Source organism: Streptococcus parasanguinis, assembly GCF_901875555.1.
GTDB classification, from domain to species: Bacteria; Bacillota; Bacilli; order Lactobacillales; family Streptococcaceae; genus Streptococcus; species Streptococcus parasanguinis_H.
The window spans coordinates 57672-115342 of record NZ_CABFMD010000034.1 but is presented as its reverse complement, the minus strand read 5'-3'; the positions used below and the strand labels follow the sequence as shown (position 1 = coordinate 115342).

The 57671-nt window shown below is 43.3% G+C and carries 42 protein-coding genes and 4 pseudogenes (2 of these 46 cut by a window edge); 17 read left to right on the top strand and 29 right to left on the bottom strand.

The features are described from left to right. Together JX304_RS08980 and hutI are read right to left on the bottom strand one after the other, a co-directional pair. Positions 1-149, bottom strand: partial view of a phosphoketolase family protein gene (locus tag JX304_RS08980; protein ID WP_205012211.1) — the beginning only. The gene continues 2236 nt to the left of window position 1, outside the view; the window shows 149 of its 2385 coding nt (coding positions 1-149); it begins with the start codon at positions 147-149; its stop codon lies beyond the left edge, outside the window. A 293-nt stretch (positions 150-442) separates the two neighbouring features. Further along, positions 443-1690, bottom strand: coding sequence for an imidazolonepropionase (gene hutI / locus JX304_RS08975; RefSeq protein WP_205012210.1), 1248 nt, complete (start codon positions 1688-1690; stop codon positions 443-445). A 199-nt stretch (positions 1691-1889) separates the two neighbouring features. On the opposite strand from hutI, the gene JX304_RS08970 reads away from it, so the two are divergent. The 8 genes from JX304_RS08970 to hutG all read left to right on the top strand — a co-directional run bounded on the left by JX304_RS08970 (position 1890) and on the right by hutG (position 12042). Continuing rightward, the gene (locus JX304_RS08970) at positions 1890-3920 is read left to right on the top strand and encodes a urocanate hydratase (RefSeq protein ID WP_205012209.1); all 2031 of its coding nucleotides are present in this window, start codon (positions 1890-1892) and stop codon (positions 3918-3920) included. An 83-nt stretch (positions 3921-4003) separates the two neighbouring features. Continuing rightward, positions 4004-4903 (top strand): glutamate formimidoyltransferase, encoded by a 900-nt coding sequence (gene ftcD, locus JX304_RS08965; RefSeq protein WP_205012208.1) that lies wholly within the window; start codon positions 4004-4006, stop codon positions 4901-4903. Between the two features lie 11 nt (positions 4904-4914). Beyond that, positions 4915-5544 carry a cyclodeaminase/cyclohydrolase family protein gene (locus JX304_RS08960; RefSeq protein ID WP_205012207.1) on the top strand — a complete coding sequence of 210 codons (630 nt, stop codon included), beginning with the start codon at positions 4915-4917 and terminating at the stop codon, positions 5542-5544. Positions 5545-5575: 31 nt separating this feature from the next. Continuing rightward, a complete protein-coding gene (locus JX304_RS08955) occupies positions 5576-7249 on the top strand; it encodes a formate--tetrahydrofolate ligase (protein ID WP_205012206.1) in 1674 nt (557 codons plus the stop codon). Between the two features lie 15 nt (positions 7250-7264). Further along, complete coding sequence (locus JX304_RS08950) at positions 7265-7843, top strand: HutD/Ves family protein (RefSeq protein ID WP_205012205.1); 579 nt, start codon at positions 7265-7267, stop codon at positions 7841-7843. 21 nt (positions 7844-7864) lie between these two features. After that, the gene (locus tag JX304_RS08945) at positions 7865-9208 is read left to right on the top strand and encodes an APC family permease (RefSeq protein WP_205012204.1); all 1344 of its coding nucleotides are present in this window, start codon (positions 7865-7867) and stop codon (positions 9206-9208) included. Positions 9209-9424: 216 nt separating this feature from the next. After that, positions 9425-10966: a histidine ammonia-lyase gene (gene hutH / locus JX304_RS08940; protein ID WP_205012202.1), complete on the top strand. Its 1542-nt coding sequence runs from the start codon at positions 9425-9427 to the stop codon at positions 10964-10966. Positions 10967-11049: 83 nt separating this feature from the next. Continuing rightward, positions 11050-12042 carry a formimidoylglutamase gene (gene hutG / locus JX304_RS08935; RefSeq protein ID WP_205012200.1) on the top strand — a complete coding sequence of 331 codons (993 nt, stop codon included), beginning with the start codon at positions 11050-11052 and terminating at the stop codon, positions 12040-12042. A 147-nt stretch (positions 12043-12189) separates the two neighbouring features. Here the strand turns inward: hutG and JX304_RS08930 are convergent, their stop codons facing one another. The 11 genes and pseudogenes from JX304_RS08930 to JX304_RS08885 form a co-directional block, all read right to left on the bottom strand. Then, positions 12190-15126, bottom strand: coding sequence for an AAA family ATPase (locus JX304_RS08930; RefSeq protein WP_205012198.1), 2937 nt, complete (start codon positions 15124-15126; stop codon positions 12190-12192). A gap of 130 nt (positions 15127-15256) precedes the next feature. Next, a complete protein-coding gene (metF, locus tag JX304_RS08925; protein ID WP_205012196.1) occupies positions 15257-16132 on the bottom strand; it encodes a methylenetetrahydrofolate reductase [NAD(P)H] in 876 nt (291 codons plus the stop codon). Positions 16133-16244: 112 nt separating this feature from the next. Continuing rightward, positions 16245-18494, bottom strand: a complete 2250-nt coding sequence (metE, locus tag JX304_RS08920) for a 5-methyltetrahydropteroyltriglutamate--homocysteine S-methyltransferase (protein WP_205012194.1) — start codon at positions 18492-18494, stop codon at positions 16245-16247. A gap of 261 nt (positions 18495-18755) precedes the next feature. Beyond that, positions 18756-19739 carry a Fic family protein gene (locus JX304_RS08915; protein WP_205012192.1) on the bottom strand — a complete coding sequence of 328 codons (984 nt, stop codon included), beginning with the start codon at positions 19737-19739 and terminating at the stop codon, positions 18756-18758. Between the two features lie 416 nt (positions 19740-20155). Next, positions 20156-21763, bottom strand: a complete 1608-nt coding sequence (locus JX304_RS08910; protein WP_205012190.1) for an alpha-glucosidase — start codon at positions 21761-21763, stop codon at positions 20156-20158. 68 nt (positions 21764-21831) lie between these two features. Further along, complete coding sequence (locus tag JX304_RS08905) at positions 21832-24063, bottom strand: glycoside hydrolase family 31 protein (RefSeq protein WP_205012188.1); 2232 nt, start codon at positions 24061-24063, stop codon at positions 21832-21834. A gap of 145 nt (positions 24064-24208) precedes the next feature. Further along, a pseudogene (locus JX304_RS10830) lies at positions 24209-24304 on the bottom strand (CPBP family intramembrane glutamate endopeptidase); the annotation flags it as partial. Positions 24305-24655: 351 nt separating this feature from the next. Further along, positions 24656-25321 carry a potassium channel family protein gene (locus JX304_RS08900; protein WP_205012186.1) on the bottom strand — a complete coding sequence of 222 codons (666 nt, stop codon included), beginning with the start codon at positions 25319-25321 and terminating at the stop codon, positions 24656-24658. A gap of 9 nt (positions 25322-25330) precedes the next feature. Beyond that, positions 25331-26713, bottom strand: coding sequence for a TrkH family potassium uptake protein (locus JX304_RS08895; RefSeq protein WP_205012184.1), 1383 nt, complete (start codon positions 26711-26713; stop codon positions 25331-25333). 31 nt (positions 26714-26744) lie between these two features. Then, entirely contained in the window at positions 26745-27509 is a 765-nt protein-coding gene (locus JX304_RS08890; protein ID WP_205012181.1) for a nucleoside phosphorylase, read from the bottom strand. Continuing rightward, a complete protein-coding gene (locus JX304_RS08885) occupies positions 27506-28075 on the bottom strand; it encodes a sugar O-acetyltransferase (protein WP_205012179.1) in 570 nt (189 codons plus the stop codon). Before JX304_RS08885 ends, JX304_RS08890 begins: the two co-directional genes overlap by 4 nt. Before the next feature lie 378 nt (positions 28076-28453). On the opposite strand from JX304_RS08885, the gene JX304_RS08880 reads away from it, so the two are divergent. Continuing rightward, positions 28454-29884: a VWA domain-containing protein gene (locus tag JX304_RS08880; protein ID WP_239649428.1), complete on the top strand. Its 1431-nt coding sequence runs from the start codon at positions 28454-28456 to the stop codon at positions 29882-29884. Positions 29885-30038: 154 nt separating this feature from the next. Next, positions 30039-32753, top strand: a complete 2715-nt coding sequence (locus tag JX304_RS08875) for a DEAD/DEAH box helicase family protein (RefSeq protein ID WP_205012175.1) — start codon at positions 30039-30041, stop codon at positions 32751-32753. 58 nt (positions 32754-32811) lie between these two features. Here the strand turns inward: JX304_RS08875 and JX304_RS08870 are convergent, their stop codons facing one another. The 5 genes and pseudogenes from JX304_RS08870 to JX304_RS08850 all read right to left on the bottom strand — a co-directional run bounded on the left by JX304_RS08870 (position 32812) and on the right by JX304_RS08850 (position 38459). Continuing rightward, complete coding sequence (locus JX304_RS08870) at positions 32812-33849, bottom strand: zinc-binding dehydrogenase (protein ID WP_205012173.1); 1038 nt, start codon at positions 33847-33849, stop codon at positions 32812-32814. A gap of 98 nt (positions 33850-33947) precedes the next feature. After that, positions 33948-35132: a ryptide export MFS transporter gene (locus JX304_RS08865; RefSeq protein ID WP_205012171.1), complete on the bottom strand. Its 1185-nt coding sequence runs from the start codon at positions 35130-35132 to the stop codon at positions 33948-33950. Positions 35133-35149: 17 nt separating this feature from the next. Further along, positions 35150-36450 (bottom strand): annotated as a pseudogene (locus JX304_RS08860) (ATP-binding cassette domain-containing protein). A 132-nt stretch (positions 36451-36582) separates the two neighbouring features. After that, a complete protein-coding gene (locus tag JX304_RS08855) occupies positions 36583-37446 on the bottom strand; it encodes a helix-turn-helix domain-containing protein (protein WP_205012169.1) in 864 nt (287 codons plus the stop codon). Between the two features lie 116 nt (positions 37447-37562). Beyond that, on the bottom strand, positions 37563-38459 hold the full coding sequence (locus JX304_RS08850; RefSeq protein WP_205012167.1) for a cation diffusion facilitator family transporter: 897 nt from the start codon (positions 38457-38459) through the stop codon (positions 37563-37565). Positions 38460-38741: 282 nt separating this feature from the next. Here JX304_RS08850 and JX304_RS08845 point away from each other — a divergent pair, with 282 nt between their 5' ends. The 3 genes from JX304_RS08845 to JX304_RS08835 all read left to right on the top strand — a co-directional run bounded on the left by JX304_RS08845 (position 38742) and on the right by JX304_RS08835 (position 40171). Then, on the top strand, positions 38742-39281 hold the full coding sequence (locus tag JX304_RS08845) for a TetR/AcrR family transcriptional regulator (RefSeq protein ID WP_239649429.1): 540 nt from the start codon (positions 38742-38744) through the stop codon (positions 39279-39281). 15 nt (positions 39282-39296) lie between these two features. After that, the gene (locus tag JX304_RS08840; RefSeq protein WP_205012163.1) at positions 39297-39770 is read left to right on the top strand and encodes an HXXEE domain-containing protein; all 474 of its coding nucleotides are present in this window, start codon (positions 39297-39299) and stop codon (positions 39768-39770) included. Positions 39771-39838: 68 nt separating this feature from the next. Then, on the top strand, positions 39839-40171 hold the full coding sequence (locus JX304_RS08835) for a glucuronide permease (protein WP_205012161.1): 333 nt from the start codon (positions 39839-39841) through the stop codon (positions 40169-40171). A gap of 178 nt (positions 40172-40349) precedes the next feature. Here the strand turns inward: JX304_RS08835 and JX304_RS08830 are convergent, their stop codons facing one another. From JX304_RS08830 to JX304_RS08780, 11 genes and pseudogenes are all read right to left on the bottom strand, one after another. Next, entirely contained in the window at positions 40350-40973 is a 624-nt protein-coding gene (locus JX304_RS08830) for a TetR/AcrR family transcriptional regulator (protein ID WP_205012159.1), read from the bottom strand. Positions 40974-41011: 38 nt separating this feature from the next. Then, entirely contained in the window at positions 41012-42094 is a 1083-nt protein-coding gene (locus JX304_RS08825) for an ABC transporter permease (RefSeq protein WP_205012158.1), read from the bottom strand. Position 42095: 1 nt separating this feature from the next. Continuing rightward, complete coding sequence (locus tag JX304_RS08820) at positions 42096-42812, bottom strand: ABC transporter ATP-binding protein (RefSeq protein ID WP_205012156.1); 717 nt, start codon at positions 42810-42812, stop codon at positions 42096-42098. A 154-nt stretch (positions 42813-42966) separates the two neighbouring features. After that, positions 42967-43176, bottom strand: a pseudogene (locus JX304_RS08815) (glycine betaine ABC transporter substrate-binding protein); the annotation flags it as partial. A gap of 10 nt (positions 43177-43186) precedes the next feature. Continuing rightward, on the bottom strand, positions 43187-44125 hold the full coding sequence (locus JX304_RS08810; RefSeq protein ID WP_205012153.1) for an AEC family transporter: 939 nt from the start codon (positions 44123-44125) through the stop codon (positions 43187-43189). Positions 44126-44243: 118 nt separating this feature from the next. Then, positions 44244-44740: pseudogene (pnuC, locus tag JX304_RS08805) on the bottom strand (nicotinamide riboside transporter PnuC); the annotation flags it as partial. 135 nt (positions 44741-44875) lie between these two features. Beyond that, the gene (locus tag JX304_RS08800; protein WP_205012151.1) at positions 44876-45676 is read right to left on the bottom strand and encodes an energy-coupling factor ABC transporter ATP-binding protein; all 801 of its coding nucleotides are present in this window, start codon (positions 45674-45676) and stop codon (positions 44876-44878) included. Then, positions 45663-46499, bottom strand: coding sequence for an ABC transporter ATP-binding protein (locus JX304_RS08795; protein ID WP_205012150.1), 837 nt, complete (start codon positions 46497-46499; stop codon positions 45663-45665). The genes JX304_RS08800 and JX304_RS08795 overlap by 14 nt, the downstream gene beginning before the upstream one ends. Further along, positions 46475-47266 (bottom strand): energy-coupling factor transporter transmembrane component T, encoded by a 792-nt coding sequence (locus JX304_RS08790; RefSeq protein WP_205012222.1) that lies wholly within the window; start codon positions 47264-47266, stop codon positions 46475-46477. The genes JX304_RS08795 and JX304_RS08790 overlap by 25 nt, the downstream gene beginning before the upstream one ends. Continuing rightward, positions 47266-47868 (bottom strand): ECF transporter S component, encoded by a 603-nt coding sequence (locus JX304_RS08785; protein ID WP_200772706.1) that lies wholly within the window; start codon positions 47866-47868, stop codon positions 47266-47268. Before JX304_RS08785 ends, JX304_RS08790 begins: the two co-directional genes overlap by 1 nt. Positions 47869-48494: 626 nt before the next feature. Further along, entirely contained in the window at positions 48495-53327 is a 4833-nt protein-coding gene (locus JX304_RS08780) for a Cna B-type domain-containing protein (RefSeq protein WP_205012148.1), read from the bottom strand. Between the two features lie 295 nt (positions 53328-53622). On the opposite strand from JX304_RS08780, the gene pabB reads away from it, so the two are divergent. From pabB to JX304_RS08760, 4 genes are all read left to right on the top strand, one after another. Beyond that, a complete protein-coding gene (pabB, locus tag JX304_RS08775; RefSeq protein ID WP_205012146.1) occupies positions 53623-55350 on the top strand; it encodes an aminodeoxychorismate synthase component I in 1728 nt (575 codons plus the stop codon). Next, entirely contained in the window at positions 55350-55994 is a 645-nt protein-coding gene (locus JX304_RS08770) for an alpha/beta fold hydrolase (RefSeq protein ID WP_205012220.1), read from the top strand. Before pabB ends, JX304_RS08770 begins: the two co-directional genes overlap by 1 nt. A 380-nt stretch (positions 55995-56374) precedes the next feature. After that, positions 56375-57283: an ABC transporter ATP-binding protein gene (locus JX304_RS08765; RefSeq protein WP_205012144.1), complete on the top strand. Its 909-nt coding sequence runs from the start codon at positions 56375-56377 to the stop codon at positions 57281-57283. Positions 57284-57337: 54 nt separating this feature from the next. Then, a protein-coding gene (locus tag JX304_RS08760; protein WP_205012142.1) for an ABC transporter permease crosses the window boundary here: on the top strand, positions 57338-57671 show its 5' portion. It continues 419 nt past the right edge of the window; the window shows 334 of its 753 coding nt (coding positions 1-334); the start codon lies at positions 57338-57340; its stop codon lies beyond the right edge, outside the window.

Below are 57671 nucleotides of genomic sequence, written 5' to 3'. Positions count from 1 at the left end.
GGGTGAGCCTTCAAGTCATTTTCAACGACTTCACGCTTCAACAATGGGTTATCTTTTAAGTACATTTGAGCAGCTGAAATGTAGTTGGCTGCACGCCACCAAGCGTCTACTTTATCCAAGTAAGCTTTGCTGTTATAATCGACAGTCATCTTGTCTCCTCACAATTTCTAGACAGGTTTGTTGAACAACCTGTTCGTTTGATGAATAGTTTAAACAATCTGTTTTTTTAAGGTTAAACAGATGATATTGAAGAAAATACTCAATATTACCTCTATTCTATCAAGATTTTCCCTTTTTGTACATTAGAAAGTAAGAAAAATATTCTTTGAACGTCAAATTTTAATTTCCTACTAAAGCGGTCCCATTCCCTACAGGGATACAGTTAAAAAAAGACTTTGCTGATTTTTACAAACCAGCAAGGTCTCGACTGAAATAGAGTAGTTTAAATGACTTTTTGACCTTTCTTGTAGACATCTGTCACTAGATTTGTCGCAAAGAAATAGAAGAGATAGTCTAGATTTGGTGCATCAAAGATGGTAATGTCAGCCTGTTTGCCAGCATCGAAAGAACCGATCGTTTTAGCACGATCTACTGAATAGGCTGCATTAATGGTCACTGCATTGAGAATTTCCACTGGAGTTAGGTGCATCATGAAGCACCCCAGATGCATGGCAAACTGAAGATTGGCTGTTGGACAAGATCCTGGATTGCTGTCTGTTGTTAGGGTAATAGCCATGCCAGCGTCCAACATCTTACGAGCCGGTGCATAAGTATCTTCCATGAGGCTAAAGGTTGTTGCCGGCAAAAGATTTCCAATAACTTTTGCTTTTGCCAGTTTTTCGATTCCCTCATCGGTAATGACCATCAGGTGTTCGGCACTGGTGGATTCCAATTCAGCTGCCACATCAACACCTCCAATGGATTCGATCTCATCGGCATGAATCCGCAGTTTGAAGCCCATCTCCTTGGCTTTAGAAAGAAGATAGCGAGATTCATCTGCTGTAAAGACCCCTTTTTCACAGAAGATATCACAGAACTCAGCTAACTGTCCTTCTTTCACTTTCGGAAGCATTTGTTCCACAATGAGATCTAAATATTCTTGAGAACGGCCCTTGTACTCTGTAGGAATCGCATGGGCTGCCATAAAGGTAGATACCAAGTCTATTTGATGATCCCGATCCAGTGCAGCGACAACATCCAACTGGCGTTTTTCAGTTTCCCAATCCAAACCGTAACCGCTTTTCGCTTCAACAGTTGTCACCCCATGGCGCAACATATAGTCCAACAGTCGTTCGGATTTGTCATAGAGATCATCAAAGGAAGCTTCCCGTGTCGCCCGAACGGTGCTTAGAATCCCTCCGCCTTGGGCGAGGATGTCTAAGTAAGAAACACCTGCTAACTTTTTAGCAAATTCATGCTCCCGACTGCCTCCATAGACTAAGTGGGTGTGGCAATCAATCAGGCCAGGGGTTGCAACTTTTCCTTCATAGGATTTTACTTCCGTATGGTCATCGATCAGTTCTGGGGCTGGTTGCCCTGTCCCAACTGCAAGAATCTTTCCATCTTTAATGGCGATATAAGCATCTGAAAGAATTTTTGCCTCTGCCATCTCCTTACCATAGAGAGGATGACCCAGATCATTTGGACAAAACAATTGGTTAAAGTGGGTTAATAGGATATCAGCTGACATATGAAACATTCCTTTCTATTTCCATCGTTATTCATTTTACAATTCTACAGAAAAAGCGTCAAAAAAAAGTCAAAAAGTTTTCCCCTCATCTTTTTTTGCTTTATTAACAATTATATTTTTTTTTGACTCTTTATTGACGTTTCTTGGATACAATAAAGAAAATACAAATTCACAATCCAAAAATAAGGAGGGTTCTGCTATGTCATTTATAGACGAGAAAGAAATTGCAGCAGCTATGTCTGTCAAACTTGACTTTGATGTCCTACCTGAAAAGGCGACTTTTCAAGAAGGCATCCGTCGTGCACCTGATAGAGGCTTCCGCTTAACGCAAGCTCAGACCGAAATTGCCCTTAAAAATGCTTTGCGTTACATTCCTAAAAAATTCCACCAAGAGTTGATCCCAGAATTTCTGGAAGAACTGAAAACTCGCGGTCGGATCTATGGCTATCGCTTCCGTCCAAAAGATCGCATCTATGGAAAACCAATTGATGAGTACAAAGGAAAATGCACTGCTGCTAAGGCTATGCAGGTCATGATCGACAACAACTTGAGCTTTGAAATTGCCCTTTATCCTTATGAATTGGTCACTTATGGGGAAACAGGATCTGTCTGTGCCAACTGGATGCAATACAACTTGATCAAGAAATACTTGGAAGTGATGACAGAAGACCAAACCTTGGTCGTTGAATCTGGTCACCCACTTGGCCTCTTTAAATCGAAACCAGAAGCTCCTCGTGTCGTCATCACCAACGGTCTCTTGATTGGTGAGTATGACAATATGCGCGACTGGGAAATCGCTGAAGAAATGGGAGTAACCAACTACGGTCAAATGACTGCAGGTGGCTGGATGTACATCGGACCTCAAGGGATCGTTCACGGTACCTTCAACACCCTTCTCAATGCTGGTCGTCTTAAACTCGGCGTGCCTGATGATGGCGACTTGACCGGTAAACTCTTCATTTCATCTGGTCTCGGTGGGATGAGCGGTGCTCAAGGGAAAGCAGCTGAAATCGCAAAAGCGGTTGCCATCGTCGCTGAAGTGGACCGCTCTCGGATCGAAACGCGCCACTCTCAAGGTTGGATTAGCCAAGTGACAGACAGTGCGGAAGAAGCTGTGAAATTGGCTCAAGCAGCCCTGGAAGCTGGTGAATCAACTTCCATTGCCTACCATGGTAATATCGTGGACTTGCTCGAATATGTCAACGAACACCAAGTTCATGTTCATCTCTTGTCTGACCAAACCTCTTGTCACAACGTTTATGATGGCGGCTATTGCCCGGTTGGGATCAGCTTTGAAGAACGGACACGTTTGCTGGCAGAAGACAAAGAAACCTTCCATCGCTTGGTAGATGAAACCTTGGCTCGTCACTTCGCAGTGATTAAAGATTTAACTGCTAAGGGCACCTACTTCTTCGACTACGGTAATGCCTTCATGAAATCTGTTTACGACTCAGGCATCAAGGAAATTTCTAAGAATGGCTTGGATGACAAGGACGGCTTCATTTGGCCATCTTATGTAGAAGATATCATGGGACCTATGCTCTTTGACTATGGATATGGTCCATTCCGTTGGGTCTGCCTCAGCGGTAAACATGAAGACTTGATTGCAACCGACCATGCAGCGATGGAAGCGATCGATCCAACTCGTCGCTACCAAGACCGCGACAACTACAACTGGATTCGCGATGCTGAAAAGAACCAACTGGTGGTTGGTACCCAAGCTCGTATCCTCTACCAAGATTGTATGGGTCGTGTCAACATTGCTCTGAAATTCAATGAACTCATTCGCCAAGGCAAGATTGGACCAGTCATGATCGGACGTGACCACCACGACGTATCTGGTACAGATGCTCCATTCCGTGAAACATCAAACATCAAAGATGGATCGAATGTCACTTGTGATATGGCGGTTCAATGTTACGCTGGTAACGCTGCTCGTGGTATGAGTCTCGTGGCTCTCCATAATGGTGGTGGTACTGGCATCGGTAAAGCTATCAACGGTGGCTTTGGTCTCGTACTAGACGGTAGTCACCGAATCGATGAAATTATCAAATCTGCTATTTCATGGGATACCATGGGAGGGGTTGCTCGTCGGAACTGGGCACGGAACGATCATGCTATTGAAACAGCGATCGAGTACAACCGTCTCCATGCAGGAACAGACCACATCACCATTCCTTATCTTGCAGATGAAGATTTGGTCAAAGATGCGGTTCAAAAATTGTTTTAACATCAAAAAATAAAATCTGAGAAGGGGGAGGAAAATACAAAGACTTCTCCTCCCCAACTTCTCCTATAAAAAGAGGTAATCATATGGCAAAAATTGTTGAGTGTATTCCAAACTTCTCTGAAGGACGCAATCAGGCTGTGATCGACGGATTAGCCGCAACAGCAAAAAGTATTCCAGGTGTCACTTTACTCGACTACTCGTCTGATGCCAGTCACAATCGTAGCGTCTTTACACTCGTTGGGGATGAAGAAAGCATTCAGGAAGTGGCTTTCCAATTGGTGAAATATGCTTCTGAAAACATTGATATGACCAAGCACGAAGGCGAACACCCTCGTATGGGGGCAACGGACGTTTGTCCATTTGTTCCGGTTAAAGATATCACTACAGCCGAATGTGTTGAAATCGCTAATAAAGTGGCCGAACGCATCAATCGCGAATTAGGTATTCCAATCTTCCTTTACGAAGATGCCGCAACTCGTCCAGAACGGAAAAACTTGGCTAAAGTGCGCAAAGGACAATTTGAAGGAATGCCAGAAAAATTGTTGGAAGAAGACTGGAAGCCAGACTACGGCGAACGCAAGATTCACCCAACTGCAGGGGTTACAGCCGTTGGTGTCCGTATGCCACTCGTTGCTTTCAATATTAACCTTGACACAGATGATCTAAATATTGCCAATAAAATTTCTAAAATCATTCGCGGATCAAGCGGTGGATACAAATACTGTAAAGCGATCGGTGTCATGCTAGAAGATCGTAACATCGCCCAAGTCTCCATCAACATGGTCAACTTAGAACAATTCCCGCTGTATCGTGTCGTTGAAACCGTTCGTTTCGAAGCACAACGCTACGGTGTTCGCATCATCGGAACAGAACTTATCGGACTCGCTCCTGCTAAGGCTTTGATCGACTCTGCTGAATACTACTTGCAATTAGAAGACTTTGACTACAGCAAACAAGTCTTGGAAAATCACTTGTTGGGTTAGAAAGGGGAGCTATGAAACTAGTTGACTTAAGTATTACAGAGTTTGCCAAGGTCCTTGGTTCGGATGCTCCAGCTCCAGGTGGTGGTTCTGCCGCTGCCCTATCCGCTGCGAATGGGATTTCCCTTACAAAAATGGTCTGTGAACTGACCATTGGAAAGAAAAAATACGCTGAATTCGAAGACCATATCAAAGGGGTTCACGAAAAAAGCGCTCACCTCCAAGACCAGTTACTAGAAGCTATTGACAAGGATACAGAAGCTTTCAATATCGTATCAGCTGTCTTTGATCTTCCAAAAGAAACGGAAGAAGAGAAAGCCGCTCGTCGTGAAGCCATGCAAAAAGCCTTGAAACATGCGACAGTATCTCCTTTCTCTATGATGGAGCTCATCGTCGAGGCGCTTGAAACCACCAAAGAAGCTGTTGGCAAGTCCAACACCAATGCGGCGAGTGACTTAGGAGTTGCTGCTCTCAATCTCAAAGCTGGCCTTCAAGGGGCTTGGCTCAACGTCCTGATCAACATTTCAGGAATCAAGGACCAAGACTTTGTCCAAGAATACCACGGCAAGGGTCTCGAACTCCTCCAAACAGGTTCTGACCTTGCAGACAACATATACCAAACTATTTTAGAAAGTCTATCATAAACCTAACAAACAAATAGAAAGAAGGGATTCTATGGTTTTATCGGATATTGAAATTGCCAATTCTGTCCAAATGAAGCCCATCACAGATATCGCCGCTGAACTTGGATTGACTGAAGACGACATTTCGCTTTACGGAAAATACAAGGCAAAAATTGATAGCAACCAACTGGAACAACTCAAGGATAAGGAAGATGGAAAGCTGATCCTCGTGACAGCCATCTCTCCCACACCTGCTGGAGAAGGAAAGACAACCACTTCTGTCGGCTTGGTCGATGCTCTTTCAGCTATTGGTGAAAAAGCCGTCATTGCCCTGCGCGAACCTTCTCTTGGCCCTGTCTTTGGAATCAAGGGTGGAGCTGCCGGTGGTGGATACGCCCAAGTGGTTCCAATGGAAGATATCAACCTTCACTTCACAGGAGACTTCCATGCCATTGGGATTGCCAATAACCTCCTTGCAGCCTTGATTGACAACCATATCCATCATGGCAATGAGTTGGGCATCGATTCTCGTCGGATTACCTGGAAACGGGTGGTCGATATGAACGACCGTCAACTCCGTCATATTGTCGATGGCCTTCAAGGAAAAACAAATGGGGTTCCTCGTGAAGATGGTTTTGACATCACAGTTGCTTCTGAAATCATGGCTATTCTCTGTCTCTCAGAAAATATCCTTGACCTCAAAGAACGTCTCGATCGCATCATTATTGGGTACAACTACCAGGGACAACCGGTCACAGCTAAAGACCTCAAGGCTGGAGGTGCTATGGCAGCTGTGCTCAAAGATGCCATTCATCCGAACTTGGTACAAACCTTAGAACATACTCCTGCTATCATCCACGGCGGACCATTTGCCAATATCGCTCACGGTTGTAACAGTGTACTGGCTACTAAACTGGCCCTCAAATATGCAGACTATGTTGTGACAGAAGCTGGCTTCGGAGCAGACTTAGGTGCTGAAAAATTCATCGACATCAAGTGCCGCATGGCAGGACTCAAACCTGCTGCCGTTGTCCTCGTCGCAACCATCCGTGCCCTCAAGATGCATGGTGGAGTTGCCAAAGCGGACTTGGCTACCGAAAATGTCCAAGCTGTCATCGATGGTCTACCAAACTTAGACAAACACTTGGCCAACATCCAAGAAGTCTATGGCCTACCTGTGGTCGTTGCCATTAATAAATTCCCTCTGGATACAGAAGCGGAACTTGAAGCCGTATACGAATCATGTAAGAAACGCAATGTAGATGTTGTCATTTCAGATGTCTGGGCAAATGGTGGCGCTGGTGGACGCGACCTAGCTGAAAAAGTCATTCAACTAGCTCAAGAAGAAAACCACTTCTCTTATGTCTATGACCAAGAAGACAGCATCGAAACAAAATTAACCAAGATCGTTACAAAAGTCTATGGTGGTAAAGGCATTAGCTTAACACCATCGGCCAAACGCGAACTTAAAGAATTGGAAGCTCTTGGCTTCTCAAGCTATCCAATCTGTATGGCAAAAACGCAATACTCCTTCTCAGATGATGCGAAGAAGATGGGAGCACCAAAAGATTTCACTGTTAAAATCAGCAATCTCAAGGTAGCTGCAGGAGCTGGCTTCATTGTGGCTCTCACCGGTACCATCATGACCATGCCTGGCCTACCAAAAGTACCTGCCAGTGAAAAGATTGATATCGATGCCCAAGGCAATATCACTGGTCTCTTTTAAGAAAGAAGGCGTCCTATGGTGACCATCCTTCATCTTACCCCCGCAGATTATCAAATTTCTACCTGGTCCGGTGGCCAAACCACCCAACTCTTCCTCTCCCCTGAGGGAGGAAGTTATCCAGATCGGACTTTTGACTTCCGCCTCTCCACCGCAACGGTGGAGGTTGAAAAAAGTAACTTTACCGATCTCACTGGCTACCACCGAATCTTGATGCCCTTGAATGCCTCCATTCGACTTACCCATCATCATAATGAAGTGGTTTTGAACCCCTTTCAAAGCTACTTCTTTAATGGGGGAGATCCTGTATTTAGCCAAGGAACTTGTCAAGACTTTAATTTGATCTACAAGCCTTCTTATCAGGGGCATATGAGTGCTATATTCCCAAAAGAGAGTGTCAAAAGTCAAAGTCGCTATCAATTGATCTATGCACTTTGTTCACTAACACTCACATGGGGAACAAATCATACTCAAACTCTCCAAACTCACGAGCTCCTGGTGATCGAACAACCATCTCCTCTTCAAGAGATGACAATCACGTTTTTACCCCATCAGTCTGGGGAGCAACCGATTGCTATCTGGACTGGACTACAATAATGTTCACAAAGGAGAAACATTATGAACGGAGCACATAAACAGTCGATTGAGGAACAAGAAAAAGCGAAATTCAGCTTTAGCGGTGCCACTCTATACGGTATCAATGCCGTAATCGGATCTGGTATCTTCCTCCTCCCTCAAAAAATTTATTCCGGCCTCGGACCAGCTTCCCTAGCTATTATGTTCGGAGTAGCCATTCTCGTCATGCTACTTTCAGCCTGTCTGGCTGAAACGGCTGGCTACTTCGATAAAAACGGTGGAGCCATGCAATACTCCAAAGCCGCTTTCGGAGACTTCGTCGGCTTTAACGTTGGGATTCTCGGTTGGGCCGTTACCGTCATCGCTTGGGCTGCCATGTTAGCCGGCTTTGCTAAGATCTTCATCATTACCTTCCCAGCATTTGAAGGCTACAACCTTCCGATCAGTATCGGTATGCTGGTTCTCTTGAGTCTGATGAACATTGCCGGTCTGAAAACCTCTAAGATGTTCACTCTGACAGCTACTGTTGCAAAATTAATTCCGATTGTCCTCTTCTCTCTCTTTGCCATCTTCTTCATTTCTGGTGGAGTGAGCAAGGGCAATTTCACACCTTTCCTTCAATTGGAAAGTGGAACAAGTCTCTTCAGTTCTATTTCTAGTACAGCAGTCTACATCTTCTACGGTTTCATCGGATTTGAAACCATGTCTATCGTTGCAGGGGAAATGCGCAACCCTGAAAAAAACGTTCCCCGCGCTATTCTGGGTTCTATCAGTATTGTATCTGTTCTCTATATGTTGATCATCGCTGGAACAATCGCCATGCTGGGTGGTCGCATTATGCAAACTGATGCACCCGTACAAGACGCATTTGTCGAAATGATTGGCCCTATCGGAGCTCCACTCGTTTCTTACGGAGCCCTCATTTCAATTGCTGGATTAAACATTGGTGAATCCATCATGGTCCCTCGTTTCGGTGCCGCATTAGCAACTGAAAAACTTTTGCCAGAGGGTCTTGGAAAAACAAATTCTAAGAATGCCCCTGTCATTGCCATTATCATTTCTGGCACCTTCGCTTTCTTACTCTTGTTATCTGGCTCTTTCGAATCATTAGCAACCTTTAGTGTTGTCTTCCGTTTCTTCCAATACATTCCAACTGCTTTGGCAGCCATCAAACTCAGAAAAATGTACCCAGACAAAAAGGTTACCTTCCGAATGCCATTTGGTCCTGTTATCCCTGTTCTAGCTGTTGTGATCAGTATCTTGATGATCGCAGGGGACAACCTAATGAACTTTGTTTGGGGGGTCATCGGTCTCGTGATTGCAAGTGGACTTTACTTTGTTTTCCACGGCGATAAACTACATAAATCGAAATCACTACCTGACTAATTTTCTTTCCACAGTATATGGGAACATAGACGGGCGTGAAGTTCGGTTTTGCTCCCGAGTCCATCTAGGACTCTACGAATATCAAATCTGAGCACTTTTCTCTAAGACTCTTCTCAAACTTCTTAAGATCAATAGACAATGGGCTCATGTTAGGTATTCAAACTGAAGTAACACATCTACTTCCACAGAACAACTATTCATAATCGGAGGTTTTATATGACTCAATTGATTCATTTAGATGGCAATAGCTTAACACTCGAAGAAGTCATCGCTGTAGCTCGTCACGGTGCCCAATGTGAGCTTGATGAACATGCCAAAGAAGCCGTTATCGCATCCCGTAAAATCGTTGATGACATTGTCCGCGAAAAACGAGTCGTCTATGGTGTGACCACTGGATTTGGTTCCCTCTGTAATGTCAGTATTTCTCCAGAAGATACTGTTCAACTGCAAGAAAACCTGATTCGGACTCACTCATCTGGCTTTGGTGATCCACTTCCAGAAGATGCCGTTCGTGCCATCATGCTGATCCGTATCAACTCACTTTTGAAAGGCTATTCTGGCATTCGTCTGTCAACTGTTGAAAAACTGTTAGAATTACTTAATAAAGGAGTCACTCCTTATATTCCTGAAAAAGGCTCTCTCGGAGCTTCTGGAGACTTAGCTCCTCTTGCTCATATGGTTTTACCAATGCTAGGTCTTGGACGCGCCTACTACAAAGGAGAACTTCTCAGTGGCCAAGAAGCCTTGGATCGTGCTGGAATTGAAAAGATCAAATTGGCTGCCAAAGAAGGACTTGCCTTGATCAACGGTACGACCGTCCTAACGGGTATCGGTGCTCTTGCGACTTACGATGGTATCCAATTGCTCAAACTCTCTGATATCGCTGGTGCTCTTTCAATGGAAGTTCACAATGGGATTACCAGCCCATTTGAAGAAGACCTTCATACCATCCGCCCACAAAGTGGACAATTGGCCACCGCACGCAACATCCGTAACCTCCTTGAAGGAAGTAAAAACACGACCGTTGCAACCCAACAACGGGTCCAAGATCCATACACACTCCGCTGTATTCCTCAAATTCACGGGGCCAGCAAGGACTCGATCGCATACGTAAAAGAAAAAGTTGAAATCGAAATCAACTCTGTGACGGATAACCCAATCATCACCAAGGAAGGGCACGTCATCTCAGGTGGTAATTTCCACGGTGAACCAATGGCACAACCATTTGACTTCTTGGGTATTGCCCTTTCTGAAATCGGAAACGTATCTGAACGTCGGGTGGAACGCTTGGTCAACAGCCAACTCAGCAAATTGCCATCCTTCTTGGTCAAACACCCTGGCCTCAACTCAGGTTTCATGATTACCCAGTATGCTTGTGCATCCCTTGCATCGGAAAATAAAATCTTGGCTCACCCTGCTAGTGTCGATTCTATTCCATCTTGTGAAAACCAAGAAGATTTCGTCAGCATGGGAACCACTGCCGCTCGTAAAGCAGCAGAAATTCTTAAGAACTCCCGTCGCATTGTTGCTACTGAAATCATGGCAGCTTGCCAAGCCTTGGATCTCAAACCAGAAAATCATGAACTTGGTAAAGGTACAAAACCAGCTTATGATCTGATTCGCCAAAAACTGAACTTCATAGAATTTGACAAAGATATCGAAATCTTTGAAGAACTCAATAAAGCATCTGCTGTTGTCGAAAGCGAAGAATTTTTAGCAACCATTGAAAAAGCAGTTGACTTAAGCATTCAATACTGATACAGTAAGAATAAAGCAAAAACAGAGGCTGGCGATCTTCTCAGCCTCTGCATGCTTTCAGAAAAATAAGGGAGGCGACAAGCTTGCTCACAAACTACTATCCAATGACCTATAGCTACTACCAAGGTAGTATCGAGGACAATCCCTACACAGCCAAATGGGGAATGGTCACCAAATTTTTAGACCTAAACGACGAGACCCTCACTCCATTTGAGGGAATGACCTTTGGGATCATCGGCTTTAAGAGCGACAAAGGAGTCTATATCAACAACGGGCGCGTAGGAGCGGTCGAGGGTCCTACAGCCATCCGTTCTCAAATCGCCAAACTTCCATGGCACTGGGGAACCAATGTGACAGTGTATGATGTGGGAAATATTGACGGGCCCAACCATTCACTAGAAGAACTCCAAGAAAGTCTCTCACAAGCGATCCAGCGCATGTACCAATTAGGGATCCAACCTATTGTCCTAGGAGGCGGTCACGGAACTGCTTACGGCCACTATCTAGGGATTCAATCCAGTTTGGAAAAAAATGAACAACTGGCTGTGATCAATCTGGATGCCCATTTTGATTTGCGCCCTTATGACCAAACTGGTCCCAACTCCGGAACGGGTTTTCGTCAAATGGCTGATCATGCAAAAGAAAAGGGGCAGGACTTTCCTTACCTCATCCTTGGGATCCAAGAGCACAATAACAACCTCTTCCTCTTTAATTACGTTGCTAAAACACCAAGTATTGATTTCTTAACCGGGCAAGACCTCTTCCAGATGAGCCACCAAGCCATTCTGGATCGAATCGATCAATTTTTAGAAAACCAAACAGCGGTCTATCTTTCTATTGATATGGATTGCTTTGCGGTTGGCTCTGCCCCTGGTGTTAGTGCTATCCAATCACTTGGAGTCGATCCCAAACTAGCCCTCATGCTTCTCCAACACATTGCTGCTAGTGGTAAGCTAATCGGATTTGATGTCGTAGAAGTTTCTCCTCCTCATGACATCGACAATCATACTTCAAATCTTGCTGCGACCTTTATCTTTTATTTGACCCAAATATTGGCGCAACAAAAACTGAACTAAGAACATTTCGAGTCACAAAAAAAGCATGGAAACACTCATTGCTAGAGTATTTCTATGCTTTTTCTTTATTTTCAGATGCAGTAGTCTTTCCGACAAAGATCCGAAAGGAGTCCTGCCCACTTATCCTTTCCTTATTTTTTAGGCACCCTACATGTCTTTTAATTTCTTAAGAAACTGACGATCTCTGTATGGATTCAAGTGTTGCTCTGCCACCTTCTTGTAGTAATTCTTATCTTCTTTCAAGTAAGGGATCAAGACCGGATCAAGTTCTTCTCCTTTTTCCTTTTGATTAGATAAGAAAGCCAGTAGATAATGTACCATCCCCTTATCCCGTGAATTAGCAGATGCATTCATCGTCCTTTCTTTTCGAGCCAGATAAGCCGCAAGGTTCTCTTGATCCCCTTGCTGACAGGCGATTAAGGATTGATAAAATTCGAGCAATTCTTCCTTCCAAGGGAAGCGAACACTGGACAAAATCTTCTGAGCTCTGTCAAAACAGAGGCGAGCTTGGATCAAATCTCCCTTCCAATAATAGGCGATGCCCAGATCAATATCAAAGACAACACGGACAGAATCAACCGCTTGATCTTCCACCAAACGCAGAACCTCTTCTAAGTGGGTAACAGCTACTTGGAAATGACCCCTGATTTGCTCTATTTCAGCGAGGTAGGCCAAAGAAGCCGCAATTTGAATGGCATACTTGGTCTGCATACTATAGGTCAAACTAAAGCAATCAATGGAGCGGTACAGATGCCGGGTCGCCTGCTCCTCATCCCCAACCATCAGATGATACAAACCTTTCAAACGCAACTGGATCGCGATGACCTCATGATTGTTGGCTTGGATAGCATCTTCCAGAGCCAAATCTGTATAATAGGCCATCTCAGAAATATTTTCTGTTTGAATGCAATAATAAATGATTTGCCGGTAGCCTTCTAAGAGGAAGTCTGACTGTTTGAGTTCCCGTGCAAAGGAGATGACCTTTTGGATATCATGTATGCCCTCTTGATACTCCCCATTTCGAATAAAATAGCGACCTTCTAGGTACAAGTAACGCAGTTGCAAATACTTGTATTCTCTATCTCTTTGGTGTCTTGAAAATAGGTCTTCTAATCCTTGACGCAGCCGGGATAACTCCCCCAAAATATCCAAATGGCTATTTGTACCGTCTGATAGGACTCCCTCATCTGCCTTGGAATAAATCGGAAACAGTTCATGCTCCAGCTGAAGAATTTCTTCTAAGTAAGTCAACTCAAACGATAAGGAGCGCAAGAGATTTTGCGATTGCTTATATTGGTAGGCAATTTCCTTATAAAGAAGAAGGTCCGTTGAATCTTCTAAGGTTTCTTCCAATTTTTGCGCAATTTGTTGGTGGAAGAGGCGCCTTCTAGCTGGCGAGAGGAGTTGGTAGAAGTACTTGGCTACCAATTGCTTGCAAAATTGAACCAAGAGATCCTCCCCTTCTTCTACGATTGAGACGATCGCTCTTTCAGATAATGGCTCGACTAATTCTATCAAAACAGGAAGCTCTGTAGCTGTCAAATCAGCCAAGATAGACAAGGAGATCGGCTTATGAAAACAGGATAGGTAATGAAGAAGAGCTTCTTCCTCACTGCTCATATTCCCAAGCTCCTGAGAAAGATAGGCTTGAATGATATCCGGCAAGGGCTCTAAATTTTCATTATCTTTCCACTCTTCGATATAGCTGGACAGGAAGAAGGGACTGCCTTCACTCCATTCGACCATCTGCTCCATCACGACCGGCTCTATCTCCCCCAGTTCCCCTTTCAAGAGAGCACGACTTTCACTTGGTGCAAAATTGGTCAATTCTAGTTGAGACAAGCGTTTTTCTACCTTCAAGCCTGCTAAGAAACTGGCGAAGGAATCTGGCAAGGGCCCTTCAGCTGTAAAAATCAGTTGCCATTTGTCCAGCTTTCTTCTCTCTTCTAATTGTTTCACTTTTTTTAGAGAGACTGCGTCAATCCACTGGGCATTTTCAAGTAGAATCAGGAGCGGTTTTTCTTTGCTAAGACCTTGAAGCTGATTCCATACAGATGTGAGATCATCTTTCTCTTCTACAAGAGAAATCTCCATTTCTCCTTCCAGTGTCTCTAGAGCTTGTCTGAGATCATTCCAGGTGCTTCCTTCGTAGCGTTGACTGGTAGCTTTTCCTTCAACCTTGATAAAGTTAAAACTGCGATTGGACATCAAGACCAACTGTCGTAACAGACGTTTCTTACCTGTTCCAGATTGCCCCATCACGAGAAAAGGTCCTACCGCTTCACCTGTCTGGACTAAGGAAAGGTATTCCTCGAGTTGCGAGAGTTCTTGTTTACGGCCAAAAAAGGAAAGTTCACGGATATTTAAGCGATTGGTCAGTTTATGAGTTCGTTTAGCTTCCAAAACGGAGTGATAAAGTTCCTCAATAGCTCGACTGGGACGCACACTGAGCTCGCGATCCAATAAATCGACTAGCTTATAATAGGTCTCGAAAAATTTTCCTAGCTGGTGATGGAAACTATAATACTCCATCAAGAGCTGGTAGTTTTTCTCTTCATATTCATCCAGCTCTACTAAATGATGGAGCAAGAGTTCTATACTAGAGTCTCCAAAACCGACCTTTTCAATTTTTTGATAGCAACTTTCAACGTAGAGCTTCCTATAAGCATCCCGTTTTCGAGAAACCCACTGATTAAAGTCTTCATCATCCTTGACATAGAAACCCTCTAAAAAGTCTCCTCGATAAAGATCCAAGGCACTTAGTGGATCTCTTTCAAAGAGTTTGACATCCAAAGAAAGGCTCAAGTCAGGATTAAGGGCCAAACTGCTCCGACTTGGAGAAACAATGATATCTCCTTCAAAGATTTTATTGGCTTGGTAAACCGTATTCCGTAAGTTTTTGCGAGCTACTTGGTTTTCCTTATCTCCCCAAAGAATACCGGCGATTTCATCGCGGTTGACCTGGCCCATAACTGCCAAGTAATAAAGCAAGGCTTCTATCTTCGAGAAAGAAAACCGAATATCTTTCTGATTGAAAACAACCTTAGGGGGTCCAAATAACTTTAACTTCATATTTTTCTTCATTGCAAGCGCCTCCAAAATTATATTAGTTATACTATAAAAAAAGTTGGCTTTTAGCAAGTGATTTATCCAAATAAAAAGAGATTAAGAACTATTCTTTCTCAATCTCTACACTTCCTACTAAAAGTGTTGATTAACTCACTTCAAAATTCGGTTGATGATCAAATAAAGCCTTTGTTGCTTGGTAGACGTGGTAAGCGACATCTTCATTGTTCATGGTGTAAAGATGGACACCTGCCACATCTTGAGTAACCAAATCAACGATTTGATCGACTGCATAAGCCAAGCCAGCTGCGCGAAGGGATTCTGGATCATGCTCATACTTGTCTAAAATCGCTTTAAACTTCCGTGGGATATGAACATTTTCACAAGTTTTGAGGAGACGAAGGGCTTGGTTTCTGTTAAGAATCGGCATCACTCCTGCATGAATAGGAACATTGATCCCGGCTAAAGTACACTTATCTTGAAAATCATAGAAACGCTCATTGTCAAAGAAAAGTTGAGTGACCAAGCTAGAGCACCCTGCATCTACCTTCTTTTTAAGATTTTGAATATCTGAAATTTGGTTGGGCGAATCCGGATGTCCCTCAGGATAGCAAGCACCAATTACCTCAAAATGGGGAGCTTCTGTTTTGATAAATTCAATCAGGTCCGTTGCATAGCGAAAGTCTTTTAAAGGTTCTACACCAGGGATAATATCCCCACGCAGAGCCAAGATCCGATGCACCCCGACTTCATCTAACTCCTGAAGAGTATCAGCCACTTTTTCCTTGCTCAAATAGACTGCTGGCAAGTGAGCAATTGTCGGAATAGACAATTCATTTTGAATGTAATTGGCTAAAGCAACCGTCGTCTCTTTAATATTGTATTTATTATTGCTAGCGGTCACACTAATGAAGTGAGGGGCTAGCTCCTGCATATTTGCCAAGGCACGTAAGAGCTTGGCATTGCCTACTTCAGGATTTGGAGGAAAAACTTCAAATGACAGAGACGGTGTGTGTTGTGACATATTCTATCCTTTTCTTTTGTTTCGTTGATCAAGAACTCTGAGCCACTATTTCTAGGATAAGGGATGAGTCGAAAACCCTCTACACGATGATAGAAGGTCCTCGAAACATTTCTTACAAGTGTTCACGCGCTTCTTTAGCAGCATTAACTAGTTTGATCAAGCTTTCTTTTGTTTCTTTAATTCCACGAGTCTTCAAACCACAGTCAGGGTTGATCCAAACTTTGCCACTTGGTACTTTGGCCAAGATTGCTTCAATTGTGTGATCAATTTCACCGTCTTGTGGGACACGTGGTGAGTGGATATCGTAAACCCCAGGTCCAACTTCTGTTTGGAAGTTTTTGGCTTTCAACTCATCCAAGATTTCAAGGTTTGAACGGCTCGCTTCAAATGAGATAACGTCCGCATCCAAGTTATCGATAGCTGGGATGATATCTGTAAATTCTGAGTAACACATGTGCGTGTGGATTTGTGTGTCTGGTGCTACTGTTGAGTGTACCAAACGGAAGGCTGGAATCGCCCAGTCAAGGTAATCTTCGTACCAGTCACTGCGACGGAGTGGCAATTTTTCACGAAGTGCGGCTTCATCGATTTGGATGATTTTCACACCTGCCGCTTCAAGGTCAAGTACTTCATCCTTGATGGCAAGAGCGATCTGAAGAGTAGAATCCTTGATAGAGATGTCTTCACGTGGGAATGACCAGTTAAGGATGGTAACCGGTCCAGTCAACATCCCCTTAACAGGTTTGTTTGTACGACTTTGTGCGTAGCTAGACCATTTCACAGTGATAGGGTTGAGACGAGTGACATCTCCCCAGATGATTGGTGGTTTCACTCCACGCATACCGTATGATTGTACCCAACCGTTTTTAGAGAAGAGGTAACCAGACAAGTTTTGACCGAAGTACTCCACCATGTCGTTCCGTTCAAACTCACCGTGTACCAGCACGTCAAATCCAACTTCTTCTTGCCATTTGATCCATTCGTCGATCGTTTTAGCAAGGAAGGCATCGTATTCTTCTTGTGACAATTCACCCTTACGGAAAGCCAAACGTTTGGCACGTACTTCTTTCGTTTGAGGGAAGGAACCGATGGTTGTTGTTGGAAGAGCAGGAAGCTTGAAGGCTTCTTTTTGGATTTCTTCCCGTTCTGCGAAGGCTGGCAAACGAGTGTAGTCTGCTTCTGTCAACGCTGCGATGCGAGCATGAAGTTCCGCATTTGCTCCGACACGTTCTGTCGCAAAGAGTTCTTTGTTGGCAGCAAGAGCTTCTGCGCCTTGACCGTTGCGGATAGCATCCAAATCACGCAATTCACCCAATTTTTCAACCGCAAAGGCAAAGTGGTTCAAGATTGCTGGCTCAAAATCTTCATTAGCTGTTGTAAATGGCACATGAAGAAGAGAACATGAAGTTGTCAAGACAACCTTTTCAGCTGGAACTTGATCCAAGATTTCCAAGCTCTTTTCATAGTTATTACGCCAGATATTTTTACCATTCACAATACCAGCATAGAGAGTCTTGTCAGCTGGGAATCCACCTTTAACGAGTTCAAGTGTTTTCTTCCCTTCAACAAAGTCAAGACCAATACCATCTACTGGCAAGTTCACGAGGTCATTGTAGACATCACGAACATCACCAAAGTAAGTTTGGATCAAGACTTCAAGGCCTTTCTTGTCCGCCAAGAGTTTGTTGTAGAGGTTCAAGAAGAGGGCTTTTTCTTCAGCTGACAAATCTTTGACAAGAGCTGGCTCATCGAGTTGAATACGAGTAGCACCAAGCTCTGCCAATTTGGCAAAGACTTCTTGGTAAGCAGCAACCAAGCTGTCGACGAAGTCTTCAGCTTTTACACCATCTTCAAAGTCAGATAATTGAAGGAAAGTGAATGGCCCAACAACAACTGGACGAGTGTTGATACCCAATTCTTTTGCTTCTTGGTACTCATCAAAAATCTTGTGACCAGCCAATTTCACTTCTGTTGTTTTTTCAAATTTTGGAACAATGTAATGGTAGTTCGTGTTGAACCATTTCTTCATTGGAAGGGCACGCACATCCCCTTTTTCACCTTGGTAACCACGCGCCAAAGCAAAGTATTGTTCAAGGTCTGTCAAATCCAAGTTTTGAACAGATGCTGGCACGACGTTGAAAAGGAAGGCTGTATCAAGGAAATTGTCGTAATGTGAGAAGTCATTTGAAGGAATCTCTGAGATGCCTTGCTCTTTGACAATGTTCCAGTGTTTTGCACGCAAGTCTTTGGCGGCTGCCAAGAGCTCGTCTGCTGAGATTTCTTTTCTAAAGTATTTTTCAGTTGTAAATTTTAATTCACGGAATTCACCCAAACGTGGGAAACCGATAATTGTAGTTGACATGTTGTGTCCTCCAAAAATTCTAATTGACACTATCATATCAGAAGATAGCCGTCTTGTATAATTGCTTTTACACGAATTTTGATATAGGTAAAAACTATAACGCAGATTTAATAGGTCTTGGGACCAGAGATCAAAAGCAAAAACTAGGACCACTTATAAATATTTCCTATAGCCCATGCATCACCGAACCATTTTTGAGCGGATTTACTCCAAACAAAAACCTGCCTCCAAGAGAGGCAGGTGTTATTTTTTAACTTTCATCTATCCCTTCAATTGATAAGAGCGATCTCTGGTTGTCCCACTTATTTGTAGAATATCTAGTTCAACAAAACGCTTAAGATATCTTCTAACGGTTGCTTGACTGAATCCAGTCAATTCCTGTGTTTTGAAGTTGTTTATTTGACCATAAACCTCTAAATAGGCGTATATCGTCTCAAGGATCATTTGTTCTTTCGGTTTTAATATTGAATCCCAGCGTTTAGATATTCCCTGTCTGGTGTCTCTGCCATATTCCTCTAGAGTTTCTAATATGACCTCCAACATAAACTCCGTAAAAAATGTTGAATCGTTGGCCTCGTTACTTATGGTTAAAGCATCATAATAGCCCTGTTGATGTTGATAAATGACTGACTCTACTGGCAACCATTCAAAAATTGGATTCCACTTACTTAAGATTAAGCTTTGCCATAAACGTCCCATCCGCCCGTTTCCATCCTCAAAAGGATGTATGATTTCCAGTTCAAAATGAACGATACAGGATTTTACGATTGCAGGTATTTGGCTATCTTTCGCCCAAGAAAATAAGTCTTGAACCAGCTTTGGAACATATTGTGGACGTGCTCCAATATGAACAACCTGCCCCAAAGAATCATATACACCGATATCTCCCAATCTGAACTGCCCCGGGTGTTTTACAAGATCTTTTGTCAGAAGTCGATGGGCCATCAGAAAATCTCCAACAAGATAGGGATCTAATTCAAATACATGCTCATAAGCCTCATAAGCATTTTGAACTTCATGTATATCTTTTAGAGGCCCTAACACCCTTCTCCCTTCAATAATATCTGTCACCTGCTCGAGGGATAAACTATTATTTTCAATTGCCAGCGAAGATTGAATCGAACGAATTCGATTTTCTTTCCGAAGGTGAAGCTCCCTTTTTTCAATAGATAATAAAGTAGTTCGCTCAGATATTTGCTGGACCAAGCTTAATATTTTTTCTGTAATCTGATAATTTGGTTTCATATTTTTCTCAGTTCCTTTTTTCTAACACCTCATTATATCATTTTTGAGCGGATTTTGAGCGGATTTTGAGCGGATTGCACTAGAAGAACAGCCCCTAAAAAGTAAAGCAGGCCTTCTCTATCGAGAAAGACCTGTGCAAGCATAAACAAACTGCTCTTGTTTACAAATCTAAGAAATTCTATAAAAAATGTATTCGTCAGAATGATTCTATCATCTACTGAAACTTTCCGCCGTGAGAAAAGTGCTAGAAACACTTTTATTTCTAGCACTCGGGAGTTTTGAGACCTTAGGCTCAAAACTAAGTCATGGAACTTCTTTGAAGTTCGCTGACGTCCGTACTCACCTAAGGAAAGTTTTTTAGATGACTTCGTCCTCAATCTGACAGTCCTTCTCTACTGAGAAAGACCTGCTTCTACTTAGGCTAATTTGACACAGAAAGCATCCCAAGGGGCTAACTTGCCCGATTCGAGGACTTGCTCCACCTTGGTATTGGCAATGAGAACCTCTTCAACTCCATTGACAAGCGGTAAGTCTTGCTCTTGACTTGAGAGATTGACAACGACGAGGTAGACTTGCTCTCCTTCTACCCGCTTATAAGCAAAGACCTTGTCTACTGCGTCCACCAATTCATAATCAGCCGTCACAAGCCAAGGATGCTCTTTTCGCAAGGCTATGAGAGCTTGGTAGGTATAGAAAATGGAGTCTGGATCTGTCAGGGCAGCCTCTACATTGATTTCTTTGTAATTTGGATTGACAGCAAGCCATGGACGACCTGTCGTAAAGCCAGCTTCCGCTTTATGATTCCACTGCATCGGTGTCCGTGCATTGTCCCGACCAATATGGCGGATTTGATCCATGATCACTTCAAGTGGCACTCCTTTTTCTAAGGCTTCGTGGGCATAGTTGATTGACTCGATATCTTCTACGTCCTCAAGGCTCTTAAATGGATAATTGGTCATCCCGATTTCTTCCCCTTGATAGATATACGGAGTCCCCTTCATCAAGTGAAGCAGAATCGCTAAAGCCTTGGCAGATTTGACACGGTAGTCGCCATCATCCCCCCAAGTTGACACAATCCGTGGGAGATCGTGGTTGTTCCAAAAGAGGGAATTCCAGCCTTCGTCTTTTCCTAATTCCGTCTGCCACTTGGTGAAAATTTCTTTCAATTTTGGCACATCCAATTCTTTAGCGTAGTGCCATTTTGGTTGACCCGGTTGGTATTGAAGACCAATGTGTTCAAATTGGAAAACCATGGACAATTCTTGATTTTTTGGATTGGAATATTGCTTAGCAATCTCTGGAGTCGCTCCCCAAGTTTCTCCCACGGTGAGCAGATCCTTATCGCCAAAGGTAGCTTGATTCATTTCCTTCAAATAAGGGTGGAGCATAGGACCATTGCTGATGATTTCCTGATCTGGGATCTTGCCGATCATATCGATGACATCCATACGGAAGCCACCAATTCCCTTGTCAATCCAGAAATTCATCATGTCATAAATCTGATGACGAAGCTCCTCGTTTTCCCAGTTGAGGTCTGGTTGCTTCTTACTAAAGTTATGCAGATAGTATTGACCAGAGGCCTCATCGAATTCCCAAGCAGAACCACTAAAAGCAGAAATAATGCCATTGGGCTCATCGCGCCAAATATAGAAATCCCGCTTTGGACTATCTGGATTTTCACGTGCTTCGATAAACCAAGCATGCTCATCAGAGGTATGGTTGACCACCAAGTCCATAATGATTTTGATCTTGCGTTTATGGCCTTCTGCGATCAATTCTTCCATATCTTCCATGCTACCAAAGATGGAGGCAATATCCTCGTAATCCGAGATGTCATAGCCGTTATCATCCATGGGACTCTTGTAGACTGGTGAGAGCCAGATCGCTGTAATCCCTAATTTTTCCAAGTAGTCTAGCTTGCTCGTGATCCCCTTGAGATCCCCGATGCCATCGCCATTACTATCCTTGAAACTCTTTGGATAAACTTGGTAAATTACGGCATTATGCCACCATTTTTGTTCCATTTCTTCTTCTCCTTTATGATTGTGAAATCACTTTCATCATACAAAAATAGGGGTGAAATTGCAAGAATTTACAAGTCTTCATTCTCTTCACTGGAATAAATCACTTCAAAGAGACGTTGACGCAAACCTTCCTCTAAAGTCGTAATAATCTTCATCAACTGTTTCCAATCCTTGGCTGTTGAACAAGCCGCAAATAATTCATTCTTCCTATCGTAGGCCAGATTGGCAGATTTCAAGAGCTCAAACATCCGATCTTCTTTTGCAGTAGGACGCGATTGCAACTCTCCCATCGCAATCTCCTGACTGTGATTGTCCACTAAGATAGGGGCTGTCTCTAAGGTATGGAGGAAGAAATGATGCTGTCTCTTTTCAGGAAGCAAGGCTATATCACCTGTTAAATCCAGCCTAATCTTTCTTTCATCCCAATTAACAGTTAGGCGGGTTTCAACCCTGTTATCTCCTTCACCTTCAACGAGTACGAAGGAACAATTGTCACCTGGGAAAAGATGCCAGTCCAGCATTTCCGGGAGCTCTACCCCTGTCTGCGGTTGTGCATCCATAGGGATGATGGCTCCTGCACGCGCAAAAACCGGAATATCCTGGCTTGCTCTAAAGACTGTAAGCTTGCCTTTTCCTTCGTACTTCCAATCATGGAAGAAATCATACCAAACTCCGTCTGGGAACCAAACACTCACAGAAGCACTATGATAGACAGGATCCAGAGCCTCTGTAATTGGGGCTACCATGAGTTCACTACCAAAGAAATATTGATTCTTCGCCTCATAAGCCTCTTCTTCGTTTGGGTAATGGTAATAGAGGGGCTGAACCAAAGGCAGTCCTTCTTCATGCGTCGCCACATTCATGGTGTAAAGATAAGGCAGTAAGCTGTGACGCAGGCGCAAATACTGCTTCATCAAGCGACAGGTCTCAGACGAGTAAAACCACGGTTCCTTACTGTTAAAGGCATTACAAGAACTATGGAGACGATTGATCGGACTAAAGACCCCAAATTGCAACCAGCGAAGAGCCAAGTCTTCATCATAGTAACCCCGCATATGGCCACCAATATCGTGACTCCACCACGTATAACCGATATTTGAAGCTGTGCTGGTAAAATAGGGTTGAAAGGCTAGGGATTCCCAAGTCACAATGGTATCCCCTGAAAAACCGATCGGATACCGGTGGCTTCCAGGACCTCCATAACGCGATAAGATGAGACCAGCTTGGCCTTTTCGGCAATTGTCTAGATAATGATAGTGATTTAACAACCAAAGGGGATCCATCTTGCCATGACTTCCCTGTTGCCAATCAATCCACCAAAAGTCGACTCCTTGATTTTCCAAGGGATGGTGGACATCTTCGAAATAAGCTTCGCGAAAAGCTGGACTGTAAAAGTCAAAGCTAGCCGCTTCTTCTTTTTCCGCATCTAATCCCAAGCGTTTTGCGACCATGGGGTAAGCATCCTCGAAGGCGCGAATGCCATCTGCTGGATGGACATTTAAGGTCACTTTTAAACCACGCTCATGCAGACCATGTAAGAAGGCAGCTGGATCAGGAATTAAGTCCCGGTTCCAACTATAGCCCGTCCAACCACTTCCAAAGCGAGCAGGAATAGCTGTCTTGTGCCAGTCCATATCGATCACACTGACAGCTAAAGGCACCCCTTCAGCCTTGAAACGATCCATCAAATCTGTGTACTCCTGACTGGTATAAGGCCAATACCGACTCCACCAGTTTCCCAGAGCATAACGTGGCAAGAGGGGGGGTTGTCCCGTCAGATGGTAAAAAGCTTTCAAGGCCTCTAGATAATCGCGCCCATAACCGAAGAAATACAGATCCACTTCTGGACATGGCCGTGCTCTAAATCCGCTTTCGACATCATACAAGTAGGAACTGGAATCGTCCAAAAGAGCATAACCTGCCTTGCTCAAGATCCCATCTTCCAACTCCATAGCTCCATCGATCTCGTCAAGCGTCCGACTGGTCCCTTTCAAGGTCTCAGGCTGATCTCCATAGTGCCACCGACTACCATAGACTGCATACTGACCCTTGAGTTCGATAAAAAGCCGATCCGGTGCAAAAGGTCCCTTTTCAAAATGAAGGTGGAGATGCTCCGTATGCAGCTCGAGGACCTCTTCGGTCTCTGTGATCTCATAAGAAACTGGTCCAAAATCTCGATCTTGCACAACTTGCGTCTGTCCATCTTCAAAAATACCATTCTCAGAATATTCCAAGCGCACCAAAGATTCCGTTAATACGGAGATTCGGTAGTTCTCTCCCTGTATCACTGATCCTGCCATTTGTCTTTCCTCCGCTTTTATGGGACATCTGACTGCCCGCTTTTTATCTGCTTTGTCTTGCTGTGTAAGCGTTTACGATTTTACTATAGCACTCAAAAAAAGGCCTGTCAACACCTGGCAGAGCCTTTCCTAAAATTTTATAAGATCAACTTCCCCAATGGATCAAGAGATACATGAGACTCGATCCAAACATATCTGCCAAGGCATGCATGAGGAAAAATGGCAAGAGATTCTTGACGACCTTGAAGACGGACGTTAGGTGAAATTATCCAGTGGATGATTTCAGCAATCCAGGAAGTTCCATGACTAATTAAGATACAGAGGACGTCTGCGGAGGAAAAATTAAAAATCATTTTTCTGCAGAATCATTTCACCTATTTTAGTTAAAAAATAGGTTATCAACATTCTGAAACTGGGACAAAAGTCCTAGCCTCTTCTTGTCTTTGGATTGTTGAGCAAGACGCAGTGGTTGAGTGGGCTTTACTAGGCTGATTTCATCAGCTTTTACAGCCCTACTCAACTGTGCGGAGGTGGGACGACGAAATCGAATTCTAACGAATGACCGATTTCTGTCCCACTCTCAATTACACGATTAGTCTAACAGGTCTTGGATTCTATCCAGATACTGATTATCAGTCACTGCCATCACGCGCACCCCTTCTGGCCAAACAAAATCTGGGCCCAGCTGGCTCCGCAGGGGCTGGTCTTCCGCATCTCTATAGCCAATAATATTGAGTTGATATTGGTCTCGGATTTCCAAATCTCGGATACTTTTTCCTACCCAGCCAGCTGGAACCGTAAACTCGACCACCACCACTGCTTCATCCAACTGGAAGACTTCAATCCCGTGCTGGAAGAGGATCATCTTGGCTAGGGACATTCCCGCTTCCACCTCTGGTAGGATGACCAAATCAGCACCAATTTTCTCAAGGACTTCCTTGGTCACTTCATTTTTGACCTTGGCGATGACATGCTCGACTCCAAGCGCCTTACAGTGCATGACAGCCAGCACACTGGACTCCAGGTTTTCACCCGTCGCGATCACGACTGTGTCACAGTTCCCAATATCTGCCGCGTCCAAGAGGTCTAAGTCTGTAATATCCCCGACAATTCCAGTCGTAATCATGGATTCATATTGGTTGATCACATCTGCGTGATCATCAATCGCAATAATATCCACATCCTGGTCTTGCAGAGTTTTCAGGACACTCTGTCCAAAAATTCCTAATCCTAAAATTCCAATGGTTCGATTCGCCATGAGTTTCTCCTATCCGATAATGATGTCTGCCTTGGCATACTGCAAGGTATCTGCTTTCTTGGCTTGGTAATTGTTCAAGCTAACCATGAGGGTCAAGGGGCCGATCCGACCGATAAACATAAGCACCATGATGATTCCCAGCCCTGCTCCATTTAAGGTCGAGGTCACATTGGCTGTCACGCCTACTGTCGCTAGAGCCGATACTACCTCAAAAACCAGGTACAAAAAGCGTTGACCATCCGGAGTCACGAGACAAAGACCAAAGAGTCCAAGGAGAAAAGTCAACTGGAAAATCACTGCCGTCCCCAAAGAGCGTTGGACCAAGTCTGGTGCGATGGTGCGCTTACCCAGGTTGGTATGTGGCAAGCCGAGCAACTCTTTGCGCGCTATGAGAATCAGCACCAAGAAGGTCGTGATCTTCATCCCCCCTGCTGTCCCACCTGGTGCCCCACCTAGAAACATCTGGAGGATATAGACAAAGAGCGTTACAGGCCGGACTGCTGTATAATCCAACGAGGCAAAACCAGCCGTCCGCATACTGACAGTTTGGAAGAAGCTGACCAAGATCTTCTCTCCTAATGGAAGGGACCCAATCGTTGCTGGATTATTAAACTCTGTCAAAAGACTAGTCACTGTCCCAAAGAGGAGGATCGCAGCTGTTAACCAGAGAACCACCTTGGTATGGAAGCGAAGAGTTCGCCGTCCCGATTGATTTCGGGCCTTGGTGGCTAGGTCAAACCAGACCATAAAGCCCAAGCCCCCAGTAATAATAAGGGCAGATAAGGTCAGGTTGACCAACCAATCCGTCTGGAAGCTCATCATACTATCGCCCCCAAAATTATCAAAACCTGCATTACAAAAGGCCGAGACCGCAACAAAGATGGAGTTAAAGATCCCATGCCCCCAGCCAAAGCGAGGGATAAAGCGGATCATGAGGAGCAAGGCCCCCAGTCCTTCGATGGTAAAGGTGGTAATAAAGATGGAGCGGACAAAACGGGCCAAGCTCTGGTTATTGCTAAAACTAAAACTGTCCCGAATGGTCTGCCGGTCCTTGTAACTAAGTTTTTGGCGACCTTCCATAAAGAAGAGACCGATAAAGGTCAAAATCCCTAGTCCTCCGATCTGGATCAGGAGCATACAGATCAATTGCCCCCAACCATTATAGGTCGAAGCCACCGACTGGGTAAAGAGCCCCGTCACACAGACCATGGAGACCGCTGTAAAGAGGTGGTCGATATAGCCTGCTTTTGAGCTCGCTAGCTGGACAAAGGGCAAACTCAGTAAGAACGAGCCCATCAGGATAACCAAGGCAAAGCTGAGAAAGATCCGCCTTGCTGGAGATAGGCGAGTCAGTTTGGCCCGCCATTGTTTAAAAAATAATTTGACTAACATAGCTTCATTGTATCATAAAAAGTGAAAAGACCTACAAGTGATGAACCATCTCTAGGCACAATTCTAAGGCTTTCTCGAATGCTTCAGATCCCCAGTCACGCTGGTCATAATTTTCCAGGTCTGCAAGTGAATCTGCGGTAAAGAGGAGCAAGCCCCAAACTGCATCACGAAGCTGGGCTACTGCTGCAAGTGAAGCGCACTCCATCTCCACAACACGACACCCTTCTTCAATGCGATAGGCCACCTTGTCAGGCGTTTCTCGATAAAAGCCGTCCGTCGACCAGGTCATGACTTCTTGATAAGGAATTTCTTTTCCTTTCAGGACAGTTTCAATGGCGGTCAGCGCTTGACGATCCACTTCCATATAACGAGAAGGCGCCACATAATGGTAGCTGGCTCCTTCATCTCGCAAGGCCTTGGTCGGGATTAAAAAAGCATTTTCTTCTATATCCACCAAGACCCCACAACTGCCTGCTGAAATGATCTTCTTCACCCCATAGCCAATCAACCAATCCATGAATTGGGAAGCAGCTGCAGAGCCAACCGGCGCTTGTGCCAAGCAGACTTCCTCCCCTTGGTGCTCCAGAACATAGACTGGATAAGCCTTGGTAGCTGAGACAAAGCTAGCTACTTGTTTGGCTCCAGCAGCTTTGGCAAAGCGATCAATTTCATCCTCTAAGAAAGCATAAACGCATTTTTCAGGCAAGTGCACATCAAGCCCCTCATGGGTCGGCATAATGACTGCCTGCGGATTGTCATCAAACTCTAAAATCGGAATGTCATGCTTATGGATCATTGTTTCTCCTTTTTGATAGGTATTTCTTTGATGACACGGGCTGGGTTTCCTGCAAGGACCACATTGTCTCCAAAAGACTTGGTCACGACTGCACCAGCACCAGCGACCACATTGTCACCCAGCGTCACGCCAGGCAGGATGGTGACCCCTCCTCCTGCCCAGAAATTGTCTCCAATGGTAATCGGAGCTCCATACTCCAGACCAGAATTGCGCTCATCTGGATCTAGTGGGTGCAAGGGGGTCAAGAATTGGCAATTGGGACCAATCATGGCATTCTTTCCGATGGTAATGGGACAAATATCCAACATGGTCAAATTGTAATTGGCATAGAAATGCTCTCCCAAATGGATGTTGACGCCGTAATCCACAAGAACCTGACGATTTAGATAGAGGTTGTCGCCAGTAGAGCCAAACCACTCTTTGATGATGGCCGCTCCTTTTTTAGGGTCCACCTCTTGGTTAAAGGCCTCTTGCTTCTCCCGAGAGGCTTTTGCCAACGCCCGTAATTCAGGGTCTGCAGGTCTATAATAGTCACCTGCAATCATTTTTTCATATTCACTGGCCATAAGGAAACCTCCACTTTACTTTGACTTATTATAGCAAATTCCCCAGGTCTAAATCAAGAACAGAAGGAGATAAAACTGACGAATCAAGATTTGAAAGACCAAACGATTGCCTAACTATCCAAACATAAATAAAGTGACTAACTAGTATTTCTTTGACTTTAAAGAATGGACTCAAAAGCTATCAATATAGAGAAGCGATTTATTTTCCTCTAATTAATCATTTTAATATTTTTTTGTTTTTATGTATATTTTTAACACGTGGTATTTTATCAATAACTAGAGACAAAAATATCTCGAAAAGCCTTGATTATTATACCGTTGACAAGTTTTTTAAAAACCGGTATGATAGATAAAAGTTTATTAAAAAGGGGACGTATTTTGAAAAAATATACTATTTCACGTAAACAAACTTTAACTTTAGCTTCCGTTATTTTAGGAACGGTCTTCACAGGAACGACTATCGCTTCTGCTGATGACGTTGCTCCTAGCACAACCCAAGCTGCTCCTGTAGCTACTACAGCAGCAAAATCACCTATCACGGCTGCAACCGAAGAAATCAACGCCAAAGCCAATACACCCGTTGTGCCTGCTGATAAAGCAAAAACTGGGGATGTTATCGCTGTGGATGTCCAAAAAACAGGACCAGCTACGAAAACAGATGGTGCGGATACAACCACTACTTCAACAGCAACCATCAAAACGACTAGCTTAGCCGATCAAGACACACCTGTTGGCACTTCAAAACCAGTCTCTTCTACCAAGACAGCTACATCAACCAAAGAAACAGCTGACTACACTGAAACAACAACAGAAACCGTCAACAAAACAACTGTAGTCGAAGTGACAAAAGAAGCAGATGTCATCAACAAAAAAGAAGTCCAAGGAACATCAGACATCGTCTTTGTCATTGATAAATCAAGTTCGATGAATTCTCACATCAATGATACAATGAAGAATATCGAGACCTTTGTTCGCAATCTATCTGCCAAGAAAATTCAAGCTCGTATAGGATTAGCTGAATACGAAAGATCTAAAGAGGTTAAATACCATGATTTCGATGGATCTAAGTTCACAAGTGATCCAGAAAGCTTTATTGCCGCTCTGAACACTATCAAAACTGGTGGTAGTTATGAAAATACTACTGTTCCATTACACCATATTGCCACTTCAGCAGATTACAACTGGGGAACTGGAGCAAACAACCATCGCTTTGCTTTCGTCATTACAGACGAGCCAATCGATATGGATACTCCATTTAAGAATCCCCTCCCAACAAAAGAAGCAACACTGAAGGCCCTTCAAGATGCCGGTATTTCTTTGACCGTAGTTGGCGAAAAAGGTGACAAAAAAGACTTTGATCCATTGGTTAATGGGACAAATGGTCTTTACTTGGATATCCGCAAAGATTTCGGTGACTTGTTGAACGTTCAATTTGCTAACAAAGTCATTGAAACCGTCCAAAAAGGTCGTGTCTTCAAGGTCCAAACAGACAAGTATGAGTTGATTTCAAAAACTCACCGCGTAGCGAAAGCAAAACCACAAACGCCTAGCATCCAAACACCTGCAACACCGACTCCTACTCCTCAGAAACCGGCTGTTGTCACTCCTGCGAAACCGACAGTCTTCACACCAGCTAAAAACGAGCCTGTGAAAACAGAAGTCTATATCGCACAAGCGGCTCTTCCTCAAAAAGAAGCAAGCCTTCCAAATACAGGAAGCACGGCCTCAACAGCCTTGACAACTATTGGCCTTGGTCTTCTTAGCATGGGTGCTGCCTTTGGTCTCTCTCGTAAAACAAAGAAAGACTAACGTTAACAAGCCTAATCCGTTGATTGGGCTTTTTCGCTCTGTCCGAATGATTCCTGTTTGCCATTCTCATTAGAAAGTAGAGATCTTCAACTTCTACTAAAAGATTCTTGTCCTCCGCTATGTTATAATGGGGACAGTACAAGGGAGGAAACCTATGTTACAAGAACTAACCTTTACAGGTCAATGGAGACACTATCAAAAACGCGTTCTCGATAAGAGTGACGCTTTTATGGCGGATGGCCACCTGCATTTGGTGGCGGCTCCTGGCTCTGGAAAAACAACCTTGGGTATTGAATTTATCCGACGCTTTGGGCAACCAACCCTGATCTTGGCACCTACGGTCACGATTCGCCAGCAATGGGTGGACCGGATTGTCCAAGCCTTCTTGAAAGATGAAAGCCAAGCGGAGCAATTGATCTCTCAGGACCTCAAACATCCTAAGCTGATTACAGTGGCTACCTATCAGGCCCTACACAGTGCCATGAACCAAGTCGTCGGTCAATCGCAAGCTGAGGATACCGATGACCAGGCAGAGATTGAAAACTTTGATTTCAAAGGCTTTGATATCTTTACTACTTTCAAAAACATCTCACTTGGAACCCTCTGTTTAGATGAGTGTCACCACCTGCGCAATGAATGGTGGAAGAGTTTGGAAGGCTTTTGTCAAGCCTTCCCTGATTTAAAGATGATTTCCCTCACTGCTACCCCACCTTATGAAGGAGACCCTGCCCTTTGGGATCGCTATATCCGCATGTGTGGGGAGATTGATGAGGAAATTACGGTTCCCGAATTGGTCAAGGAAGAGACCCTTTGTCCCCACCAAGACTATGTCTATTTTGCCTTTCCAACCAAGGAAGAGCAAGAGCAGTTGGACGCCTTTAGCCAACAAAAGAATGCTTTTTTGCAACAACTGACTTCTGATCCCCTCTTTTGCCAATACCTCCAAAACTGCCAAGCCTTATCGGGTCAGATCAGCGATGATGAATTGCTCAATGATCCCCAATATCTCTCTGCTACCCTGATCTTTCTTCGAAGCAAGGGAATCGCCTTTCCAAAACGTTTCCAGGACCTTTTAGGAGCTAAAAAACTTCCTGATTTCACCATGGAATGGCTTGAAATCCTCCTGCAAGGACTGCTCTTTCAGGTACCTCACTGGTATAATCTACCAGAGGAATACGAGAAGCAAATCCTCCATGAACTAAAAGCAGCGAGCTTAATCGATCGAAAACAAGTTAAACTGGTCCGCAACAAAAAACAAGACCTTCTGCTCAATCAATCCCTTGGAAAACTCAATGCAGTTCGAGAGATTTTCAAGGCGGAATATCAGGCGCTTGGAAATCAATTGCGCCAACTGGTCCTAACAGACTACATTCGCCAAGATTTTGAAGTTCATCTCGGGGATACGGACGCCCAATTTACTCAATTGGGAGTTCTCTCCTATTTTGAATCCATTCGCAGGGAAAGCATAGAGCAAGCAACTCCTCCTGCCATCGCTGTCTTGACAGGCAGCATCGTCATCATCCCGACAGTTGCTAAGTCAAGATTAGAAGAACTTCTAGGAGCGGATCGACTGACTTACCAAAGTGTCGGCCAATTATCTACTGATGACTTTCTCAAGGTTCGCTTGGTAGGTTCTCAACATGATTTGGTGACAGCTGTGACCCAGCTCTTTCAAGAAGGACTCATCCAAGTCGTGATTGGAACCAAGTCTCTTCTGGGAGAAGGCTGGGATGCTCCTTGTGTCAACTCCCTGATCCTAGCGAGCTTTGTCGGCAGTTTTATGCTCAGCAACCAAATGCGTGGCCGTGCCATCCGAGTATGGCCTGAGGATCCAGACAAGACCAGTAACATCTGGCATCTGGTCTCCATCAATCTTTCCCTAAAGAAATGGTATGAAAAGTCCGATCTTGAAAAAGAAGAGATCGAAGCCATCACTGATCAGCTGAAACAATATAGTCCTGATCTGGAGCTCTTGGAAAGACGGATGAAGCAATTTTTAGGCCTCCACTACAAGGAACCCTTTATCGAATCCGGTATCGAGCGTCTGGCCTTTGACAATATCCGCTATACTAAAAAACAGTTACAGAAACTCAATGAAGAGACCTTAGAGCGCTCTACCCATCGTCAAGAACTCCGGGATGGCTGGCAAAAAGCTCTTCCGATTCTGGAGAATATGGAGATTGCAAACGAGGTCCAAGTGGATAAACACTTCCTGCCTCTGGCCCTATTTTTTGATGCTAGAAAGCTGGCACGCTGGCTGACGGCTGCTACTTTGACCGATGCTTTCTCTAACCTGATTTACTATTCACATAGAGGTGGATGGAATACAGCTTCTCTTATTCTTCTATTCGTCCTAGCTGTTCTCGCTCTCCTTGCTTGGCTCCGCTACTATCTCTATAAAAGTCCTTATAAACGGTTAGAAGTCTTCGGCCAGGCTATTCACCAAGCCCTGCTCCTTTCTGGGCAGATTCAGACCCAGGAGACCCGCATCCAAGTCGTACGATACCGAAAGGACGCCATTAACACGCTGATCTATATGAAAGGCGGAACCATGCGAGAGAAAGAACTCTTCTCGCAAACCATGATCGAATTTTTCGCACCGATTGAAAACCAGCGTTACATCCTAAAAGCCCAGGAAAAGGTATCCGACCAGACTGAATATTTCGCTGTACCAAGCCTCTTTGACAAACGTAAAGAAGAGGCCCAAGCCTTTGTGGCGCAAATCCGAAAGAGCCTAGGCAAGTATGACCTCGTCTATACCCGAAGTGCAGAAGGCCGTGCTGTTCTTTTAGATGCACGCATCAAGGCACTCGCCAATAAACAAGAGCGTACCTTCACCAAGAAGCAAGTGATGTCAGATTTGAAATAAGCATTTAGTTCACTATAAAAGAAAAGTCTAGTAGATTCATTTCTACTAGACTTTTTCGTTATTCTATCACAATCATAGCCTTAATGGTCTTGCGTTCATCCATATCTTTATAGGCTTGATCAATCTCGTCCAAGCTATAGCTATGGGTGAAGACGCGACCTGGATTGATGTCTCCGTCAAGCACTGCTTTCAGCAAGAATTGCTTGTCATAGGTGGTAACAGAGGCTGCTCCACCTGCCACGGAAATATTTTGGGCAAAGGTCGATCCAAGAGCACGATTATTGTAATGAGGCACACCGACAAATCCTAAGCACCCCCCATTATGAAGGACTCCAAGGGCTTGATCGACGGCTGCCGCGGTACCGACACATTCAAGAGCTGCATCTGCTCCTCCACCAAGGATTTCACGGACCTTAGCAATGCCTTCTTCCCCACGCTCTGCTACAACGGCTGTAGCACCAAATTCCAGAGCCATTTGTTGGCGGTCTTCATGACGGCTCATGAGGACAATTTGTGAGGCACCACGCATCTTAGCTGCGATGACAGCACATTGACCAACAGCTCCGTCCCCGATGACCACGACTTTGTCGCCCCGTTTCACATGAGCCACACGCGCCGCATGATAGCCCGTCGGCATGACATCTGCTAGCGTCAAGAAGGATTTAAGCATGGCTTCTGTATAATCAGATGGTTGCCCAGGGATTTTGACAAGGGCCCAGTTGGCATATTCAAAGCGCATGTACTCCGCTTGCACCCCGTCAGACCAGTTGCTGCCGATATGGCGGTCACAGGTCCCATCATAACCCGCACGACAGGCATCACACTCCCCACAACCATGGGTGAAAGGGGCGATGACAAAGTCTCCCGATTTGACCGTTGTAATAGCTTCTCCGATTTCTTCCACAATCCCAATGGCTTCGTGACCACTATTTTGGCGTCCCTCTTCAATATCTGGATTGCGGTAGCTCCAAAGATCGGAGCCACAGACACAAGTGCGAACGATGCGGAGAATGACATCATCTGGTGCTTCGATGTGTGGACGTTCCACTTCTACTAGACCCACTTGCCCAGCTTTTGTATAGACTGTTTTCTTCATAGGGACGACCTACTTTCTATTGCTTACTGTCTTCTAGTATACACTTTTATCGCCTAATTTGTAAGTAGCAGTCCTTCCTAATTACCTACTCCCTCTTATCAACCTTTGTTTAACAGATCTCTTTTACAATATATCAAGGCTGCTTCTAAGAGTGTAGCGATCATTGCCAAATAGAAAACTGTCCGAATCCCGAAATACTCTGTCATAGAACTCATCAAAAAGACGAAAACTGAAAAAGCAAGGGTTGAAATGACTTCAAATACAGAATAGACATGCACTAACTGATTTTCATCAACCGTTTCCTGAAGGAAGACACTTTCGGGGACTTCTTTCAATTGAGACAAGAAGCCGATTCCAGCTGAAAAAAGTAAAAATGTTTCTACAGTTGAGAAAAACAGGATACTGCCTGTGACGGCTACTATTGCGACAAGCGGAAAGAAAATACTTTTCCATTTGTGAGCTAAAAACTTTTCAGAGTAGTTGAAAACAATCATTCCCCCTAAAATAATTCCCAGAGAATAGGCTGTATTGGAGTAGCCCCAGTAGCTTTCAGTCTGTTGCAATACCTCGGTTACAAAAACAAGAATCACAGACGAAACCCAGATTGTATTAGAAAAATTCTCCAATAAATTTGCTTGTACCAATAACCTTAATGGAGGATTTTTCACCACTAAGCTCCAACCTTTGACAAGAGTATCCAGATTGGTCTCCGCTTCTAACTGCTCTATTTTAGCCTGAGGAAGAAAGAGCATCACAAAAGTAGAGAGAAGATAAAGGAATAGGACTAGCAACATTGTGGAAAATAGACCAACCAAAGCGTAAAGGAGTCCTCCCAGTCCCCAACCAATTAATTGAACTCCCTCACCACTCATTGACAAAGCGGCATTTGCCTTTCCCAAATTTGTAGCATATCGAGGAATCATGGCATAAGAAACCGGTGCTGCAAAGCCGTCTAAGATAGAAATAGCAATTACAAAAACATACATCCCCACGGCTGGTACGAATTGAAACTTGGTAAACAGGGCCACGAGAATTGCCACTAGAGCTGTTTTTCCTCCTTGAGTCAAAAATAAAACTCGATTTAAGGGAATTATTTTGGTCACCAAGGGGACTAAAAAACTTGCCATGAATGCTGACAATCCGATGAGAATCGGAACCATTGAGGTAGCAATTACCGATTTAGTTATAACAAAGATATTTGCAATAAGGGATACCCTAAGAAAAATATCCGCTAAATTTGCAAACAATTGGGAAACTAATAATTTCACAAAGGAACGAGACATCGTATCCCTCCTTTTTATCAATCTTCATGAGATAAATCGATCACTTGATCGTATTGAGCTAGTATCTCATCATCATAATGGTGAATCACCTCCACAAGGGCTTGTGGAAGACGTAGTAGGATCCTTGAAATTTGACGAGCATTCTCTTTGTCCAGATTGGCTTTGACTTCATCTGCTAAAATCAAGTCACTATTGTGGTACAAACTACGAGCAATTTCTAGACGTTGCTTTTCTCCACCAGAAAGCTGCTCCCCATATAAAAGATGTTCCTTTAAAAATGCTAAGTTTACTCGATCCAAAACCTGTTCCATCTTTAGTTTGTCTAGGGCCTTCCCAAGGATGATATTGTCTTCCAGTGACAACCCATTAAAAATATAGGAGTCTTGTAAAATATAGGAAACCGATCGTGCAATCTGCTCCTGTGCTAAAGTCTGACCATCGTAGGTCACACTTCCTGAATCTAGAGATACTTGACCATAAAGAAGGTTCAACAAGGTAGACTTTCCACAGCCACTTGGGCCAATCAGAGCAACTTTCTCTCCTGCTTTGATTTCTAAAGATAGTTTTTTAAAGAGTACTTTATCTTCAAACCGCAAAGAAACATGATCTGCAACGATAGGAAAAAGAGGAACCGAAGCTTGGTCATCCATCTGTGAACTTGTATCTTGAAGTAGAAAAGAGTAACGTTCCCTCAGTTGTTCAATCGACTTGTAAGTATTGATAAAATAGGAAAGTTCATTAAATTGATAGCCGATATTATGGGAAACTAGATAAATTGCAACAAAGCTGGCACCAGACAAGTAATCATAATAGGTCATCACCCCACCGATAATGATTGGAACAACCGAACAAAACGCATCAATACTATTAATAAGGATAGTGTTGATTGTCCGTTGTCGTTCATACCGAATGTCTTGCTCAACTCTTTTTCCCAAAACCTTTTTAAATCGATGAAAAAAGAAATCCCCGGCCCCATAATTTTGAATGACTCTTACACCACCAATTATAACAGAATCTCCTCTTTTTCACCATTTTTACCATACAAAAAATGGTGAAATAATTTTTCTTTCATGGTCAAGGTAAAATCAGCGACTAACCTTGCATAGTAATACCGTTTCCCAGCCAACCCAACCAGAATAATAAAATTACCGACGATCCCAACGATTAGTGCCATCCATAATTCACTCAGCGCCTTCTTCTCAAAGCTCGCCACAATCATCGATACCAAGGATGGCGTGATAATGGCTTCCAGCCAGGTCACAACAATGAAACTAAAATAGAGAAGCAAATGTTTTTTAGAAATGAATTTTTTTAACATGGCAGCTAATCCTTTCTACAGAGTCTATTACTGATAACTGTTCCTTATCCCATTTAGTCGGATTCTATGGACTGATTGTAAAAATTATAGCACTTCTTCTTTTGTACGGTATTTTATTCCCATATATGCTCACTAATTATTTTCATTCATCAATTTTTTCAAATTTCTTTCATAAATCGTCGCAATATGCTCGCTCCCTGCCAATTTCATGGTCTCAATACACTTTCTCATTTCGTCGATGGCACTCGTATCTCCTGTCTTTCGATAGCGATAAAAGTTTTGAGCATAGACAAACACGAGACGTTCATACATTTCCGTCTCGATGAAGAAACACTGATTTAATTGTTCCTCAAAATAGCAGGCATCTACCATTTTTTGGCGCTCAATACAAGTAATATACCCATTCAGTAACATAGTTGAAATCATACGTCGATTATTCGGAATCTCTTTGTAGAAATCCGATCTTTTAGACATCTCCCTTGCCAATACCATAAAAACCTCATGATTCAACACATCTAGGGTATTTATAAAAATTAATAACTCATAATAGCCCCAGTGCTCTACGCTGAATAGGTAATCCGTTAAATCCTTTAGGTCGTCTTCTGTATAGTAATCTTCTCCAGATAAATCCTGTAAACGAATTTTTAATAAAATAGTATTAATGTGATGAAACTTTTCCCTTTTGTCTTTCAACCCCATCTGAGAAGCAAGGAGTTTCTTCATTTCATCGATATCATGAGTCGATACAAAAAGCCTGACCTTTGTCAAGAGTTCATTCAGATTATCACGGTGAAAATCATGGACAGCATACATAAATTCATCAATCGGCACATTGATTTCATCTAAGATCAACATAAACTTTGAAATGGTTAAATCTGTCTGCCCCTTTTCAAAGCGGGAGAGTTGAGAGGTTGAAATACCTGCCTTTGCAACATCTTTCAGTCGGATACCTCTGGATTCTCGAAATTGCCTATATAGTTCTCCAAATTCCTTCATTTAGCACCTCTATCAAGCATATATGGGAAAAACTTTTTCTTTTTAGTATTCTAGCATAAATTAACGAATAAAACAAAACTCCTAGAAAATCCACTTTTCTAGGAGTCGTTTTGTATTTAATGATGGTGCTCTTGCTCACTTTCTGCCTCCAGCTCTTCGATATTTCGCTTGTGAGCACGGTGAGTTGCTAGGTCTTCATCCACTTCAATAGTGACATTTTGAAAGCCACTCTCTTTGAGCAAGGTGCGGATAGACTCTTTACAGACCTCCATATGCTTGACGTGCTCCAGACAAACATGGACGATGGCATTTTTTTCCAAGCCATCCATGGTCCAAAGATTAAGCTGGTTAATACTAGCGACATGGTCCAACTCTGCCAGATCCGTCTTGATCTTCTGGATGTTCACCCCTTCTGGCACGGCATCGAGGAAAATCCTGAGCGTAGACCAAAAACGAGGAATGGCTTTTGAAAGAATAAAGAAGGAAATAGCAAGGGACAGGAGCGGATCCAGGATATACCAGTCAGTATATCGGAGAACAATGGCCATCAGGATGACGGCGACCCAACCTAGGGTGTCTTCCAAAAAGTGAAGGCTGAGAATGGATTCATTCTTGGTTTGTCCCTTACGAATGACCAGACTTGCTAAGACATTTACACTGATGGCAATGATTCCAAGCCAGAGAAGACCTTCTTCATTGACAGGTTGTGGGTGAAAGAGTTTGACCATATTTTCCAAAATCACCATCCCAGACCCTGTCATCAGGATCACAGCGGTCACCATAGCCCCTAAAAGGCTAAAACGCTTGTATCCCAAGGTGTAATGGCTGTCTTCTTTCCGATTGGAAATGCTCTCTAGGAAAGCCGAGATACCAATAGCAACCGCATCCCCAAAGTCATGAACCGAATCAGCAAGAACTGCACTGGAACCAAAAATCCCTCCTGCTATAAACTCAACAATGGCAAAGCTTAGATTCAAGAAAAAAGCCAGCCAAACTGCATGTTTTGTCTTCATAATCTTGTTTCCTTTGTTATAATGGGAGTGGGACAGAATCAATTTTTATAAAAATTTATTCCTATTCCCACCATTGCAAGGCTGATTAGGTACTCTTTGAAGCTAAAGAGCGAAAAAGAGACCAATCAGCTACTGCGTAAATCATTTAACTCTATAGATATTCCGAGAACTGAGACTATTATCTCTTCTCTTCATTATCTATTATCCAATACTATCAACAGAAAGGATAGGAGCAAACCGTTCTCCATGTACGTTATTGAACAGTTTGTTCAAATTGTCCATATGAAAGTTCCAGATCGTCGCATTACCAAGACTCGAAATGCTATCTATAAAGCTTTTTTACAATTACTTAACCAAAAAGACTATGAAGCCATAACGGTTCAAGAAATCATTGACCTCGCTGATGTCGGGCGATCAACCTTTTACAGCCATTATGAGAGCAAAGAGTTACTGCTGGATGAACTCTGCCAACAGCTCTTTCACCATTTATTTGAGCGTGCTCAGCACCTCTCTCCACAAGACTACCTGGCCCATATTTTTCAGCATTTCAAGAAAAATCAAGACCATGTAACCAGTCTATTGCTTTCAAAAAATGATTATTTTATCCGACAACTGCGAAAAGAACTGGAACATGACGTCTACCCTATGTTAGCCGACGAACTCATCAAGGCCCATCCAACTCTCCCTCACTCCTATCTCAAGCACTTGGTCGTTAGCCACTTCATTGAAACCCTCAGCTGGTGGTTGAAAAAAGGCAAGTCCTACTCCGAACAAGAAGTGATCCAGTTTTATTTGGAGATTCTGAAAGTGGGTTCGAATTAGAAAGGAGTGTTTTCAATGTCCATCGTGCAATTTTATTTTCTTTTTCCAGCCCTATTCATGCTTCACGAACTCGAAGAAATCGTTTGGATGCCATCCTTTGCCAAAAAAATATCAATCCAGTATCCAAACAATCGAATCCTATCTTATTACACTCCTTTTGCTTTCAATGCCATTGTCTTGGAGCAACTTTTACTTCTAATGATAACACTTTATCTTAGTTACCAATTTAACAACTATACCATTTACACAACCATCGTAATCGCTTATATCTATCATGTGTTCGGACATCTTATTCAGACAATTGTTATTCGAAAATATGCGCCGGGATTGCTAACTGGCATTTTTACGAGTTTATTTTCTCTATTCTATCTCAAAAATAACGTACCAATCAATCTTTATTGCTACTCTTTTATCACTTTAACCCTTATCATTGTTAATCTTGTGCTTTCATTCATGGTTCTTCATAAGAAGACTCTCAAACTAAGGTAAGTTAAGGTCTTAAGTTCTGAACACTATCACATTACATTTACTTTAATTATCCTAGAAAGAAAACAAATATGCCACTTTGTTACATTGTTAACATTATTACAGCCTTCTTAGCCCTTGCTTTTGCTCTTCTTCATTTCATGGCTAGCCTTTCAGAATTAAGAAAGGGCAAAAACACTTTAGGAAATCGGCTTCTCCTTATCGGAAGTAGCATTGCGACCTTATCTCTCATCCTCTACTGCTTTTTGCCGATTGTTGCTTTATTCATTTGGCTAATCGGCTGTGGGTTGATTTGCTACGGAGCCTATTGGAATGGCAAGCACAAAGAAAACTTCAATCTAGCCCACCTTGTCATTCGATTGGGAATCGCTCTGGTAATCACTATTTTATTAGCCCTCATATAAGAAAAGCTCAAGTTGTATCAATGAAAACTTGAGCTTTTTCTTATTCTATTCATCATCCAAAATTGCTATGCCTTTTACGGATTATCAAATACAAAAAAACAAACGCCAAAAATGACGTTTGTCTTCAATCTGAATCAACTTTTAAAAGTTGTTTTTTCATTCTATATTTAGAAAATTGCTACTTCCACAAGCCTCCTAAGATTTGCTTTTCTAACAATTCTAAATCCTCTTCTCTCATTTCGCCATTGTCACCAACGATATACAGTTGAGAAAAGTAAGCTAACAAAGGACCTACACAGATGCGAACCATTTGAGGAATCGTTAATTCAGGATTAACACGTGGATCTGCCAACAATTCCTTGTGGAGCATCAGAAGTTTATCCTGGATAGTATTCCAGATAAAAATCTGTTCATGTCTCAATTTCTTATTAGAGAACAATTCGTGAAAAATAATTTTCATCAAGGCACGATTTTTTTTGAGATAGGTCATTCGATTATGGACGAGATAATGAACTTTTTCTTCTGTCGTTTCAAAAGTCAACAGTTCTTCAAAAAAACTTCCGAAAAGCCCTGGGACAACAGGGTGTAAAATAGCTGTTAACAAATCGACTTTCGTTTTAAAATACTTAAATAAGGTAGCTTGACTGAGTCCAGCATGCTCAGCTATGTGAAGGGTAGAGGTGCCATCATAGCCCTTGGTCGAAATGAGATCCACTGCCGACCGCATAATTTTTTTCTTCCCTTGAGGATAATCAGCTTCCTCTAAGTAATCTTCAAACGATTCAAAAATAGTCTTATCCATTGAACAGTCATCCCTTTTAGTATTTTTTGTGTTTTTCTTTAAACTTTACGGTAACGGCGTAAGCCTACAATATTGAGGATTGTCAAAATGACAAGGAAAATCAGTAGAACACCGATATTTGGCAAAACGTCTCCAAGGCCACGTCCGTAAAGAATAATCTGACTCATTGCATCACCAGAATAGGTCAAAGGCAAAAATCTACCGACCATCTGAGCCCAATCTCCCATCGATGACAATGGAATAATTCCTGAGAAAAAGAGCTGTGGCATGATCACAAGAGGAATAAACTGCATCATTTGGAATTCTGATTTGGCCAAGGTAGACAAGAGAATTCCGAAGGCCAATGCTACAAGAGCCAGTACTACATTAACTATTATAACATGAAATAAATTTCCAACAACTTCTACATCTAATAACCAAATGGCAGCTAGGACTACGACTGCTGTTTGAATAATCGCAATGAGACCGTAAGACAACATGTAACCATATACGATTTCAGAACGTTTGACTGGAGTTGCTAATAAACGCTCTAGTGTACCACTGGTGCGTTCTTTCAACAATGCCATGCCTGAAATCAAAAAAACAAAAAAGAAAACGACAAAGCCTATCAAAACTGGAATCATACTTGTAAAAAAGCTTGTATTTTCATCACCATACTGGTAGAATTCCTTGATTTCCGGTGTTTTTGCCTCCAAATTCAATTGTGGAAGAGCTTGTTTGACGCGAGTCATTAATTGATTACTTCCTTCGCTGGCGATACTGGTCCGCAATACTTGTCGAGTCATGGATGTTTTAGAAGCATCTGTATTTGCATAATCGACCTGATATTCACCGTTTTTATAAGAAACCACCGCATCTACTTTTTCATCAGCTAAGTCTTTCTTTGCTTGATTGAGATCGTTGTAAGTCTGTACACTAACATGGTCCAGATCATCCATTTTCGTCACCAAACTAGTTGGAAGATCTTGTGTTGCTAGTTTAATATTCACGGCTGTACTAGCCGAAAACATGAGATTCATCAACCACATGATAAAGACTGGTGCTACAAACATCATGGCAAGAGTTCGTTTATCACGAAGCAATTCTTTTAATACTTTTTTCGCAATAGCTAAGGTTCTCATCTTACTCTCCTTCCGCCTTCAAAAAGACTTCTTCAATACTTGAAACACCATAACCTTCTTTGAGATTTTTTGGTGTATCAAAGGCAATGATTTTTCCACCTAACAAGAGGCCAACCTTATCCGTAAGCTCTGCTTCATCCATAACATGAGTGGTGACTAGGATTCCTACCCCCTTGTCTCTGAGCGCCATCAACTCTTGCCAGATTTTCTTTCGAAGCGAAGGGTCGATTCCAACAGTTGGTTCGTCCAAAATCAAGAGTTGCGGATTTCCTAAAAGCGCAATGGCTAGGGACAAGCGTCGTTTCATCCCTCCGGAATAACCAGCTACTGCCTTGTTTAAATGCTCTGTCAAATCGACTACTTGAGCTACATGGGCAATTTTATCCTTTAAGACTTTTTTTGATAGGCCTTTTAGCTGACCGAAAAATTCCAAATTTTCTTCTCCTGACAAGGCTTCATAAAGAGCATCTGATTGAGCCATATAGCCAATATCTCCCAGAATATGACGATTGGGCATGGTATGGTCTAAAACTAAAGCGATACCGCTATCCGCCTTTTCCATTCCTAACATGGTTTTAATCATAGTTGATTTACCAGCACCCGATGGACCGATTAGACCAATGATTTTCCCAGGCTGTAAATCAAAACTAACCTGATCTAAGACCATTTGACGACCAAAAGATTTTTCTAAATCTTGTAAATGTAGCAATGTTTTCATTTGCATCCTCCTAGGTGAGTGTTTACTCACTTTTAAATATGAGACTATTATAGTGAGTACTTACTCACTTGTCAAGTGGAAAGTAAAATTTTCATAACAAAAAATCTTCGAATACAAATCGAAGATTTTTAAGAATTCATAAGGAAATCTGCTTCTACTTTAGAAGAGCTTCTTGAATCAAAAATTCACGTGCTATTTCTTTAGCTGATTTTCCTTCCACACCAACTTGGTAGTTGAGTTGACTCATTTGGCTTTCTGTAATGTTACCAGCTAATGTATTGAGAAAAGCTTCCAATTTTGGATATTTTTCGAGTAATTCAGTTTTAGTAAGTGGTTCCCCTTGATAAGGCTGTTGCTTCACATTTTTAAATTGATCAAGCCATCAACACCATGAGTATTGGGATCACCACCATGGTAGCAAGGGTCGTCTCTGTCACCATGACCGCTGCGTAATCGCTATCGGCTCCATAGAGTCTGGCAACGACCGGGGCATTGGTCATCACTGGCATAGCGGACTGAATGATAAAGACTTGCTTCATCAAGCTTGGAAGAGGTGCCCAGTAAACAATGGTCGCCATCAAGAGTGGGGCAACCACGAAGCGTCCTAACAGAATTAAGAATTGGTCTTTTTTCAGAGTCAGCTGCTTTAGTCCTGCATTGGACACTGATAAACCAATAAATATCATGGATAAAGGAGTTGTCAAATTACCCAGATACTGTAAATCACTGGCTAAAAAGGTAGGGAGCTTGATATGAAGAATCACCAAGACTAGCCCTAAGAGAAAGCCCATGAGAGGAGGAGAAAAGACTTTTTTCAGACTCGTTTTGAGATCAAACTGAGCTTCTCCCTCGCCATCCCGCTGGATCAGGTAGGTCCCCAAGGTCCAGAAAAAGGTCGTATTACACATGTAATAGATCAAAACATAGGGAATACTGGCATCTCCGAAAAGGGCTTGGTTAATGGGAAGACCCACAAAAATCGTATTGGAGTTAAAAAACATGGAAATAAAGAGGCCCCGGTGGTCTTGTCTCACTGCAAAGATCCTAGCTACTGCTGTCGCGATGCCAAGTAAAATGACCATAGACAGGGCAGGAAAACGCAGTTCTGGTAACATTTTTAGGAGGGCAGTCGCTGTAAAACGCTGTGTGATGGTGTAGAGCATATAGCAGGGCAGAGCGATTTGAGTGACTAATTTTGCGATCAAACCACGTGACTTGTCATCAAACCAGCCTTTTTCACCTATGACAAAGCCCACTAAAATCATCCCCAGAATGACCAGGATCCCTGATATACTCCTCAAAAAGATGTCCATGTTTTCTCCTTTTACTTCTTTGAAATGAGCGTTCTTCTACAAGGTCTCAAAAACTACTCTAGTATATCACAAAAAGAGGTGGAGTAACATGCCCACCTCTTGATTTTATTGATTGTTACTAGTAGCCTTTCTTAGCTGCCTTGCTCCATTGGTACCAACCAACCAGACTGTTGATCAAGTAAATAAAGTATTTCCCTTGAATTTGAAGGCTCTTTCCCCACCAAAGATAGATGGAGAATACATTGGTAGCTGCCCAGAAAATCCATTGTTCACGGTAAACAGCTGTCATCAAGAGCTGACCAACACCATTTGTCGCATCGGTAATAGAATTACGGAACGGACGATTGGCGCCAACGGATTGGTAAATGAAACCAAAGGTTAACCCCCAAAGCACACTAATTGATAAGTACTTGATCCATCCCACCGCATCCAATTTACGACCCACGAATTCCTGCTGTTCTTTTTTGAACTGGGCTTGATAGATCCAAACTAAGAGACCAATTGGCTGCATGATGGTGAAATAGAGAGTTGTCAAAACCTCACCGTAGAAGCCTTTTGAAGGGCAAGCACAAGATAAATGACAGAATTGATCAAACCAAAGAGATAGTTACTGGCAAATCAAACCGAGTTATCTGAGGAAGCCACCCGATGATCATGAAACGTTATTAAACACAAAAGTCACCCATGTGAGTTCTTGCCAGAAGCTGAAGTTAATCCTTCAACCTGGAAAACCCGCAGAGGTGACTTTTTCTATACATCTCGATTTTTCTGGCAATAATCATTAACCGATAAATATGTCTGTGAATCACCCAGCGACTTCGCTATGTCCATAATCCGCGGTGGTAGTAATCCCACTCGCTGGACAAGTTCGTGATCGCTGAACAATTCCCGTGGACTGCCGGCGAAGCCAAACTTCCCGTGTTCCATAACATACACCGACTCAAACTCGGCGGCGACCCAATCCATGTCATGGGTGATGGTCACAACTTGGTGGCCCGAATCAGCCAACTGATGGAAAATTGCGGTCAACTTGCGCCGGCTTTCCCAATCAAGCGACATCATCGGCTCATCAAATAAATAAATCGTCGGATCCACTGCCAAAACTGTGGCAACGCTCAACAGCTTGCGTTCCGACAATGACAGGTCATATGGACTTTCAGCTGTTTTATCATCCAAGCCAACTCTTTTTAGAGCCGCTAAAGCCCGCCTCGTAATCGTGTCGTGGTCATCCATGATCTGCGCGACACTCCACTCCACCTCTCGTTGAACGGTCGGGTTGAAAAGCTGATCGTCAGGATTCTGAAAAGTAATCCCAACCTTCAGTAACTTTTCGACTGGTTTAAGATCATTAAAATTTTCTCCATCGATCTTAATCACACCGGTTTGTGGTGTCAGCAAGCCCGTCAACAATTTGAAGAGCGTTGATTTGCCGGCACCATTTTGGCCAACAATCGCCACCATCGGTTCGGCGAAGTGTTTGTCTTCAACATCCAAGCTAAAGGACCGTTCCGGATAAGTGAACGTCAGGTTGCTCAGTTCAATTGTGGACATAACGAACCTCCTTCAGATCAGCGTCATTCACCGGATACCGGCCATCAGCCAAGTGCCAATCCATTTTTTGAGCAAGTTGCTGGATTGTCGGGGCTGGAATCTGCCAGTCAGCTGCCAAATGATTAAACACCTCACCCGGACTGCCCTGGGCTACCATTTGACCCTCGTGCAGCACCCACACAACGTCGGCGACTTCGCACAAATCGTCAATTTCACTGGTGACAATGAAGACGGTCGTCTCTTTGACTTGGGCCAGCCATTGGAAAAATTGCCGGCGGCCAAGGGGATCCATCTGACTGGTCGGATCATCCATAATCAAAACAGCCGGATTAGCCACAATCGCCGTGGCAATTGCCAACCGCTGGATCTGACCACCGGAAAGGCTCTCAGGACGCAAATTCAGCTGTTCAATCAGCCCCATTTGCGTGGCAACTTCTTCAACCCGTTTTTGAATCAGTCCTTCAGCCATTCCCTGATTAATCAAGTCAAAAGCGATTTCATCGGCAACCGTGTCTGCCAACCCGCTTAGTTGGCCAGCTGGATTTTGCAGTACAACTCCATTCATGGCATTATAAACGGGCCAATTGTCGGACACTCGCTGGCCAAACATGTGCCAGTCGCCCTCAATCTCAGCAGACACAATTTTGGGAATGACCCCTGCCAGCACACGGCACAAAGTCGATTTGCCGGAGTGGCTATTCCCGATAATCCCAACCACCTGGCCGCTATGAACCTCCGCGTTAATCTGACGCAGTTGTGGTTGCTCAGTACCCGGATAACGGGTGGTCAAATTTTCAATTACAATCCGTTTATCTTCGTCCATATCTTCCACCCAATCAATAAAATTGCCAATCCAGTCAGACCAATGTGCAGCGTTCGCGACAGGCGATACACGCGCTGGGAGGTTCTGACAGTCCTGTTGAGATTATCAAAACCTCTCAGTTGGAGAGAAATCGACCGCGTCATCGATTGATCCAAGGTCTTAATCACCAATGGAATTAGAACCGGCAGGACTGACTTTAATTTCTGAATCAACGTTTTTTGCGGATTGGTTCCGCGAACTTTTTGTGCTTGCTGGATTTTCCGCATATTGCGCATCATTTCCGGCAAAATATAACACACCGACATCAGAACGTAGACGGTTTTATAAGACAATCCGGACCGTTCCAAATAGGCCGCGTTTTCTGAAATACTTGTGGTCACCATAAAAAAGCCACTGGTCAAAATAATCACCAATACTCGACAACCCAGAGTGGTGGCGTAAATCAGGCCTTCTTTGTAGAACGACACCCCAAGCACAGAAAACAGCACAGTTTGATTCCGACTGTAAAATAACCCTTGGATGATCAGCATGGTGCAAATCAGAAACAGGCTGAATCCCAGCGCCTTAAAGATGGTAGAACTCAATTTGGAAAATAACAATAGCAGTGTTGCGATAAGAATTAATCCGGCCTGAAGCAATAAATTCATACTAGCAAAGCTCAACAACGTCATGTCCAAGATGAACAAGAGCTTAGTAATCGGATCGATCACCTGGTACCACTTGAGCTTGACCCGTGGCGCTCCAGAATTCAATGTTTGATCAGTCATCATTTATCATCGCTAAAGAAGTGCATCATCCGCTTCGGCAGCTGACGATAGATGAAGAATGCCAGATAGGCCACGCAGACTTTATCCAAAATATCCAAGACAAACTCATCGATAAATGAGGCCAGCCACACTGGTGCATGATTGGCGACCATTACCGCAAACAATGAGTCACCCCAAGCGATACCGGTCTGACCACCCCAAAAGATGACGTTGAGTGGCGTTGAAATGACAGCTGAAACGATGGCAATAATAATAGCAGAAACAAATACTCGTCGCGCTGACGAGAACCACCCCTTGGCGTGCAAAACTCCGACAGCAATCCCAATTCCGATGCTGGTAATCGCATACACGGTTGAAATTGGCGATAAGGTCAGCCCATAGATCACATTGTTGATGAAACCACTGATGGCACCGGCAACTGGCCCAGCCAACATGCTGGCAAGAAAGGTTCCCAAAGACCCCAGCCAAACGGGCAACTTTAACCCCTCCGCCAAGGCTTTGGCAACATAGTTAATCCCCACGGCAGCGGGAATCAAAGTCATGGTGGCAGCACTTAACTTAAACTTCCACATACTGGTACGATGAATCGGTTCTGTTTTCATAGTCTTCTCCTTTTGTTTTTAAAGAGCCGTGTCTGTTTAGACTTTCGGACGCAACGCTCTAAAGATTTTTATGCTTGAACTGCCATCATTTTAGCAGAATCACCTTAGTCGACATCGGATCTTCTCCTTAAAAATACTTGTTCAACAGTTCACAATTAATCATACTCTCTTTCCCTAAAATGTCAAGGTTTTTCTGAATTTTTTTTAAAAATGTTCGGAAAATGAATTTCAACTACTCCCCTAACCCTGATAGGAAGGGTTGTAACTCCCATCATCCGATCATTTAAGGACAGAAGAAAAAACAAACACCATTTCTGGTGTTTGCTAGAACACAGACAAACTAATTTTAAGTCAAATAAGTTAAATAATTCTGCAAAGAAATAAAATGAGTTCTAATTTTAAAAATTAATCAATAATTTACCGAAACTTTCCGCCGTGAGAAAAGTGCTAGAAACACTATTGTTTCTAGCACCCGGAATAATTGAGACCTTAGGCTCAATTATTAGTCATGGAACTTCTACGAAGTTCGTTGACGTCCGTACTCACCTAAGGAAAGTTTTTAATATTACTTTTTCTTAAATCTGAAACAAACACCATTTCTGGTGTTTGCTTCATTTTAGGCTAGCTTATTTTTTCTTTTTCTTCAAAATATAAGCAGCGATACTTGCCAAGACAAAGGCTAATACAAGACTAATAATAGAGATGGTCGTACCTGTATTTGGTAAGAATCCTAAGATTTTGCCTGGTTTCTTAGGCTCTGGTTGGCTTGGCTTTTTCGGTTCAGGTTGGCCTGGTTTCTTCGGTTCAGATGAACTTGGCGGAGTTGGTTGTTTTGGATTTTCTTTTGGAACATGCTTGTTAGTAATCACCGCATTTCCTTTTTCATCCTCTACCTTACTTGCTTCATAGCCTTTTGGAAGATCTACTTCTTCCACACGATAGCTGATCACTTGGCCAGCTTTCTTTTCTGGCAACTTGCTGAAGGTGTGGGTCCACTTATTGTCCGCAGACAATTCAACCGGATCTCCAACTTTTTCATCATTTGCATACAATTGAACCTTGATGAATTTTGGACGGAGGCCATCTTGGTCATTGGCATCATCCCATTTCTTAGTGACTTTCACATCAGTAAGGGCTGGTTCATGCGTGTTGGTCAAGACAATAGTAGCTTGATCCTTATCATTTACCGATACCTTGTATCCATCTGGTACAGCAACTTCATTAACAGTATACCTAATCGCTTTTCCAGCAGCCTTGGCATCGAGGTTTTCAAATGCACCTTTCCAATCATTGGCTGCAGAAAGTTCTAGTACTTGGTCAGTAGGAAGGCCATCTTTGTACAATCGAACTTGAATGCTGGATGGGCGTAGACCATCTTGGTTATCAGCATCTTCCCACTTCTTGGTCACTTCTACTTTGGTCCTTTCTGGTTCGTGAGTATTGGTCACGACCACTTGACCTGGATTCGTTGCTTCGACGGCTTGAGTGTAGCCTTTTGGAACATCGATTTCTTTAACTGTATAGTTAATGACTTGGCCGGCTTTCTTCTCATCTAAGTCTGAGAAGGTATGGGTCCATTTGTTGTCTGCTGACAATTCAACCGCTTGACCAACTTTTTCATCCCCAGCATACAATTGAACCTGAATCGTTTTTGGACGGAGGCCATCTTGGTTATTGGCATCTTCCCAGTTTTTGGTAACAGTGAGGCTTGTCTTACCAGGTTTGTAGCTATTGGTGATCGTCGTTCCATCAATCTTAGTGGTGTAATTGTCCACTTTATCCTCAGTCACTGTGTAGACAACTTTTTGACCATCTTTATAGACTGGTAGGTCTGTGAAGGTATGAGTCCATTCATTTCCTTGACCAGCAAGATCGATTGCTTGCACTTCTTTTCCATTGGCTAAGAGGTGAACCTTGATAGTTGTAGGTCGAAGACCGTCTTGGTTATCGGCATCATCCCAGACTTTCTTGACGGTAACGGTCGTTGTCTCAGGAGTGCGTTTGTTGGTGATGGTTGCTTTTCCATCAGTGAAGCTGGCTTCTTCTGTATCAACCGTATAATGAGTTGGTACTTTCACTTCTTTGACCGTATAGGTATTGAGCTTGCCATTGCTGTCTTTATCCGGAAGGTTTGTAAAGTGGGCTTTCCAGTCTGTTGCAGCAGAGACAGCGACTGGTTTTCCTTGCGCTTTTCCATTCTTATAGAGTTGGAATTCGACACTTTCTGGACGAAGACCTTCTTGATTGTCTTGATCATCCCAAACTTTTGAAGCTTCAAGATCGATATACTTGATATCCGCTTCATTCGCGATTTCTAGAGGAAGGGCTTTTGAGCCGACAGCCTTACCATCCACCGTGACGTGGTAGATTTGCTTGTCTGCATCATAGGTCACAACCACTGCATGATCTGTTTCATCCAACTTGTAATTTGCAGGTGCTTGTGTTTCTTTGAGCGTATAGGTTCCTTCTGTCAAGGTACTAAATGAAAGTTCCCCGTTTTTATCAGAAGTAGCTGTCGCAACAACTGCACCATTTGCATCTGTCAAGGTAAATGTAGCACCTTCAAGGACTTTCTTCGGATCGTCCTTATCGACTTTCTTGACTTGGAAAGCAGCTGAGAAGATTTGTGCGGATACGGTATTCGATTCACGGTTTCCTTCGTGGCCTTTGGCCTTGTAACCAAATTGGTTATGGGCTTGGACGACACCTGAACGACCACCGTTGTCTTCATTATCTTTGGTGCGTTTTTGCATCAAGTCTTTGACGTCTTTGGTCAACTCAGTTGGGTTGACGACTGGGACACCAAAGTTTGCTTCGCTACGTGCTGGGATCGTCGTGTCTTTATTAGCCACAAACTTGATACCCGTCACTTGACTGTAGTCTGCTACAGCTGTCGTCCAGATATCTCTATCCGCAGCCTGCTCCATAGTGTCACTTGTGACGCTAGGGTCAGTCGTATAGTAGACTGTCCAGCCTTCAGGAGCAGATACAGGCCCACGGAGGCTAACCGTATATTCAGTCAAACGATTTGAACCATCTAGAGTATTGACATCATGTACTTTTGGTAGGGCATCGTAAACAATTCCGTCTTCGACTGGCTTGTCTGTATTGTTTTTAATGGTGATCTTGTAGTTAAAGGTTTCACCAGGTTTGAAGGTACGAGTAACTGTAGATGCATCGGATAGATCATCATTTTTGGCGATGTATTTGCGAGCATAGATCCCTTCTGCTGCGACAATGGTATAGTTTGATTGAGCATAAGGAATCTTATCGGTTGTTGAACCATTCCCGTTTAAGTCATAGACATCTTCGATAACTCGATCAGGGTTAGCATTTTCAAGATCGTGGATCCCGTTTCCTGCTACATAAAGCTTGTTGGTAAAGGTTCCACCGTCATCTTTCCCTTTTAATTTTGCATAGATAAATGGTAGACGAACTTGGCTATTATTTTCCAGAGACGCTTTAATAAACTCTTTTTGGTCCAAATGCATCACAATAGCAGATCGACCTGAATTGTGGTAATTTTCAACGACCTCGTAGCGCTTGAAGAATTTCATACCTCTATCTCCAGAGGGAAGGTATCTATCAAAATCTTTAAAATCGACATCCAAGGTATTGGGATCATAAAGATCGATTACCCGAAGATCGCCATAATTCTTATCAGGATCAAGAATAACTCTTGTTGCTACCAGACCGAAACGAATTGTCTTCCCATCTGTGTATTGGACATCGTTGTAATCGGTCGATTTTGAAATTTCAAAGCTTTCCTTCATAGGGATCAGGTTGAAAGTCCAATCCGCCGATTGATCTTTGGCAACATTTGACTGTGTTTTATAGGTCACACGGCCTGTGTTCTTGTAGACATTTTTGGTCGCGTCCATTTCATCGTAACGAGTTTTTTCTGGATCCTTGAAGCTTGTATAGCTATTGAGGCGAATTCCTTGACCAGATGAAAGGACAAAATCATCCTTCATTTCCATCCGCCAGCCTACAACCGTTCCATACTTGGTCAAATCAATTTGACCGTTTCCATCTTTATCTGCTTCTGACTGGATTTCTTTCGTACTACCATCTTCCATGGTCAGGATGATTCGTTTGACAATGGTATGGATTTGCTTTCCTATACCATAATTCCCTTCCAGCAGACGAGTATAATCGATCTTGGTAAACTTCAAGCGAGGGTCCACAGTCTCATCATAAAAGACGAAATTCTTCTGCGGTGCAACGGTATTGTTGGCATAACTTAAGATCCATTTATAATTAGCAGACTTGTATTCTGTTGCGTCATAAACATCCCCATCCGCCCGTTTAGCAAAGCTTCCGGCACCTTCAAGGTCACGTGAAGTCAAACGGAAAATAAGGGAGTCTTCCGCTGTAATATCTGGTTCTCCCGCTCCACGGTTGGCAGGAATTCCTACGATGCTACCAGTATTGGTCAAATCCTTACTAAGAACGTTCTCGAGGGTTTGATCTTTTTCTAAGACCAAATCAGGGAATTTCAAGTAGAGGTAACTTGTATCCTTGATTTTGGTCATAAATTCTTGATGATAAGCTGCTGGATTGTCATTTGCATCCGCCTTGAAAGTCTTCGTAACGGTACCATCTCCATTGTCTACCCAGCCTTCAGACTTAGCCGTATCGAGAACAGCTGTACGAGTCTTCCCGCTCTTATCTGTATAGGTTGGCAACTTATCAGTGATCGTTGCTGATTCTAACTGACGGTATTGACCACCGTATTGACCACGCATTCCGTCCAATTGGAAGGCAAATGGGACAGAAGTTGGTGTTTCAATATAGTTCTTTCCATCCGCACCTTTGACAATACCTGGCATTGCTTCCGCATAGTCCTTAGACATGGCTTCGTTCAAGTTTTGGTTGATGTACTTGGTGAAGCGATAGTCGTTGTACTTAGGCTTCCAAATGATATCATTAAGTGCCGTTTCTTGCCCATTGATGTTTAAGGTTCCTGTGATATCTAGCGAGTAATTCGTCGGTGGATACCCGATTGTAAACTTCCCGATAAAGGGCAAGGTCAACACTTCTGATTTTTGGTAATTTTTAAAGCGAAGGGTGACTAGATAGTCATCACCAACTTTTGTGACCGTTGGTTGATCATGCTCTGAGGCACTATTAAAGTCTGGCATACTGACTTCTCTGAGGTACTTACCTGGCACCTTCAAGTTAACAGTGACATCGTTAATGTCGGTTGTCAAATTTTTTGGGGTAATCTGGATATAGCCAGACATGGTATCCCCTGTAAAATAGGACATGCCACCTGGATGGTCTTGTTTGTCCCCGTACAAGAGGGTAACATCCAAAGCCCCATTATCTCCAACTGCTAGCTGGTTGGCAAAGGCAGTTACAGCCCCTTGACCAATCTGGCCTAGCATCATGAGAATCGTTAAAATGGCAAAACCTTTTTTCAAAAAGTTTTTCCATAATAAACTGATCTTCTTCATTGTTTATCTCCTTTAATTGTTGTCAGCCTACTAAATTAGGCGTTCTTACTAATTTTATCATAGATATTTTCTTTTAAAAATACATTTTTGAAATATAATTGTAACACGTCTGTAATATAGACATTTTTTATATTAATGTCTATATTACAAGTTGCCATTCGACCTGATTTCCCTTCCTTGCTATTCAAGGGCAAGAAAATAAAACAATGATAAGATGGTAAAATAAAAATAGGCTAAGCAAGGAATCTTGCATCCTGAGCTACCTTTTTTCCTCTATTTTTGATATACTCAAAGCATGCACAAACAAACGATTATTGATTTTAAAGAACTTGGATTGCGACATATTTTCACCAAGCCCATAAAAGAATTAAAAACCAGAGACATCGACCAAGTAGAGGCACTTCTAAGAGAGGTAGAAGCCTATCAGGAGGCTGGTTTTTATGCTGTTGGCTATGTCAGCTATGAAGCCGCTCCTGCTTTTGAGAAAAAATTAGCCGTCCACCCTGCACCCCTCATGGGAGAGTATCTCCTCTATTTTACTATCCACGAAGAGGTCGAAACCCTTCCATTTCCAGAGGACTACGGGGCTGTGGACCTTCCAGCCAATTGGAAGGAAGAGGTCGAGGCTCCTGCCTACCAAGAAGCCATCAAGACCATCCATCACCACATCCGCCAGGGAGACACCTACCAAGTCAACTACACCGTCCAGCTTTCTCAAGAGCTAAAGGTGGATCCTCTCGCCATCTACAACCGACTAGTGGTGGAGCAGAAGGCCCATTACAATGCTTTCATCCAGCACGATGATGTCGCTATCCTCTCCATTAGTCCTGAGCTCTTTTTTGAACAAGAAGATCGTCTATTGACCACGCGCCCCATGAAGGGAACGACTCGTCGCGGTCTCACTAACCAAGCGGATCTCAAAGAGGCAGCCTGGCTAGAAGCAGACCCCAAAAATCGGGCGGAAAACATGATGATTGTGGATCTCCTGCGCAATGACATGAATCGGATTTCGGAAATTGGAAGTGAGCAGGTGACCCGCCTCTGCCAGGTCGAGCAATACTCCACCGTTTGGCAGATGACGTCGACCATTGAAAGCCGCTTGCGCCCAGAAGTAGACCTAGTCCAAACCTTCCAGGCTCTCTTTCCTTGTGGATCGATCACAGGCGCACCGAAGATTTCTACTATGGAAATCATCCAACAGACAGAGATCGCTCCTCGAGGCGTCTACTGTGGCACGATTGGGATCCTTCTTCCAAGAGGGAAACGGATTTTTAATGTGGCCATCCGGACCCTTCAAATACAAGGCACCAAAGCTATCTATGGCGTTGGTGGTGGCATCACTTGGGATAGTACATGGGAAGGCGAATACCAGGAAACCAAGCAAAAGTCAGCTGTTCTCTACCGACAAGAGCCTCGATTTGAGCTCCTGACGACCGGTCGCATCCATCAAGGAGAGCTGACTTTCCTGGAGCAACACCTGACCCGTTTGAGAGAGGCCAGCCGCTACTTTGCCTATCCTTTTAATGAGCCAAAACTCCTGAAAGAACTTCAAGAACAACTCGTTCATGTAGATCCTAGCCTTGACTATCGTTGTCGAATCGCCTTGCAAAAAAATGGGATCATCCAGCTGACGATCACCGAGCTAACAGACTTGCCAGCTAGCTATCTGCAGGCCCAATTGACCGAACAAAAGCTTGATCTAGCAACTCCGTTTACCTATTTCAAGACTAGCCAGCGAGCTCATCTAGAAGCGAAGCATCACGAGCAGATCTTCTATCTGCCTGATGGCAGCCTGCTTGAAACGACCATTGGTAATCTCGTCCTTGAAATCAAGGGCAAGCTCTATACCCCACCAGCTCATCTTCCTTTATTAGATGGCATCTACCGGCGCCATCTTCTTGAGACCCAGCAGGTGGAAGAAAAACTCTTGACGCTGAAGGATTTAGCACTTGCTGACAGAGTCTATGCCTGCAATGCTCTCCGTGGTCTCTACGAGCTCGATTTTCAAGGAAAGGACTCATGATGAAACTCATTTTTTTACATGGACTAGGGCAGGACGTCCTCTCTTGGCAAGGGGTTCAGTATACTCTTTCTCCCTTGCACTCCAAAACTTTTGATATTTTCTCTCATCCAAGCGAAAGCTATCAGGAGGTCAAAGAAAGGCTGATAGAACGCCTCCAGCAGGAGTGCGAACCCTTTATTCTGGTAGGACTCTCACTAGGGGGTGTTCTCGCCCTTGATCTCTCTAATCAAGACTTCCCGCAACTCAAGGGATTAGTCCTTGCAGGGACACAATACAAACTCACCACCAATCCTCTCTATCGGCTGCAGATCCTTCTCTTTCGTCTGCTTCCCAAGCACTTCTTTGAAAAGCAAGATGCTAATAAACAACAGATGCTTCGAATCTTGACCGAATTAAAAGGACTCAATCTAACCGATACCGCTAAAGCTTGCCCTCTTCCCACCCTAGTCGTATGCGGAAGTAGAGACTGGGCCAATCGGACCTCTTCTAAGAAGTTGACAAAACTCCTGTCCAAAGGTCGCTATCAAGAAATCGCAGACGGAGGGCATCTACTCAATACAGAGAAACCCTATGAATTCGCGCAAGCCATCAAGGAGTTTGTTGGTGAATTTAAAGAGGCTAGCTTTAAAAACAGTTGCTCTTAATGTAGATAAAGTCTTTTTCATGTTACATAACGTAAAAAATCAAAAAATTTAAAGAAATGTTTATTTTCTAAAGTTACTCATGAATACCTTGAGGCTTTCCGCCGTGATAAAAGTCCTTGAAATAGTGATATTTCAAGGACTCGGGAGTTTTGAAACTTTAGGTTCAAAACTAAGTCATGGAACTTCTTCGAAGTTCGCTGACGTTCGTCCTCACTTAAGGAAAGCCTCTAGAAAACTTAAACTACAAGTAACGACTAACTTTTAAAAGGTTAGTCGTTTTTTTAGAAATATTTGAGAATTGCTTGATAGTTATTTGAAAAGCAAGCTGTATACTAAGAGTGTAAAGAAAACAACTAGTCATTTGGACGAAGGAGAAAAATATGGAAAAAGTATTAGAAATTTCCCATTTGAGTAAAAAATTTGGTCAACAATACGCCTTAAATGATGTGAATCTGAGCATTCGCAAAGGCGACGTCTACGGCCTGATCGGTAAGAACGGAGCTGGGAAAACCACCCTCATCAAAGTTATCACCCAGCTGATTCAAGAAACGGACGGAAGCGTCTCTCTCTTTGCTTCTACAAATCGCTCCCAGTGGACGCAAGCCCTGAAACGTGTCGGATCCGTCATTGAGAGCCCCGTGGCTCACAAGCATATGACCGCCTACCAAAACTTAGTCTACTATTGCAAGGCACGCCATATTCCGAATCCCGACCAGGTCATCAAAGAAACCTTGAACTATGTGGGCCTGAACAATACTGGGAAAAAGAAATTCCGTGATTTTTCACTGGGGATGAAACAACGGTTGGGAATTGCCATCGCGCTCATTGCCAAGCCCGACTTCCTCATTCTAGATGAACCCATCAATGGTCTCGATCCAGTCGGAATCAAGGAATTCCGTCAGATGATCAAGCGCCTCAACGATGAACTCGGCATGACCATCCTCATTTCCAGTCACATCCTCTCTGAACTCTATCTGGTTGCCAATCGCTTTGGTATTGTCGACCAAGGACGCCTAATCAAAGAAATTAGCAAGGCTGAATTCGAAGAGCAAGGTGAAGACTACATCATCCTCAAGACCAGCCAGCTAGCCCTTGCGAGTCAACTGATCCAGGATCAACTCCATCACCGTATCAAAGTCATCGATAAGGATGGAGAAATCCATGTCTTTGGCCAGACTCACGATATTAAAGTCATTGTCAAAGCTCTCGTTCAAGCAGATATTGATGTGGACGAAATCTACTATGCCCGCCAAGATCTGGAAAAATTCTTTACAGACTTGGTAGACTAGTCAACCCACCGTCTTGTATTACTTATCCCACACATTTCATTTAGGAGATTTATCATGTTGCATACCATTCAAGCAGATTTTTATAGACTTTTTCGCTCCAAAGGCTTTTGGATTACAGAAGCCATTCTCGTTCTCAATATCCTATCTGGAGTCATCTTTGGAGCTAGCGGACACGTTGGTGTCAATACGGAATCCAAATTACCCCAAGCGACAGAAGTTTGGACGGGCTTTAAAGCCTTGACCAACTACTCCTCCAGCATCAGTGTGACGATTCTCTTTACCATTATTGTCATCACCTTGGTCCTGGGAACAGACTTAACACAAAACTTATACAAGAATAGTCTGGCCTATGGCGTTTCTCGTGCCAGCTACTACTTTGCCAAAAGTG

Bases quoted from the DNA above. Each gene is read 5' to 3' on its own strand.
- JX304_RS08930 (WP_205012198.1), bottom strand. From the start codon at position 15,126: ATGAAGAAAAATATGAAGTTAAAGTTATTTGGACCCCCTAAGGTTGTT.
- JX304_RS08800 (WP_205012151.1), bottom strand. From the start codon at position 45,676: ATGTCCACAATTGAACTGAGCAACCTGACGTTCACTTATCCGGAACGG.
- metF (WP_205012196.1), bottom strand. From the start codon at position 16,132: ATGTCACAACACACACCGTCTCTGTCATTTGAAGTTTTTCCTCCAAAT.
- JX304_RS08785 (WP_200772706.1), bottom strand. From the start codon at position 47,868: ATGAAAACAGAACCGATTCATCGTACCAGTATGTGGAAGTTTAAGTTA.
- JX304_RS08955 (WP_205012206.1), top strand. From the start codon at position 5,576: ATGGTTTTATCGGATATTGAAATTGCCAATTCTGTCCAAATGAAGCCC.
- JX304_RS08910 (WP_205012190.1), bottom strand. From the start codon at position 21,763: ATGGAACAAAAATGGTGGCATAATGCCGTAATTTACCAAGTTTATCCA.
- JX304_RS08770 (WP_205012220.1), top strand. From the start codon at position 55,350: ATGAAACTCATTTTTTTACATGGACTAGGGCAGGACGTCCTCTCTTGG.
- ftcD (WP_205012208.1), top strand. From the start codon at position 4,004: ATGGCAAAAATTGTTGAGTGTATTCCAAACTTCTCTGAAGGACGCAAT.
- JX304_RS08850 (WP_205012167.1), bottom strand. From the start codon at position 38,459: ATGAAGACAAAACATGCAGTTTGGCTGGCTTTTTTCTTGAATCTAAGC.
- JX304_RS08875 (WP_205012175.1), top strand. From the start codon at position 30,039: ATGTTACAAGAACTAACCTTTACAGGTCAATGGAGACACTATCAAAAA.
- JX304_RS08845 (WP_239649429.1), top strand. From the start codon at position 38,742: ATGAAAGTTCCAGATCGTCGCATTACCAAGACTCGAAATGCTATCTAT.
- pabB (WP_205012146.1), top strand. From the start codon at position 53,623: ATGCACAAACAAACGATTATTGATTTTAAAGAACTTGGATTGCGACAT.
- JX304_RS08825 (WP_205012158.1), bottom strand. From the start codon at position 42,094: ATGAGAACCTTAGCTATTGCGAAAAAAGTATTAAAAGAATTGCTTCGT.
- JX304_RS08840 (WP_205012163.1), top strand. From the start codon at position 39,297: ATGTCCATCGTGCAATTTTATTTTCTTTTTCCAGCCCTATTCATGCTT.
- JX304_RS08790 (WP_205012222.1), bottom strand. From the start codon at position 47,266: ATGACTGATCAAACATTGAATTCTGGAGCGCCACGGGTCAAGCTCAAG.
- JX304_RS08830 (WP_205012159.1), bottom strand. From the start codon at position 40,973: ATGGATAAGACTATTTTTGAATCGTTTGAAGATTACTTAGAGGAAGCT.
- JX304_RS08950 (WP_205012205.1), top strand. From the start codon at position 7,265: ATGGTGACCATCCTTCATCTTACCCCCGCAGATTATCAAATTTCTACC.
- JX304_RS08885 (WP_205012179.1), bottom strand. From the start codon at position 28,075: ATGGCCAGTGAATATGAAAAAATGATTGCAGGTGACTATTATAGACCT.
- hutH (WP_205012202.1), top strand. From the start codon at position 9,425: ATGACTCAATTGATTCATTTAGATGGCAATAGCTTAACACTCGAAGAA.
- JX304_RS08890 (WP_205012181.1), bottom strand. From the start codon at position 27,509: ATGATCCATAAGCATGACATTCCGATTTTAGAGTTTGATGACAATCCG.
- JX304_RS08865 (WP_205012171.1), bottom strand. From the start codon at position 35,132: ATGTCTCGTTCCTTTGTGAAATTATTAGTTTCCCAATTGTTTGCAAAT.
- JX304_RS08810 (WP_205012153.1), bottom strand. From the start codon at position 44,125: ATGGACATCTTTTTGAGGAGTATATCAGGGATCCTGGTCATTCTGGGG.
- JX304_RS08835 (WP_205012161.1), top strand. From the start codon at position 39,839: ATGCCACTTTGTTACATTGTTAACATTATTACAGCCTTCTTAGCCCTT.
- JX304_RS08795 (WP_205012150.1), bottom strand. From the start codon at position 46,499: ATGGACGAAGATAAACGGATTGTAATTGAAAATTTGACCACCCGTTAT.
- JX304_RS08780 (WP_205012148.1), bottom strand. From the start codon at position 53,327: ATGAAGAAGATCAGTTTATTATGGAAAAACTTTTTGAAAAAAGGTTTT.
- JX304_RS08895 (WP_205012184.1), bottom strand. From the start codon at position 26,713: ATGTTAGTCAAATTATTTTTTAAACAATGGCGGGCCAAACTGACTCGC.
- JX304_RS08900 (WP_205012186.1), bottom strand. From the start codon at position 25,321: ATGGCGAATCGAACCATTGGAATTTTAGGATTAGGAATTTTTGGACAG.
- metE (WP_205012194.1), bottom strand. From the start codon at position 18,494: ATGTCAACTACAATTATCGGTTTCCCACGTTTGGGTGAATTCCGTGAA.
- JX304_RS08960 (WP_205012207.1), top strand. From the start codon at position 4,915: ATGAAACTAGTTGACTTAAGTATTACAGAGTTTGCCAAGGTCCTTGGT.
- JX304_RS08870 (WP_205012173.1), bottom strand. From the start codon at position 33,849: ATGAAGAAAACAGTCTATACAAAAGCTGGGCAAGTGGGTCTAGTAGAA.
- JX304_RS08905 (WP_205012188.1), bottom strand. From the start codon at position 24,063: ATGGCAGGATCAGTGATACAGGGAGAGAACTACCGAATCTCCGTATTA.
- JX304_RS08970 (WP_205012209.1), top strand. From the start codon at position 1,890: ATGTCATTTATAGACGAGAAAGAAATTGCAGCAGCTATGTCTGTCAAA.
- JX304_RS08915 (WP_205012192.1), bottom strand. From the start codon at position 19,739: ATGAAACCAAATTATCAGATTACAGAAAAAATATTAAGCTTGGTCCAG.
- hutI (WP_205012210.1), bottom strand. From the start codon at position 1,690: ATGTCAGCTGATATCCTATTAACCCACTTTAACCAATTGTTTTGTCCA.
- JX304_RS08855 (WP_205012169.1), bottom strand. From the start codon at position 37,446: ATGAAGGAATTTGGAGAACTATATAGGCAATTTCGAGAATCCAGAGGT.
- JX304_RS08820 (WP_205012156.1), bottom strand. From the start codon at position 42,812: ATGAAAACATTGCTACATTTACAAGATTTAGAAAAATCTTTTGGTCGT.
- JX304_RS08765 (WP_205012144.1), top strand. From the start codon at position 56,375: ATGGAAAAAGTATTAGAAATTTCCCATTTGAGTAAAAAATTTGGTCAA.
- JX304_RS08945 (WP_205012204.1), top strand. From the start codon at position 7,865: ATGAACGGAGCACATAAACAGTCGATTGAGGAACAAGAAAAAGCGAAA.